Source organism: Pseudomonas paraglycinae (assembly GCF_021601625.1).
GTDB lineage: Bacteria > Pseudomonadota > Gammaproteobacteria > Pseudomonadales > Pseudomonadaceae > Aquipseudomonas > Aquipseudomonas paraglycinae.
Map to the genome: position 1 here is coordinate 173015 of NZ_BQHR01000012.1, position 56988 is coordinate 230002.

The window sequence follows — 56988 nt, forward strand, 5'->3', positions numbered from 1 at the left end:
TGTAACAGATCGGCGAAACGGCTGTTGGCGGTGACCACGCTGCGCAGGATCTGCGTATTGACGAAGAAGCCGATCAAGCCTTCGGTTTCGCTGCGGGTACGGTTGGCGATCAGGCCGCCGACGCGAATGTCGGTCTGGCCGCTGTAGCGATGCAGCAAGGTCTTGAACGCCGCCAGCAGAACCACGAACAGGGTCACGCCCTGACGTTGGGCGAGGTTTTTCAGATCCTGGCGCAGGCTGGCGTCGATGACCGTTTCCAGACGCGCGCCGCGGTGACTGGCCTGCGCCGGGTAAGCGCGGTCAGTCGGCAGTTCAAGCACCGGATGTTCATCGCCCAGCTGCGCGCGCCAGTAGTCGAGCTGCCTCTCGCGTTCGCCCGCCTCCAGCCAGCTGCGTTGCCACAGCGCATAGTCGCGGTAATGCACGGTGATCGCCGGCAATTGTGGCTCGCGCCCGGCCACCAGCGCATCGTAGGTGCGCATGAATTCATCGATGAGAATGTTCATCGACCAGCCGTCGGCAATGATGTGGTGCAGCGTCAGCAACAGCACGTGTTCCTGCGCGTCCAGCCGCAGCAGACGCAGGCTCAGCAACGGCCCGCTTTCCAGATCGAAGGCTTGCGTGGCCTCCGCCATCATGTGCTGACGGGCCAGCGGCCAGCGCTGATCCTCGGGCAACGCGCTCAGGTCAGTGAGGGTCAGCTTGACGGGCTGCGGTTCGGCGACTTTCTGGAAAGCTTGTTCGCCCTCCTGACCGAACGTGGTGCGCAGGCACTCATGCCGCGCCGCCAGCAGACTGAACGCCTGCTCCAGCGCCTCGGGCTGCAACTCACCGCTCAGGCGCACGGCCATTGGCAGGTTGTAGGCGGCGCTTTGCGGATCCATCTGCCAGAGAAACCACATCCGCTGCTGGGCATAGGACAAGCCGTCACGCTCGGCGGCCCCGATGCAGGCGGTCATGGGCAGCTGCGCAAAATTGATCCCTTCACGGGCCATGCCGGCGAGGAACAAACGACGTTTGTCCTGAGGCAATTCGATAAAGCGGCGGGCTAGTTTCTGTGCGTCTGCGGCATTCATGCATTGGGTCCTTGCTGATCGGCGGCGTGACCAGGAGGCCCGGTCGTATCAACAAGAACGAATGACAAACGCCATGATTTAGCGGGGCCGGGCAATCCCCGGCCGACGGTTGCCGGGACTGGCGCACAAACGCCGAAGCCGGCTCACGACCGGCTTCGACAACCACCCGCTCACCTGCTGCGACGGGTCAGAGGGCGTCCTGGGAGTGACCTTCGGCCATGGCCACGATTACCTTGCGCGGGCCTTCGAACGGCGAGCGGGCATGGGCCGACAACATGTTGTCGAGCATCAGCACATCGCCCTCCTGCCACGGGAAGCTGATGGCGCATTCGTCGAGCACCGCACGTATCTGGCTCAACACTTCATCCTCGATGGGCGAACCGTCACCGTAGTAGACGTTACGCGGCAGGTCTTCTTCATCGACGATGTCCAGCAGGCTCTCGCGCACCTCCGGTTGCAGGTTGGAGATGTGGAACAGGTGCGCCTGATTGAACCAGACCATGTCCCCGGTGACCGGATGCCGGGCCACTGCCTGACAGGTCTGGCGGGTACGCAGTTCGCCGTCGTCCTTCCATTCGCAGACAATGCCGTGGGCCTGGCAGTAGGCCTCGACCTCGGCCTGGTCTTCGGTGTTGAACACATCTTCCCAGGCCACATCCAGGCCGTTGCCGAAGTTGCGCACATACATCAGACCCTTGCTGACGAAGCGCTCGCGGATCGCCACCGGAATCCGGCGATACACTTCGCGACTGTCGGCAATCGGCGTTTCGCCACCGGACCTGGCCGCGATCATGCTGTAGAACCAGATCTTCATCGGCCAGTCCCGGGAGTAGGCCTGCTCGTTGTGCAGCGGAATACTCTGGTGCGCCGGGTATTCGGTGGAGGTGTACACCCCCTGGGTCACGTTGGTCCGTGGCGTGGAGCCGAACTCATAGTTCAGCAGCGGATGGCCGAAGCTCGCCGCAAACTCGCGAAAGCGCTCCGCGCCCTCCAGCCGGAATCCACGAAACAGCAAACCGCCGTCTTGCAGCAGATGCTTATCGACCAGCTCTTTCAATTCGTCGAACACCGCCAGCAAGTCGGTATCGGCGTCGCTCGCCTCCACCAGCAGCGGCAGGCGACCGCGATGCGGCAACAACGGACGGACGGAAAATCCCTCAGCAACAGCCATGACTGGCCTCCTCAAAACACTCGATTGGTGAACCGCGCTTTACAGCGCCGGTGCCGCCGACAGCGCATGGCGCCGGTGATGGGCTTCCAGGTGATTCTTGAGCGTGCGGATGACCCGGGCTTCATGCTCATGAATGAAGAAGTGCCCACCGGTCATCATGTCCACCGAGAAACTGCCCAGCGTCTCTTTGCTCCAGCCGATCAACTGTTCGGTGGTCGCCCGGTCTTCCTTGCCGCCCAGCACATGCACCGGGCAATTGAGCAGTGGCCGCTCGATCGGCGTGAAGCGTCCGCACATCATGAAATCGGCGCGCAGGACCGGCAGCGTCAGGCTCATCAACTCCTGATTGGCCAGTACTTCTTCGCTGGTGCCCTGAAAGGTGCGCAGCTGTTCGATCAGCTCTTCGTCGCTGCGCGGCTCGGAAAAACCACGATCGTAATCGCTGCGCATGCTCGGGGCGGCGGTGCCGGAGGCGAACAGCGCCACCGGCTCGGGGGCTCCAAGATCGCGAAAGGCGTGGGCCAGCTCGCACGCGAGCAGCGCGCCCAGGCTATGCCCGAACAGCGCATAGGGCGCTTGCAGCGAAGGTTTATGCTCGCGCGCCAGTTGCCGGGCCAGGGCCCGCATGTCGATTTGCAGGGGTTCGTCGTAGCGCGCGCCGCGTCCGGGCAACTCCACCGGTTGCAGTTGCATCCACGACGGCAGCTGGCGCCGCCAGCGGCTGTAGACCATGGCGCTGGCGCCCGAATAGGGCAGGCACAGCAGTGTCAGCTTTGTCACCGCGTTTACCTCAATGGGTTATCTGTAAAAGAGAACGGATGAGGCACGACGGGAATTAGTCCGGGTGACGATCACTTCAAATGACGGAAACTCTGCACCGCCGAGCCCAGCACCACCGCCCCGGCGGCAATCGCCAGCCAGAAGCCGCTGCGGGCACCGAATGCGTCCACCAGCGCGCCGGAACCGGCAGCGCCGATGGCCACGCCGATGCTCAGACCGGTCACCAGCCAGGTCAGGCCTTCGGTGAGTTTGGCCGGCGGCACGATGCGCTCGATCAACGCCATCGCCACGATCAGGGTCGGCGAGAAGAACAGCCCGGCGATGAACACCGCGACGGCCAACCCGAAGATGTTGGTCGCCAGCAGCAACGGCAGCGTGGTCACCGCTGTCGCCAGACCGCCGTAGAGAAACAGGCGCGGCAACGGCAGCTTCGAGCGCATCGCACCGAAGGCGATACCCGCCAGACAGGAACCGATGGCGTACACCGACAACACGATGCTCGCCGCCGCCGGCTGGCCCTGCTGCTGGGCGAACGCGACGCTGACCACATCCACCACGCCGACAATCACGCCCATGGCGAGCATCAACGCCAGCAGCCATTGCACGTCGGTCGAGCGAATGATCGAGCCTTTATGCTCTGATTCGTGCGGATGTACCGGCGGCTCGGTGCTGCGCTGGGCGACGAATGCCGTGACGCCGATGGCCAGCATCAACAGTGCCGCCAGCGGTCCGGCCTCGGGAAACACACCGACGCACAAGCCTACCGACAGCGGCGGGCCGACGATAAAGCAGACTTCGTCGAGCACCGACTCCAGCGCATAAGCGGTCTGTAACTGCGGCTGGCCGCGATAGATTTCGGTCCAGCGCGCCCGCGCCATCGCCGACATGCTCGGCATGCAACCGGCCAGTGCTGCGCAGACAAACAGCGTCCAGGTCGGCGCTTGCAAACGGGTGCACAACAGCAACATCAGCAACGCGCCCCCGCCGATCAGCGCCGCCACCGGCAGCACTCGCCCCTGGCCGAAACGGTCCACCAGCCGCGACACCTGCGGCGCGCAAAACGCCGTGGCCAGCGCAAACGTCGCCGCCACCCCACCCGCCAGCGCGTAGCCGCCGGTCAATTGCGAGAGCATGGTGATCACGCCGATGCCGGTCATGGAAATCGGCATGCGCGCGATCATCGCGGCAATCACAAAAGCCCGGGCGCCGGGGGCGTTGAACAGTTCGCGGTAAGGGTTTGCCATCGGATGCAGCCTCATCAGGGGCGGCCAAGTTGCCACAAAGCCTGACGGCCGGGGAAGCGCGCAATTGTTGGTGGAATGTGAAGTCCCCAACGCACGCAGGGCCAATCGCTGCCGCATAAACCTGTCGATGATTTCATTTACGCGGATGAACTCTCGCCGCCGCCCATCAGTCAGCTAAATAAGCTCTCAACCCAAGGCGCGACCCTGCATGCAGATTTCCCTCGCCCGCCAAGTGGCACTGGTCACCGGCGCCAGTTCCGGCATCGGCCACGGCGCCGCCAAAGCCCTGGCCGCAGCCGGTGCTGCCGTGGTCATTAACTACAACCGTCAGGCCGAACCCGCCGAAGCACTGGCCCGGCAGATCGTCGCCGACGGTGGACAGGCCATCGCCATCGGCGCCGATGTCTCGAAGGAAGAAGACGTTGAGCGACTGTTCCAGCAAACCCTCGACGCCTTCGGAACACTAGACATTCTGGTGGCCAATTCCGGCCTGCAAAAAGACGCGGCGGCTGTGGATATGTCGCTGGCCGACTGGAATGCGGTGATCGGCGTCAACCTCACCGGCCAGTTCCTTTGCGCCCGCGCCGCGCTGCGGATCTTCAATCGCCAGGGCGTGCGCGAAGGCGTGTCGCGGGCCGCCGGCAAGATCATCCATATGAGCTCGGTGCACCAGCGCATTCCCTGGGCCGGGCACGTCAATTACGCCGCATCCAAGGGTGGCGTCGATCAATTGATGCAGACCCTGGCCCAGGAAGTCAGCCACCAGCGCATCCGCATCAACGGCATCGCACCGGGGGCGATCCGCACGGCCATCAATAAAGACGCCACCGAAGGCGACGCCGCCCAGGCCCTGCTCAAACTCATCCCTTACGGGCGCATCGGCGATGTCGAGGACGTGGCCAACGCGGTGGTATTTCTCGCCTCCGATGCCTCCGACTACATCGTCGGCACCACCCTGTTCATCGACGGCGGCATGAGCCTCTATCCGGAGTTCCGTGGCAATGGCTGAGCATCAATCCGAACGACAAAGCCCCATCGACGCCCACGGCATCATTGGCGACATGCGCAGCGCCGCGCTGGTCAATGACAAGGGCAGCGTGGATTTTTTCTGCTGGCCGGAGTTCGACAGTCCGTCGATCTTCTGTTCGCTGCTCGATACCCCCGACGCGGGGATTTTCCAGTTGGCTCCGGATCTGCCCGATGCCCGACGCGAGCAGATTTACCTGCCGGACACCAACGTCCTGCAAACCCGCTGGCTCAGCGATCACGCCGTGGTGGAAATCACCGACCTGCTGCCGATTGGCGACAACGACGATGCCTTGCCGCTGTTGATGCGCCGAGTGCGGGTGGTCAGCGGGCAGGCGACGTTTCATCTGCGCTGCGCGGTGCGGCATGACTACGCCCGCGCTGAGACCCGCGCCGTCATCGATAAACAGGATGTGCTGTTCAGCGCCAGCGGGCAGCCGACGCTGCGCCTGGCCTCGGATCAAACCCTGAACGTCGATAACAATGCGGCGGCTGCGCAATTCACCCTCAAACAGGATCAAACGGCGGCGTTCATGCTCGGCGCCAGCGACGATCCGCGCTTTGCCGAAGGCGCCGCGCAGCTGTGCATCGAACGCACGCTGAAGTTCTGGCGCGACTGGATCGGCCAGTCCAACTATCGCGGTCGCTGGCGGGAAATGGTCAACCGCTCGGCCCTCGCTCTGAAGTTGCTGACCTCACGCCAGCACGGCGCAATTCTCGCTGCCGCCACCTTCGGCCTGCCGGAAACACCCGGCGGCGAACGCAACTGGGACTACCGCTACACCTGGATCCGCGACGCCTCGTTCACCGTTTACGCTTTCATGCGCCTGGGCTTTGTCGACGAAGCCAATGCCTACATGCGCTGGCTGCGCGGGCGGGTCAGCGATTGCAGCGGCCAGTCGTCGATGAAGCTGAACATCCTCTATGCGATCGACGGCCGCCAGGAACTGCCGGAAACCGAACTCACGCATTTGTCCGGCCATGGCGGCGCGAAACCGGTACGGATCGGCAATGGCGCCTACGACCAGATTCAACTGGATATCTTCGGCGAACTGATGGACGCCGTTTATCTGGTCAACAAATACGGCGACGCGATTTCCCACGAAGGCTGGAACCATGTGATGGAAGTGGTCGATCAGGTCTGTGAGACCTGGCAGACCAAGGACGTAGGCATCTGGGAAATGCGCGGTGAGCAACATCACTTTCTGCACTCACGGCTGATGTGCTGGGTGGCGCTGGACCGGGCCATCCGCCTGGCCTCGAAACGCTCGCTGCCGGCGCCCTTCGCCCGCTGGGACCAGACCCGTCAGGCGATTCATGCCGACATCTGGGACAACTTCTGGAACGAAGAGCGCGGGCATTTCGTGCAGTACCAGGGCGGCACGGCGCTGGACGGCTCGATGTTGCTGATGCCGTTGGTGAGGTTCGTCAGCGCCAAGGATCCGAAATGGCTGGCGACGCTGGAAGCCATCGAAAAACACTTGGTGCGTGACGGCATGGTTTATCGCTATCGCAATGACGATGCGGGTATCGACGGATTGTCCGGCACCGAAGGCGCCTTCGCCGCGTGTTCATTCTGGTACGTGGAATGTCTGGCCCGCGCCGGGCAAGTAGAAAAGGCCCACCTGGAATTCGAACAATTGCTGCGCTACGCCAATCCGCTGGGGTTGTACGCGGAAGAGTTCGACAACCGAGGCCGGCATCTGGGCAACACACCACAGGCATTGACGCATCTGGCGCTGATCAGCGCGGCGAGTTTTCTGGATCGCAAGTTGAGTGGGGAGAAGAATTACTGGCAGCCGTAGTCATCCTTCTTCGCCAGTGCCTGTAAGAAAGATCTCAACTCCGATCGCCGTTTGTAGGATGACTACCTACGAACGGCAAACACCCCCGAGCCTTGCGGTTGAAGGGCTGGCCCACACAATCGATTCCTTTCGATACAACTTGTTGATGGCACGGCCTACAGAAACCTGCCAACCCCGTTAACGCTTGGCCCACAACTCACACTTACACCCCGAAATACCTTGTTGCCAGCTGTTACATCGCCCCCTACCATCCACCGCAACGGGCACAGCGGAGCTGTCCAATAAAAACCCGATTCAAGGAACCAGAATGAGCCAACGCATCCACCGCCTGATCGACACCCCACTACGCACCGGCCTCAAGCGCGACGAACTGTGGGAAGCCGCCGACAAGGGCCTGATCAAATGCTGGGAAATCGGCCGCCAGCGCGCCGCCCGTTTCCCCGACCTCGCCCAACGCTGCAGTGCCGATGAACTGCCGGTACTGGGCTGGAAAGGCGGGGTCAGTCGCAGCCTGAAGAAGAATGAAAAATACGGATCGCTGAAATACCTGGCCCAGTGGCAAGGGTTGCGTGGGGAAGATCTGGATATTGATCTGGGCGCCGAGCGGGTCATGACCTGCTCGCGGACGAAAATGGTGGTGACGTTTACGCCGGATCGCAGCAAGTATTTCAATCAGGTGGCGGAAGCCGAGGTGTAAGGAGACTTTCCATGACCCGTGCCGAAATCCGATTCAGCCACACCCCAAGCCTGACCATCGGCTATGAGCATCACGGCCCGGAAAACGGCACGCCGGTCATCCTCCTCCACGGCTTCGCCTACTCCCCCCGCGCCTACGACGAAATCGCCCCGCCCCTCGCTGCCCTGGGCTACCGGGTGATCGTGCCGTACTTGCGCGGTTACGGCCCGACCCGTTTCAACAGCCCGGACACGCCGCGTTCCGGCCAGCAAGCGGCGCTGGCGCAGGATCTGCTGGATCTGATGGATGCACTGGGGATCGAACAAGCGACATTGTGCGGTTACGACTGGGGCGGTCGGGCGGCGTGCATTGTGGCGGCGCTGTTTCCCGAGCGCGTGCGCGGGTTGGTGACGGGCGATGGCTATAACCTGCAAGACATTCCGAATTCGATCCAGCCGCTGGATCCGCAGAGCGAGCATCGCTACTGGTATCAGTACTACTTCCATACGCCCCGTGGCGTTGAAGGGCTGACGCAAAACCGGCGGGCGCTGTGCGAGTTGCTCTGGCAGTTGTGGTCACCGACCTGGGCGCGGAACGCCGAGCGTTATCCGCTGAGCGCGCCGGCGTTCGATAACCCGGACTTCGTCGAGGTGGTGATTCACTCTTATCGCCATCGCTTCATGTATGCGCCGGGCGATCCGGCGCTGGAGTGGATGGAGCAGGCGCTGGAGAAACAACCGGCGATCGGCGTGCCGACGATTTCGCTGTGCGGTGCGGATGATGGCGTTGGCCCGGCGCCGGAAGACGATGAAGATGCCCACCACTTCACCGGGATTTACGAGCGGCGGGTGCTGGCGGGTGTCGGGCATAACATTCCCGAGGAAGCGCCGGGCGAAACACTCAAGGCATTACTGGATCTGCTCCAGCGCTGACCGAAAACCGCTCCCGATAAGCCTGCGGCGTCACACCCATGGCCCGCAGGAAACTGCGTCTTAACGTCTCTTCACTGCCAAATCCACAATTGGCCGCGACCCGTTTGATCGGCAGTCCGGTATCGCTCAACAACCGGCGGGCGGTTTCGACGCGGATCAGTTCGATGGCGCGGGCCGGGGTCTGGCCGGTTTCGGCGCGGTAGTGGCGCACGAAACTGCGCTCGCTCATGCCGGCCTGTTCGGCGAGGGTCGGGATGCCCAGGTCGCAGGTCAGGTGTTCAGCGATCCACGCGTGTAAATCATCGAAGCGGTTGCCCTGTTTTTGCAGCGACAGCGTCACGCTGAATTGCGACTGCCCGCCCGGTCGCTTGAGGAACACCACCAGTTGCCGGGCGACGTCCAGGGCCATGTCGCGACCGAGATCGTCTTCGACCATGGCCAGCGCCAGGTCGATGCCGGCGGTGACACCCGCCGAGGTCCAGACCGGGCCGTCGTTGATGAAGATCGGATTCGGTTCGACCTGCAAGCGCGGGTGCTGCTGCGCCAATTGTTCGCAACGGGTCCAGTGGGTGACGACCCGGCGACCGTCGAGCCAACCGCTGGCCGCCAACAGAAATGCACCGGTACAGACCGAAGCCACGCGTCGACAGCCATTTGCATGCTCACGTACCCAACTCACCAACTCGGCATCTTCGGCAGCGGCGTAAACGCCCCAGCCGCCGGCAATGATCAGCGTATCGCTGGGCTGTTTCGGCAGCGGTTCGGCCAACATCGCCAACCCGGCGGAAGAGCTCACCGCCCCGTCACCGCTGGCGATGACCTTTGGCGCATACGGCGCAGGCAAACCCTGCTGGCGGGCGATGTCGTTGGCCGAGGCGAAGACCTGCAACGGCCCGGTGACATCGAGCAATTGCACATTGGCGAACGCGAGGACATGGATGGTTTTCGACATTTGGCGTAATTCGTGGGCTGATTGGCGTATGCGCCAAAACCTACGCGCCTACAGTGAAGCCGTCTACCCCCCTTTTCACGGAGAAGAACCATGGCGTTGCAGATCGGTTTTCTGTTGTTTCCCCAGGTGCAGCAACTCGACCTGACCGGCCCTTATGACGTGCTGGCCTCGTTGCCGGACGTGCAGGTGCATCTGGTCTGGAAGGATCTGGTGCCGGTCACCGCCAGCACCGGGCTGGTGCTGAAACCGACCACCACGTTCGAGGACTGCCCGGATCTGGATGTGATCTGCGTACCCGGCGGCGCCGGGGTCGGGCCGTTGATGGAAGATGAACAGACGCTGGCGTTCATCAAGGCGCAAGCGGCGCAGGCGCGATACGTGACGTCGGTGTGCACCGGTTCGCTGGTGCTTGGGGCGGCGGGCCTGTTGCAGGGTAAACGGGCGACCACGCACTGGGCTTATCACGATTTGCTGCCGACATTGGGCGCGATTGCGGTGAAGGATCGGGTGGTGCGTGACGGCAATCTGTTTACTGGCGGCGGCATTACGGCGGGGATCGATTTTGCTCTGACCCTGGCGCAGGAACTGGTGGGAGTCGATACGGCACAACTGGTGCAGTTGCAGCTGGAATATGCGCCGGCGCCGCCGTTTGATTCGGGCAGCCCGGACACGGCGCCGAGTGCTGTTGTCGATGAGGCGCGCAAACGTGCGGCGCCTTCGCTGAAGTTGCGCACGGAAATCACCGAGCGTGCGGCGGCAAAGCTCAACCTGCGCTGACATTTCAGCCACACCCAAGAACTTGTGGGAGCTGGCTTGCCAGCGATAGCGGTGAGTCAGTCAATGAAGATGTCGACTGTGCACACGCCATCGCTGGCAAGCCAGCTCCCACAGGTCTCAGTGTCAGCCACAGGTTTGCGTGTTGTCCCGGTTTCTCGCCACACCTTCACTTGTCCCCTCGCCCCCACCCGTGTAGAAAGCCTGTCCACAAATCGTGCACAAGGACTTTCCATGACAGCTCTGCCATGGCTCTATCTCGGGCTTCTCAGCCTTGGTTACGGATTGGCGCTGAGTTTCGGCCAGCTCGGCTGGCTGGCGCTGATCTCCATTGCACTGCTGGTTTTCGCCGGTTACTCCGTGCGCCAGCAAACCGTGCCGGTCGGGCGTTATCTCGGCCATGGCCTGTTTATCGTGTTGGCCCTGGCGCTGGCCCTGCACTGGCTGCCGGGCTTCTACAACGGCCGGGCCATCGAGCCGCAGCGCTTCACCGACAACGCCGTGCCGTTCTCGATGTACCTGAATCTCGACAAACCGCTGATTGGGTTCTGGCTGCTGCTAGTCTGCCCGTGGATCGTCGCGCGTCGTTCGTTGCGCCTGACGGTTTACGCCACCGCGCTGGCACTGACGTTGAGTGTGATTCTGGCGCTGGGCGGTGCGGTGTTGCTGGGCATGATCACCTGGGCGCCGAAATGGCCGGATCAGGCGTGGCTGTGGGTGCTGAACAATCTGCTGCTGGTGACGCTGGTCGAAGAGGCGCTGTTTCGCGGCTATATCCAGGGCGGCCTCAGTCGGCGTTTCCAACATCTGCCCTACGGCGAAAACCTCGCGCTGCTGCTGGCGTCCCTGTTGTTCGGCCTGGTGCATGTGGGCGCCGGCTGGCAATGGGTATTGCTGGCGAGCCTGGCGGGTGTCAGCTATGGTCTGGCCTACCGTTTTGGCGGGCTCGGTGCGGCGATCGCCACGCATTTTGGCCTGAACCTGCTGCACTTCGGCCTGTTCACCTATCCGATGCTCGCGGGTTGAAGCAAGGGCCGTTTTGCGACGCCGTACTTATAAATGAAAAAAAATTTCAATAAATGGCCGACCCCGCCGACAACCTTTCAAAGCCTTGCGGATTGAAAAACCATGCGTAACAACCAGCCCATTACACAACGCGAACGGACTTTCCCGGCTCAGCAACGGTTGATTTCCACAACCGACGCCAAAGGCGTGATCACTTACTGCAACGACGCTTTCGTCGAAATCAGCGGGTTCTCGCGTGAGGAACTGATCCGTGCGCCGCACAACCTGGTTCGTCACCCTGACGTGCCGGCGGCGGTGTTTTCGCACATGTGGGGCACACTGAAACAAGGCTTGCCATGGATGGGCATTGTCAAGAATCGCTGCAAGACCGGTGATCATTACTGGGTGAATGCCTATGTAACGCCGGTGTTCGACGGCAATCAGGTGGTCGGTTACGAGTCGGTGCGGGTCAAACCCACCGCCGAACAGATCCGCCGTGCCGAAGCGCTCTACCAACGCATCAACCAGGGCAAGTCGGCGATTCCTTCGAGCGACAAGTGGCTGCCGATTGTGCAGGACTGGCTGCCGTTCATTCTGGTCAGCCAGTTGAGCTTCATGATCGGCGCCACCCTGAACTCGCAGTGGGGCTTCGCCCTCGCCGCCGGTCTGTCGGTGCCGCTGGGCCTGCTGGGCCTGCAATGGCAACAACGCGGGCTCAAGCGCCTGCTGCGTCTGGCCGAGCAGACCACCTCCGACCCGTTGATCGCGCAGATGTACACCGACAGCCGTGGCGCCCAGGCGCGTCTGGAAATGTCGATCCTCAGCCAGGAAGCGCGCCTGAAAACCTGCCTGACCCGTCTGCAGGACACCGCCGAGCACCTGACCGATCAGGCCAAACAGTCCGACGCCCTGGCGCACAACAGCTCCAGCGGTCTGGAACGTCAGCGCGTGGAAACCGAACAGGTCGCCACCGCCGTCAACCAGATGGCCGCCACCACGCAAGAAGTGGCGAGCCACGTCCAGCGCACCGCCGACGCCACTCAGGAAGCCAATCGTCTGACCGGCCGCGGCCGCGACATCGCCGGCGAAACCCGCGAAGCCATCCAGCGCCTGTCGGTCGTGGTCGGTGAAACCGGCCTGACCGTCACCCAACTGGCCAAGGACAGCGACGAAATCGGCGGCGTGGTCGACGTGATCAAAGGCATCGCCGATCAGACCAACCTGCTGGCCCTCAACGCTGCGATTGAAGCAGCCCGCGCCGGCGAGATGGGTCGTGGTTTTGCCGTGGTCGCCGACGAAGTCCGCCAACTGGCGCAACGCACCAGCGAATCCACCGGCCAGATCCACGCCCTGATCGCCAAGTTGCAGCAGACAGCGTCCAGCGCCGTACAAACCATGGAAGCCGGCCATCGCCAGGCGGAAGAAGGTGTGGCACGGGTACTGGAAGCAGACCAGGCACTGGTGGGCATCAGCGAAGCGGTGGCCAACATCACCGACATGACCACCCAGATCGCCGCCGCGACCGAAGAGCAAAGTGCCGTGGCTGAAGAAATCAGCCGCAACATCAGCAACATCTCGGAACTGGCGGACCAGACTTCGGAACAGGCGCATAACTCGGCGTTGCTGAGTGAAGAGCTGACCAAGACTGCCAACACGCAATACTCGTTGGTGGAGCGGTTTAACCGCTGATTGGAATGGCAATACAAAAAACCCGGATAGCGAGAGCTTCCGGGTTTTTTATTGTGGCTCAACGTGTGACTACACATAGGGGCGCTATGCCCTACAAGAACACCAGAATCCGCTGACTGGTGCACCTGGGGGGTCGGCTCTATCGTTTGCCGGTAGAAATCCAATCCCTTAAGCTGGTCAGTATGAATACATCTCCTTTGGAGGCTCCGATGGCCACCACCAGAAAGATCGACAAGCCAGTCAAAAAAGTCATTCGCGATGAACTGACTTTTCTTGATGTCCGGCAAGCCGCGCGTGATGGGCAGAAAGCGTTCGATAAATATGTGATCACTGGCAAGCTACCCATAACAAAGTAGCCATAGATGCCAGCAGTCAAAATCTCTGCGCTTTTCGAACAAATCAACAACTGGAAAAACTTCGCCGCTCATTTTTTTAACTACAAAGTGTGCGGTGAACTGCCCGCTATTTTCGGGCGAGACGAACGACTAGATCTCAGCGAAATGCATCACATCCACCTGGCCAGCACTCAAGCGACCCAGGCGCGGTGGGCAAAAATAGACCGCCAGTATTATCGAACCGCCTTGGTTGACGATCCTGACAACGACTTCTGGCTTATCTACGCCTACGACGCTTTCCGGGATGAATACCTTTTGCTGACAATCACTGGCCCCGATGCCCATGACCGGAGTGAGTGGGGGGCATTTCTGCGCACGGTGCATTGCGAGATTGTTGAGCCATGGGTTGTGGGAAAAGTCATCTATCCCGACCTTGAGGACTTTTGATCAACTTGCTGGCCAATTCTTGGAACACGCCTGTAGCAAGGCAAAAAAACCCGGATAGCGAGAGCTTCCGGGGTTTTTATTGCCTTGGTACTTACTCCTTCGGCACGAGGTTATCCAACGCCTGATTCACCGCCAACTCGCCCAACATCACCACTTGCGCAATGCCCAACAGGGTCTTGCGATTCGGCCCTTCCAGCAGGCCGGCAAAGTCACCGAGCATGACCGTGGCTGACGCGAGGGACTCGCAGGCATTGGCCAGCAAGGACTCGGTGTCGGTTTGCGGGTTGACCATGAACATGTCGTTTGGGGTGTAGGGCGTGGCCATGATTTGGGCTGCGGGGGTCAGGTAATAGTCGAGGGCGCGTTCGGCCGCGTCGTGGAGTTTTCTTGAATCGGGAAATTCGTACGGGGACACCGGATCTTCTAACGGTGGAATGACGGTCTTGGACATCGGCTGGAACTCCGGAAAAGAGTCGCTTGAGGATTTTTATAGACGGCTGCCTGGCAGTGAGGGGACAAGCCCCTCACCGAGGCCGCAACTACCGCGAGACGTGATGGTTATCCAGCACACGATTGACCAGCAGCTCACTCAGCATGATGACCTGCTGCAGAATCTGCATCGCCTTGCGCTGCGACGGATCGACGGTTTCGCCAATATCCCGGGCCATGTCACTGGCTGACGACAGCGTTTCGCACGCTTCGACCAGCAGCGTTTCGTCATCCATTGTGGGATTGACCAAATAGATCTTGCCGGGCTTGCGCGATGGCTTGGATGTCTTCTGCGCCCCAGGATCGAGGTAATGATTGATCGCCCGCTCGGTTGCCGATTTTATGTTTTCGGCTTCGAGTGCGGCGTCGTAGGGGATTGAATCGGTTTCTGGCGGGTTTGGCGTAATTTTGAACATACGGACTCTCTATCTTGAAAGAATTGAAGAGCCGTCACTTTCGCTACCAAACGAAGGGTGGCGGCCATACGTGGGTTGGTAGACCGGTCAAGACAGAGAAACCCCCGGCGCCCCCGAAGGAGCCCCACGCATGGCCACCATATAAAACTCAGCCCCAAAAATGAGACTGCATAAGGGACACCACACGGCTGTCAAGAAAACGGGCTACCAAACCCGATCACTGTTTTTCAGTGACAGGGAAACGATATAGCCCTCTCCAAGCCGCGTAAGCCGGCGGATTCTGGCGTACGCGTAGGCAACGACGCAAGGTGTTGTAGCCCTTATGGCGTAACGGTTCGTGTACTTTAAACGTCGGCACGCGATCGTGTTTATTCGCTGGAAATGCAGGGCTGTGGGAGCTTTGAGTTTTGGTGGCGTGCCAGTGAAACCTTCCCCTCACCCTAGCCCTCTCCCCGAGGGAGAGGGGACTGACCGAGGTGTTTGGACGAGGTACGCCGACGTGAAATACCGAGGTGAACTCTGGCCTTAAAAAGCAAACATCCCGCTTCTAACCACTCAACACGATGAGCGTTAGCTCGAGTAAAGCTTTTGATCTTCGGGCCCCTTCGGCAGGCTGAGTGGAGGGATTCGTCCGGGGGTGGGAGCGCAGCGACCGTTTGGCGAAGCCAAACACATCGAGAGGAGGTGCAGCGAAGCAAACCGTAGGCGATGCCCCCCGGACGAATCCCGGAACGAAGGAACCCCGAGCCTCAGCGAGGGGCCGAACGCCGGGGCCTAGACCTTTTGGTTACTTTTGGGGCGTTTGCCAAAAGTGACCCGCCGTAAGGGCGGAACCCTAAGCAGCCATAACCGCAGCAACGGATATACACCCCCAACCAAACCTCAACGAAGAAACCCGGCAACCTTCTCCGCAGCCGAAGCCAAATGCTGCTCATGCGTAAACCCGGACACCTTGAGCGGCTTCAAATCATGATCCCCCGCCGCCAGCCAAAACACTTCAATACTCGGCGATAAGGAATACCCTTCAACCGCCTCCCGATTGCCAAGCGCATCCCGCTCCCCCTGAACAATCAACGTCCGAGTCTTCAACCCAGCCAAATGCTCAACCCGAGGCTTCTCCGGTTTCCCAACCGCATAAAACGGATAACCCAAGCAAACCAACGCATCAGCCCCCAACTCATCAGCCAGGAGACTGGCCATCCGCCCCCCCATCGACTTCCCGCCAACCGCCAAAACCCCAGCGACATGACGTCGCACTTCAACAAAAACCTCACGCCAGCACTCCTGCAATTTCCCCGCAGGATTCGGCGGCCCCTTGACCCCATCAACCCGCCGCTGCGCCATATAAGGAAACTCAAACCGCAACACGTTGATACCAAGCCCAGCAAGGCGCCCAGCCATATTCGTCATCCACTCACTGTCCATCGGCGCCCCCGCCCCATGCGCGAGAATGAGCGTCGCCGAAGCCTCACCAACAGCCGCATCCCAAAGCCACCCGTGATCCCGCAGGCACTGCGCCCATTGATCCCCGTCAATACTGGCCTTGTGCTGTTTGTCCATGCTTGCCTCGCTTTTAGTCTGCCTATAACTCCAGGCGAAGGACGCGCTGTCGGCGCTCACTTCGGCTGAACCGTGGATGGGGAACCATGAACACTTCTATCAGTACCGCCTACAACTACAAGGTGGTCCGCCAATTCGCCATTATGACGGTGGTGTGGGGCATCGTCGGCATGGGGCTCGGGGTTTTTCTCGCGGCTCAATTGGTCTGGCCCGAACTCAACTTCAACCTGCCGTGGACCAGCTTCGGACGCCTGCGCCCGCTGCACACCAACGCGGTGATCTTCGCGTTCGGCGGCTGTGCCTTGTTCGCCAGTTCGTTCTACTCGGTGCAGCGCACCTGCCAGACCCAACTGTTTGCGCCGAAAGTCGCCGCGTTCTGCTTCTGGGGCTGGCAACTGGTGATCCTGCTGGCGGCCATCAGCCTGCCGCTGGGTTACACCAGTTCCAAGGAATATGCCGAGCTGGAATGGCCGATCGACATCCTGATCACCATCGTCTGGGTCGCCTACGCCATCGTGTTCTTCGGCACGATTATGCAGCGCAAGACCAAGCACATTTATGTGGGCAACTGGTTCTTCGGCGCGTTCATCATCACAGTGGCGATCCTGCACATCGTCAACAACCTTGAGTTGCCGGTGAGTTTCACCAAGTCCTACTCGGTGTACGCCGGTGCAACCGACGCGATGGTGCAATGGTGGTACGGCCACAACGCCGTAGGCTTTTTCCTCACCGCCGGTTTCCTCGGGATGATGTACTACTTCGTGCCGAAACAGGCCGAACGTCCGGTGTATTCGTATCGCCTGTCGATCGTGCACTTCTGGGCGCTGATCACCCTGTACATCTGGGCCGGTCCGCACCACTTGCACTACACCGCGCTGCCGGACTGGGCGCAGTCGCTGGGCATGGTGATGTCGCTCGTACTGCTGGCCCCGAGCTGGGGCGGCATGATCAATGGCATGATGACCCTCTCGGGCGCCTGGCATAAGTTGCGCAGCGACCCGATCCTGCGCTTCCTGGTGGTGTCGCTGGCGTTCTACGGCATGTCGACCTTCGAAGGTCCGATGATGGCGATCAAGACTGTCAACGCCCTCTCCCACTACACCGACTGGACCATCGGCCACGTACACGCCGGCGCGCTCGGCTGGGTGGCGATGATTTCCATCGGCGCGCTGTACCACATGATCCCGAAAATCTTCGGCAAAGAGCAGATGCACAGTATCGGCCTGATCAATGCGCACTTCTGGCTCGCGACCATCGGCACCGTGCTCTACATCGCCTCGATGTGGGTCAACGGCATCGCCCAGGGCCTGATGTGGCGTGCAGTGAACGAGGACGGCACGCTGACCTACTCCTTCGTCGAAACCCTGGTGGCCAGCCACCCAGGCTTCGTCGTGCGGCTGATTGGCGGGGCGATCTTCCTCAGCGGCATGTTCCTGATGGCTTACAACACCTGGCGCACCGTGCGGGCCTCGCAGCCTGCTGACGTCGTTGCTGCCGCGCAGATGGCCTGAGGAGTCCGCCATGAAACACGAAACGATTGAAAAGAACGTCGGCCTGCTGATGCTGCTGATGGTGTTCGCCGTGAGCATCGGCGGCCTGACCCAGATCGTCCCGCTGTTCTTCCAGGACGTGACCAACAAACCGGTGGAAGGCATGAAGCCCTACACCGCGCTGCAACTGGAAGGCCGCGACATCTACATCCGTGAAGGCTGCGTCGGTTGCCACTCGCAGATGATCCGTCCGTTCCGCGCCGAAACCGAACGCTACGGGCACTACTCGGTGGCCGGTGAAAGCGTGTGGGATCACCCGTTCCTTTGGGGCTCCAAGCGTACCGGTCCGGATCTGGCCCGGGTTGGCGCGCGTTACTCGGATGACTGGCACCGCGCGCACTTGTACAACCCGCGCAACGTTGTACCGGAATCGAAAATGCCGGCCTACCCATGGCTGGTCACCCAACCGGTCGACAGCAGCCACACCGAAACCAAGCTCAAGACCATGCGCACCCTCGGCGTGCCGTACACCGACGACGACATCAGCGGCGCGGTGGCCAGCCTCAAGGGCAAGACCGAAATGGACGCCCTCGTCTCCTACCTGCAAGTGCTCGGCACTGCGATCAAGAGCAAGAGGTGATCGAGATGGCCTTTGAAATGAGCGCGGGGCTGATTCGCGGCCTCGGCACGGTCGTGGTGTTCGTGGCCTTCGTCGGCCTGACCCTGTGGGTGTTCAACCGCAAGCGCACGCCGGAATTCGCCGAAGCACGCCTGCTGCCGTTTGCCGACGAGCCGCAACCCGACACTACCCAAGTTAATGAAACAAGGAGTACCCGGCCATGACCACCTTCTGGAGTACGTGGATCTGCGTACTGACCATCGGCAGCCTGATCGGCCTGACCTGGCTGCTGGTCGGCACCCGTCGGGGCGAAACCAAAGGCAGCGTCGACCAGACCATGGGCCACAGCTTCGACGGCATCGAGGAGTACGACAACCCGCTGCCGCAGTGGTGGTTCATGCTGTTCGCCGGCACGCTGGTGTTTTCCGTGGGCTATCTGATCCTTTATCCGGGCCTGGGCAACTGGAAAGGCATCCTGCCCGGCTACGAGGACGGCTGGACCGGCGTCCACGAGTGGGAAAAGGAAATGAGCAAGGCTGACGCCAAGTTCGGGCCGATCTTCGCCAAATTCGCCGCGATGCCGGTGGAAGAAGTGGCGAAGGATCCGCAGGCGCTGAAAATGGGTGGCCGTCTGTTCGCCTCCAACTGCTCGGTGTGCCACGGCTCGGACGCCAAAGGCGCGTTCGGTTTCCCTAACCTCGCCGACAAGGACTGGCGTTGGGGCGGCAGCGCCGAAACCATCAAGACCACCATCATGGGTGGCCGGATGGCAGCGATGCCGGCCTGGGGTGAAGCGCTGGGCGAGGCCGGGGTGAAAAACGTCGCGGCTTACGTGCGTCACGAACTGGCCGGCCTGCCACTGGCGGCGGACAACAAGGCCGACCTGCAAGCCGGGCAGCAAGCGTTCAGCACTATGTGCGTGGCTTGTCACGGGGCAAACGGCCAGGGCACCGAAGCCATGGGCGCGCCGAACCTGACGCACCCGGCCGGTTTCATCTACGGCACCAGCCTGACCCAACTCGAGCAGACCATTCGCCATGGCCGTCAAGGCCACATGCCAGCTCAGAACGAGCTGCTGGGCAACGATAAAGTGCAATTGCTTGCCGCTTATGTGTACAGCCTGAGCAATGGATTGAATACAGAAAAACTGATTACTGAGGACAATAAAAAGTAATCATTGCGTACAAGACTGCCGCACGTTTCCAGTGCGGCAGTTTCCAGCCCCTTTGCGACGCATTGTCGCACCCCTTCACCCCCTCTCCTTTCGGTTACCCGGATTCGGGTCTACGCTTGCTCGATGCGGACTGGCCCGTGCCGGTTCCAGGTCGACCCCGAGCGAGGCGTTGAACGAATCGGCTGACTGACATGGCCGCAAAGGCCGGTAGATACCGGCTGTCGTGCCGATTACCGTCCGTCACCCGAACCGAGCGTTCGAACACACCCCGTTACATCCGACCGGGACCCCTCGCTTTTTTCGTCCGCTGCGACATTTTGCCCGAGGGCAATTTTGTCCTTACGCGGCGCATGGAAAGGCCGCAGAATCAGCGTTGGAAAGCATTGACCCAGGTCATGGCGCGTTGCATTGACCCCCTGCTTTCTACATACTTGCGGCCGATTTTAATCCTAATAAAACACCCAAACCGTGGAACCTTAGAATGAGCACAGCAATCAGTCCGACTGCTTATAACTATAAGGTAGTCCGCCAGTTCGCCATCATGACGGTGGTCTGGGGGATCCTTGGCATGGGGCTCGGTGTCTTCATCGCCTCGCAACTGGTCTGGCCGGAGTTGAATTTCGGTCTGCCGTGGACGAGCTTTGGACGCCTGCGCCCGTTGCACACAAACCTGGTGATTTTCGCCTTCGGTGGTTGTGCACTGTTTGCCACTTCCTACTATGTCGTGCAGCGAACCTGCCAGACGCGACTGATTTCCGACAGCCTCGCGGCCTTCACCTTCTGGGGATGGCAAGCGGTCATTGTCGGCGCGATCATTACCTTGCCGCTGGGTTACACCACCACCAAGGAATACGCGGAACTGGAATGGCCCCTCGCCATTCTGCTGGCCATTGTCTGGGTCACCTACGGTCTGGTGTTCTTCGGCACCATCACCAAGCGCAAGACCAAGCACATCTATGTCGGTAACTGGTTCTACGGTGCGTTCATCGTGGTGACCGCGATGCTGCACATCGTCAACCACATGTCGCTGCCGGTCAGCCTGTTCAAGTCCTACTCGGCCTACTCGGGCGCCACCGACGCGATGATCCAGTGGTGGTACGGCCACAACGCCGTGGGCTTCTTCCTCACCACCGGCTTCCTGGGGATGATGTACTACTTCGTGCCGAAACAGGCCGAGCGTCCGATCTACTCGTATCGTCTGTCGATCGTGCACTTCTGGGCACTGATCACCCTGTACATCTGGGCCGGCCCGCACCACCTGCACTACACCGCACTGCCGGATTGGGCACAATCGCTGGGCATGGCAATGTCGATCATCCTGCTGGCGCCAAGCTGGGGCGGCATGATCAACGGCATGATGACCCTGTCGGGCGCCTGGCATAAGCTGCGCACCGACCCGATCCTTCGTTTCCTCGTGGTATCGCTGGCGTTCTACGGCATGTCGACCTTCGAAGGTCCGATGATGGCGATCAAGACCGTCAACTCGCTCTCGCACTACACCGACTGGACCATCGGCCACGTACACGCCGGCGCTCTCGGCTGGGTAGCGATGATCTCGATCGGCGCGATCTACCACATGATCCCGAAACTGTTCGGCCGCGCGCAGATGCACAGCACCGGCCTGATCAACGCGCACTTCTGGCTCGCGACCATCGGTACCGTGCTGTACATCGCTTCGATGTGGGTCAACGGCATCACTCAAGGTCTGATGTGGCGTGCAATCAACGATGACGGCACCCTCACCTACTCGTTCGTCGAAGCGCTGCAGGCCAGCCACCCTGGCTTCATCGTCCGAGCTCTGGGCGGTGCGTTCTTCGCCAGCGGCATGCTGCTGATGGCTTACAACGTATGGCGCACCGTTCGCGCCTCGAACCCGGCTGAAGCCGAAGCCGCCGCCAAGATCGCCGTAGTTGGAGCTCACTGATGAAGCATGAAGCTGTCGAGAAGAATATTGGCCTGCTGGCCTTCTTCATGGTCATCGCCGTCAGCGTCGGTGGCCTGACCCAAATCGTTCCGCTGTTCTTCCAGGATGTCACCAACAAGCCGGTCGAAGGCATGAAGCCGCGCACCGCCCTTGAACTGGAGGGCCGCGACGTTTACATCGCCAACGGCTGTGTCGGCTGCCACTCGCAGATGATCCGTCCGTTCCGTGCCGAAACCGAACGCTACGGCCACTACTCGGTCGCCGGTGAAAGCGTCTGGGATCACCCGTTCCTGTGGGGTTCCAAACGTACCGGCCCAGACCTGGCCCGTGTCGGCGGTCGTTACTCCGATGACTGGCAGCGTGCGCACTTGTACAACCCGCGCAACGTCGTGCCTGAGTCGAAAATGCCGGCTTACCCGTTCCTCGTGGAAAACAAGCTCGACGGCAAAGACACGGCCAAGAAAATGGAAGTGTTGCGCACGCTCGGCGTCCCTTACACCGACGAAGACATTGCCGGTGCAAAAGACGCTGTGAAGGGTAAAACCGAAATGGACGCGCTGGTGGCCTATCTGCAAGGCCTGGGCACCATCATCAAAAGCAAACGGTGATTCTGATGGATATCGGGATGATTCGAGGCCTGGGCACCGTTGTCGTGATGGTTGCCTTCATCGGCCTGGCGTTGTGGGTGTTCAGCCCCAAGCGCAAGTCGGAGTTTGAAGACGCGACCTTGCTGCCCTTCGCGGATGATCCCGAAGCCATCAAGCACGTCGAGCAAGCTTCTAGGAGTAACAAAGAATGACTACATTCTGGAGTCTGTACGTCACAGTCCTCAGTCTCGGTACGATCTTTTCCCTGACCTGGCTGTTGCTGTCGACCCGCAAGGGCCAGCGCAGCGAGCAGACCGACGAGACCGTGGGCCACTCCTTCGACGGGATCGAGGAGTACGACAACCCGCTGCCGAAATGGTGGTTCATGCTGTTCGTGGGCACCATCGTTTTCGCTCTGGGTTATCTGGTGCTGTACCCGGGCCTGGGTAACTGGAAAGGCCTGCTGCCGGGTTACAACTACCTCGATACCGAGAAGCAGACCGCGTTCGCCAACGGCCAGACCGGCTGGACCGGCGTTCACGAGTGGGAAAAGGAAATGGCTCGCTCGGACGCCAAGTTCGGCCCAATCTTCGCCAAGTTCGCCGCCATGCCGATCGAAGAAGTGGCGAAGGATCCGCAAGCCCTGAAGATGGGTGGCCGTCTGTTCGCCTCCAACTGCTCGGTCTGCCACGGTTCCGACGCCAAGGGCGCTTATGGTTTCCCTAACCTGACCGACGCCGACTGGCGCTGGGGCGGCGAGCCGGAAACCATCAAGACCACCATCATGGGCGGTCGTCACGCGGTGATGCCGGCCTGGGCAGAAGTGATCGGCGAGCAAGGCGTGGCCGACGTGGCCGCGTTCGTGCTGACCAATCTGGATGGCCGCAAGCTGCCGGAAGGCACCAAGGCAGATCCGGCCAACGGCCAGAAACTGTTCGCCGCCAACTGCGTGGCGTGCCACGGCCCGGCGGGTAAAGGTACGCCAGCGATGGGTGCACCTGACCTGACCCACCCGGCCGCGTTCATCTACGGTTCGAGCTTCGCGCAACTGCAGCAGACCATCCGTTACGGCCGTCAGGGCCAGATGCCTGCCCAGGAACAACTGCAAGGCAACGACAAGGTTCACCTGCTGGCGGCGTACGTTTACAGCCTGTCCCACGGTGAAAAACCAGCGGAAGCCGAGGCCCAGTAAGGCCAACGCTTGAAGCAAAAAACGGCCCCGCCCATGAGAGTTGGCGGGGCCGTTTTGTTTCACCTCAGTGCTGATTCAAAGAATGTTGCCTCCACCGAGACTGTCCAGGCCTGAGGGCTTGCGCTGCTTGCCAGCGTCATCAGGCCGGTTGCTGTTCGGGCCACCCGGCTGCTTCGTGCCCTCTCCATCTTCAGCCGACTCAATCGTTCCCAAAGCCGCTTGCAGGTACGCGACGGCCAGGGAAGCCCCCGGAATGGCGCTATTGAGAATGACGTCCAATGCATCGATTTCTTTCTGAGTAATGCCGAGTGCCTTGATCTTGCTTTTGTTCATACGTTTCATCCTTGAAAAGTGTCAGCTGTCCCGGGCAACGCCAATAAAAGCGATGCCCAGGCAATGATTTACGGGCGACTGGCCCAGATGGATTTCACCGGAACCGTGTGCACGAATCGCGGCTTTTGCCACTCATTGTTCTCGACCAGGTTGACGTGCATTTGCTTGCCATCCTCGGTGAAGCTCGCCGTCAGGTAGGTCTGTTGGGAAGTCCCGCCGCTGAGAAAAACCGGGACGTTACCCCACCATTTTCTGGAGCCTCCCCGCGTGTGGTAGTGGCCGGCAAAAATGGCCGTGACCTCATACTTTTCGATCATGTCCTGAAAACGCTGCCACTGCTGCGCATCGCCCTCCCAGTCATCGGGCTTGTGCATATTGATGATGATTGCGTAACCCTGAGCCCGCGCAACCCTCAAGTCTTTATCAAGCCAATCCAGGGACTGGCTGATTTTCATGTCGTGCAACGGATGTTTGAGTTGAACTTCGTAAGTAGGCTCATTGTTCAACTGAACAAGGTGCACCTGACCGATATTCTTCGAGTAGGCAAGACTGCCATCATACTGTTTGCCAAATCCGCCACCCGTCACACGCACATCAAAATCATCGACCTTGCCAGCATGATGTTCATGGTATTCGACGACGCTGTTTACGGCGCAGCGATTACCCAGACAATCATCGACGTTATTCTGATAGTCATGATTCCCCAATCCATATAAATAATCACTGCCAAAGTATTTTTTCAGCGCGGACTTCATGTATGAAATCTGATAAGGATGACCGAAAGCCGTGATATCGCCGTTGATCATCAATGGCACTTCAGCCTGACCACCCATTTTGCTGCGAAACTCCACAATGCTCGCAAACTGGCTATCCACGAGCCATTTGGCGCGCTTTTCAAAATCCTCATCCGACTCTGCCTGGCCACTATCCGTTCTGTCCGTCCATGGGTACTGAGGATCCGATGCGAAAACCATATGCCGCGGCATCATTTCACTGGACAGCGCGAACGGTGCAAACAATACACACAGACACGCCACCAGCCTTGTTACTTCCTTGATAAACATACAGCTCAATCCTTGCTCATATAAATAATAGTTAAACTCATCTGCGAACAGCCGCAGACGCAAACTATTCGAGAACGATGTTTATTTCAAATACCCGACAACCAGCAATTGATTTCATATATTTCAAGCCCGAGCAAAACACTTCATGCAACAACTAATACCCACAACACACAGCCCAACTTAACTATTCAATCGACTCTATAAAAAGTTAAACCTTCCAGCGCTTTTCAGCTTGAGACTTGCAATAACTCCGCCGGATGCCCCTGAAGCAAACGGCATCCTGAGCCAAGGCTGCCCCCCAGGCGTGTTGGACGATTCGACTCGCCACCCGGAAAAAACCGTCCATACTCAACAAGTCAATTGATCTGCATCACGCTTTGTTACATTCGCTACACCATCCATGATTTTTCCCCAACGCGACCAAAGGTCGCACCCGTTCGTCGGTATGACAGGCGTATCATTGGGCCACTGCAACACCCCTTTTTGACCCCGGCCGGCACGTATCGACCGAGGCATTTTTCCACTGCCGTGGGATGCAATGATGAGCAACCAGATTCCGGTACACGACGTCACGCCCCCCAACAAGAACGCGAACAACAGCGTCGACCTTTACGCCTCTCGAGAAAAAATCTACACCCGTGCTTTCACCGGCCTGTTCCGCAATCTGCGGATGATGGGCGGCGCGGCGCTGTTCCTGCTGTATTTCGGTACGGTGTGGTTGAACTGGGGCGGTCACCAGGCCGTGTGGTGGAACCTGCCGGAGCGCAAGTTCTTCATTTTCGGTGCCACCTTCTGGCCGCAGGATTTCATTCTGCTTTCCGGGCTGTTGATCATTGCCGCCTTCGGTCTGTTCTTCATCACCGTGTATGCCGGCCGGGTCTGGTGTGGTTACACCTGTCCGCAAAGCGTATGGACGTGGATTTTCATGTGGTGCGAAAAGGTCACCGAAGGCGACCGCAACCAGCGCATCAAGCTCGACAAGGCGCCGATGAGCGCCAACAAGTTCCTGCGCAAATTCGCCAAGCACGCGCTGTGGTTGCTGATCGGTTTCGTCACCGGCATGACCTTCGTCGGCTACTTCTCGCCGATCCGCGAACTGGTCTTCGAATTCTTCACCGGGCAAGCCGATGGCTGGTCGTATTTCTGGGTCGGTTTCTTCACCCTCGCCACCTACGGCAACGCCGGCTGGCTGCGTGAGCAGGTGTGCATCTACATGTGTCCGTATGCGCGCTTCCAGAGCGTGATGTTCGACAAGGACACCCTGATCGTTTCCTACGACCCGCGTCGCGGCGAAAGCCGTGGCCCGCGCAAGAAAGGCGTCGACTACAAGGCCCAAGGCCTGGGCGACTGCATCGACTGCACCATGTGCGTTCAGGTCTGCCCGACCGGCATCGACATCCGCGACGGCCTGCAGATCGAATGCATCGGCTGCGCCGCGTGCATCGACGCCTGCGACAGCATCATGGACAAGATGGATTACCCGCGCGGGCTGATCAGCTACACCACCGAACACAACTTGTCCGGACAGAAAACCCATAAACTGCGTCCACGCCTGATCGGTTATGCCGTGGTGCTGCTGGCGATGATCAGCCTGTTGGTGACGGCCTTCTTCATGCGTTCGCTGGTGGGTTTCGACGTCAGCAAGGACCGCGTGCTGTACCGTGAAAACGCTGAAGGCCGGATCGAAAACGTCTACAGCCTGAAAATCATGAACAAGGATCAGCGCGACCACACCTACGTGCTGGAAGCCGCCGGTTTGCCGGATCTGCGCCTGCAAGGCAAGCGCGAGATCAAGGTGCCGGCCGGGGAAATCTTCAGCATGCCAGTCGAGCTGTCGAGCGCGCCTGAACAATTGCCATCGAGCACCAACGAGGTGAAATTCATCCTCAAGGATGCCGATGACGACAGCGTCCACGTAGAAGCCAAGAGCCGGTTCATCGGCCCACAAAATCGTTGAGAGAACTGAACATGCCCGCAGCAAACGCCGCAAGTCCCTGGTACAAGCACCTTTGGCCATGGATCATCATCGGGATTCTGGCCTGTTCGGTGACCCTGACGCTGTCCATGGTGACCATCGCGGTGAACAACCCGGACAACCTGGTCAACGACAACTACTACGAGGCCGGCAAAGGCATCAACCGTTCGCTGGATCGTGAGCTGCTGGCCCAGACCCTGAAGATGCGCGCTGCCGTGCACCTGGATGACGTCACCGGCGAAGTCGACCTGCGCCTGAGCGGCGACAGCCAGCCGAAAACCCTGGAACTGAACCTGATCTCGCCGACCCAGCCGGAGAAGGATCGCAAGATCATCCTGGCGCGCAGCGAGACTGAAACAGGCCGCTACATCGGCCAGTTGAGCGACAAGATCGAAGGTCGGCGTTTTGTTGAATTGCTGGGCACTCAGGACGATCACGTTTGGCGGATGTTCGAAGAAGAGCTGGTCAGCCATGACAAGGATTTGTTGCTGGGGGATGAGCCGCTTCAAGGCGCTGAGGATTTGAAGAAGTAAGCAGCCTGCAAGTGCCCCCTCACCCTGGCCCTCTCCCCCTGGAGAGGGAACTGATCTCGGACGCTTGCACGCGCCATGTATGCCAGTGACGATGTCGCTGACTGAACCCATTAATCCGGCCACCACCGATCGGCCCCCTCTCCCTCCGGGAGAGGGCTGGGGTGAGGGCAAGCGGACCACTCGATTCCAAGGGTTTATTCCCTCGACAATGCCATGACCATTCCAATCCCCTGCTACCACTGCGCCCTGCCCGTCCCGGCCGGCAGCCGCTTCACCGCCGTCGTGCTCGGGGAGTCCCGCGAGTTCTGCTGCCCCGGCTGCCAGGCCGTGGCCGAAGCCATCGTCGCCGGCGGCCTGGAAAGTTATTACCAGCATCGCAGCGAAGCTTCGGCCAACCCCGAAGCGCTGCCGGTGCAACTGGTCGATGAACTTGAGCTGTACGACCGCGCCGACGTGCAGCAACCGTTCGTGCGCCACGAAGGTGAACTGGCCGAAACCACGTTGCTGATGGAAGGCATCAGTTGCGCCGCCTGCGGCTGGCTGATCGAGAAACACCTGCGCACCCTGCCCGCTGTGGCCGAGGCGCGGCTGAACCTGTCCAACCATCGCCTGCATGTGCGCTGGGCAGACACTCAGTTGCCGCTGAGCCAGATCCTCGGCGAACTGCGCCACATCGGCTACGCCGCACACCCGTATCAGGCCGACCGCGCCAGCGAACAACTGGCCAGCGAAAACCGCCTTGCCCTGCGCCAACTCGGGGTCGCCGGGCTGCTGTGGTTTCAGGCGATGATGGCGACCATGGCGACCTGGCCGGAATTCAACATCGACCTCAGCCCGGAACTACACACGATCCTGCGCTGGGTCGCGCTGTTCCTCACCACGCCGATCGTGTTCTACAGCTGCGCGCCGTTTTTCAAAGGGGCCATGCGCGACCTGCGCACCCGTCACCTGACCATGGACGTCTCGGTATCACTGGCGATCGGCGCGGCTTATGTCGCCGGGATCTGGACTTCGATCACCGGGGTCGGCGAGCTGTACTTCGACGCGGTAGGCATGTTCGCCCTGTTCCTGCTCGCCGGGCGCTACCTCGAACGTCGCGCCCGCGAGCGCACCGCCGCTGCCACCGCACAACTGGTCAATCTGTTGCCCGCCTCGTGCCTGCGCCTCGACGACGCCGGCCAGAGCGAACGCATCCTGCTCAGCGAACTGCGCCTCGGTGATCGCGTGCTGGTGCAACCGGGTTCGGTGCTGCCGGCGGACGGCAAGATCCTCGACGGTCAATCGAGCATCGACGAATCGGTGCTGACCGGCGAATACCTGCCGCAACCGCGCGCCAAGGGCGACGCCGTCACCGCCGGCACGCTGAACGTGGAAGGCGCGCTGACCGTCGAAGTGCAGGCGCTCGGCCAGGACACGCGACTGTCGGCCATTGTTCGCCTGCTGGATCGCGCCCAGGCGGAAAAACCACGGCTGGCGGAAATCGCCGACCGCGCAGCGCAATGGTTCCTGTTGTTGTCGTTGATCGCAGCCGCCGCCATCGGCCTGCTGTGGTGGGAGCTGGATTCGTCGCGAGCGTTCTGGATCGTCCTCGCGATGCTGGTTGCAACCTGCCCGTGCGCGCTGTCGCTGGCGACGCCGACCGCCCTCACCGCCGCCACCGGCACCCTGCATAAACTCGGCCTGCTGCTGACGCGCGGTCATGTGCTGGAAGGCCTGAACCAGATCGACACGGTGATTTTCGACAAGACCGGCACCCTCACCGAAGGCCGATTGGTGCTGCGTTCGATCCGCCCGCTTGGCGCCCTCGACAGCGATCAATGCCTGAGCCTCGCCGCCGCCCTGGAAAACCGTTCCGAACACCCGATCGCCCGCGCCTTCGGTCGCGCACCGCTGGCTGCCGAAGATGTCCACAGCACGCCGGGCCTGGGGCTTGAAGGATTGGTCGGCGAACAACGTTTGCGCATCGGTCAGGCGGATTTTGTCTGCGATCTCAGCGCCGCGCCTGTGCCGTCGATGCCGAAGGAGCCGGGGCAATGGCTGCTGCTCGGTGACCTCCAGGGACCGCTGGCCTGGTTCGCCCTCGACGACCGTCTGCGCGACGACGCTCCGGCCCTGCTCGCCGCCTGCAAGGCGCGCGGCTGGCGCACACTGCTGCTGTCGGGCGACAGTTCGCCGATGGTCGCCAGCGTCGCTGCCGAACTGGGTATCGACGAGGCCCGGGGCGGTCTGCGTCCGGACGACAAGCTGCAAGTGCTGCAACAACTGCACAGGGACGGCCGCAAGGTGTTGATGCTCGGCGACGGCGTCAATGACGTGCCGGTGCTGGCCGCTGCGGACATCAGCGTGGCCATGGGCTCGGCCACCGATCTGGCGAAAACCAGTGCCGATGCGGTGTTGCTGTCCAACCGCCTCGACGCCTTGGTACAAGCCTTCACGCTGGCCCGCCGCACCCGCCGGGTGATCATCGAGAACCTGTTGTGGGCCGCGCTGTACAATGGCCTCATGTTGCCGTTCGCCGCCCTCGGCTGGATCACTCCGGTGTGGGCCGCCGTCGGCATGTCGATCAGTTCGCTGACCGTGGTGCTCAACGCCCTGCGCCTGACTCGCCTGCCGAGTGCGCCGGCCGTCAGCGCCACGTCAGAAACCCGCCCGCTGCCGGCCTGAGCCGCGCGGGCATGGAGTACAGATGCCAGCTCTCTACGTGATGATTCCGGCCGCGCTGCTGATCGTGGCCATCGCCGTCTACATCTTCTTCTGGGCGGTGGACAGCGGCCAGTACGACGACCTCGACGGCCCGGCCCACAGCATCCTGTTCGACGACCAGGACCCGAACCACACCGCCGCCGTGGACGAAGCCAACCCGGCCAAACCGGACGACAAGGCGCCACCCCATGCTTGAACTGGCGCCACTGCTGGTGTCTGCGTTGATTCTCGGCCTGCTCGGCGGCGGGCATTGCCTGGGCATGTGCGGCGGCCTGATGGGCGCGCTGACCCTGGCGATTCCCAAGGAGCAACGCAGCCGACGCTTTCGATTGCTGCTGGCCTATAACCTCGGGCGGATTCTCAGTTATGCCACGGCGGGATTGCTGATCGGGCTGGCGGGATGGGCGGTGGCCAACAGTCCTGCTGCGCTGTTTATGCGGGTTCTGGCCGGGTTGCTGCTGATCGCCATGGGTTTGTACCTCGCGGGCTGGTGGAGCGGCCTGACCCGCATTGAGAGCCTCGGTCGCGGACTGTGGCGCTACATTCAACCGGTGGCCAACCGCTTGCTGCCGGTGTCGAGCCTGCCTCGCGCTTTGCTGCTCGGCGCGCTGTGGGGCTGGCTGCCGTGCGGGCTGGTTTACAGCACGTTGCTGTGGTCGGCCAGTCAGGGCAATGCACTCGACAGCGCGTTGCTGATGCTCGCCTTCGGGCTCGGCACCTGGCCGGTGTTGCTGGCGACCGGCCTCGCGGCGGAACGAGTGACTGCACTGCTGCGCAAACGCAGCGTGCGTATGGCCGGCGGTCTGCTGGTGATCCTGTTCGGCATCTGGACCGTGCCGGGGCCGCACCAGCACTGGCTGATGGGCCACTGATCCCGTTGATGCAAATCAAGACGCCTTTTTGTGCCCTCCCCTAGACTCGGCACACTGCCAGCCTATCCGGGGGAATGCCCGCATGCTCGACGCCATTCGTTGGGACACCGATTTGATCCGCCGCTACGACCTGGCGGGGCCGCGCTACACCTCGTACCCGACGGCCGTGCAATTTCACAGTCAGGTCGGCACCTTCGACCTGTTCCACGCCCTGCGCGACAGCCGCAAGGCCCTGCGCCCGCTGTCGCTGTACGTGCACGTGCCGTTCTGCGCGAACATTTGCTACTACTGCGCCTGCAACAAGGTCATCACCAAGGATCGCGGCCGTGCGCTGCCCTATCTGCAACGGCTCGAGCAGGAAATCCAGCTGATCGCCTGCCACCTCGACCCGGCGCAGAAAGTCGAACAACTGCATTTCGGCGGCGGCACGCCGACCTTTCTCAGCCACGATGAATTGCGCCAGTTGATGGCGCACCTGCGCAAGCATTTCAATCTGCTGGACGATGACTCCGGTGATTACGGCATCGAGATCGACCCGCGTGAAGCCGACTGGTCGACCATGGGCCTGCTGCGTGAATTGGGCTTCAACCGGGTCAGCATCGGCCTGCAGGATCTCGACCCGGCGGTACAACGGGCGGTCAATCGCCTGCAAAGCCTGGAAGAAACCCGTGCGGTGATCGACGCGGCGCGCACCCTGCAATTTCGCTCGATCAACATCGACCTGATCTACGGCCTGCCCAAGCAGACCCCGGACAACTTCGCCCGCACCGTCGAGGAAGTCATCAGCCTGCAACCGGACCGTCTGTCGGTGTTCAACTACGCGCACCTGCCGGAACGCTTCATGCCGCAGCGGCGGATCAACGGCAACGAACTGCCGAGCCCGGCGCAGAAACTGGAAATGCTGCAACGCACCATCGAACAACTGACCGCTGCTGGCTATCGCTACATCGGCATGGACCATTTCGCCCTGCCCGACGATGAACTGGCGATTGCTCAGGAAGAATCAACCCTGCAACGCAATTTCCAGGGCTACACCACCCACGGTCATTGCGACCTGATCGGGCTGGGCGTGTCGGCGATCAGCCAGATCGGTGATCTGTACTGCCAGAACAGCAGCGATCTCAATCACTACCAGAACACCCTAGCCGGCGCGCAACTGGCCACCAGCCGAGGCCTGGTGTGCAACGCCGACGACCGCTTGCGCCGCGCGGTGATCCAGCAACTGATCTGCAATTTCAGCCTGGATTTCGCCGAGATCGAGCGCAGCTTTAACATCGATTTTCAGGGCTACTTCGGCGCGCTCTGGCCGCAACTGCAAGGCATGGCGCAGGACGGGCTGATCGAACTGGATCGCGAGCGCATCACCGTGCTGCCGGCCGGGCGCCTGCTGGTGCGTTCGGTGTGCATGGTGTTCGACGCGTATCTGGAACAGCAGAACCGCCAGCGTTTTTCGCGGGTGATTTAGCTCTTCATCAGCAGCGAGTTGGTTTTCAGGTTCTGGTCAGCGGTCAGGCTTGATTGGTCGATGACCTTGGCCAGGGACAGATTGGCGGTGATCAGACCGTTGTTGAGGGCGGAGATGGCGCCTTTGAGGGCAGCGATCTTGGCGAACCGCTCTTCGTTGGAAAGGGTCTTGTTGGCCATCAGCGCGTTGATCTGGGCGTTCTTCTCGGCGATCTGCTGGCGAAACTTGCGGATCATCTTCAGCAATTGCTGGACGTTTTCAGGCAAACCGCTTTCTTCGATATCGCGGTTTTTCCCGCCGGCACCGGCGGATTTTGCAATGGCGGCACCGGACAGCGACACTTTGACGCCCTCGACCAAGGTCGGGCTTCCCAATGATGCCGCGTCTGTGCCGGACTCATCGTCAACGGAGGTTTCAGCACTTTCCAGCAACGACGCAACGCCACTGTTACCGGGGGTCAGCGTACCAATAACAGTCATCGAAGCGGTTCCTTGCATGCCGTCAGATACCTGTTTATCGGCTGTCATCCCTGCGGCTTTATGCCGTGGGGGCAATCTCGCCACAGGCTGGCCTGAATGTCCTCCGCTGGGTTACCCTTACGCCTTATGTGTGTTTTCCCACAAGGATTTAAGAAATGTCCGAGCCAGTTAAACTGCGCGCTCACAACCAGGCTAATTGCAAGGATTGCAGCCTGGCCCCTCTCTGCCTGCCACTTTCGCTGAATCTGGAAGACATGGATGCGCTGGACGAAATCGTTAAACGTGGCCGCCCGTTGAAAAAGGGTGAGTTCCTGTTCCGCCAGGGCGACACCTTCGATTCCGTTTATGCAGTACGCTCCGGCGCCCTCAAGACCTTCAGCCTGAGCGACACCGGCGAAGAGCAACTGACCGGCTTCCACCTGCCGAGCGAACTGGTCGGGCTGTCCGGCATGGACACCGAGAAACACCCGGTTTCCGCCCAGGCGCTGGAAACCACTTCGGTCTGCGAGATTCCGTTCGAACGCCTCGACGAGCTGGCCCTGCAATTGCCGCAGCTGCGCCGCCAGTTGATGCGCGTGATGAGCCGCGAAATCCGCGACGACCAGCAAATGATGTTGCTGCTGTCGAAGAAAACCGCCGACGAGCGCATCGCCACCTTCCTGGTCAACCTGTCGGCACGCTTCCGCGCTCGCGGCTTCTCCGCCAACCAGTTCCGCCTGAGCATGTCGCGCAATGAAATCGGCAACTACCTTGGGCTGGCGGTGGAAACCGTGTCCCGGGTCTTCACCCGCTTCCAGCAGAACGAACTGATCGCCGCCGAAGGCAAGGAAATCCATATCCTCGACCCGATCCAGCTCTGCGCCCTGGCCGGCGGCTCGCTCGAAGTCTGATCTCGACCCGCGGCCGAGCGAATCGTTTCAGCCGCGGGTATACTGCGCCGTTTGCAGCCCTGCCAGGACACCTCGACGATGGTCTTCGACTCCTTCGACATCAAATCCCTGATCCGCCCCGTGATCGACTTCCCGAAACCGGGCGTGATCTTTCGCGACATCACCCCGCTGTTCCAGTCGCCCAAGGCCCTGCGCCTGGTGATGGACAGCTTCGCCCACCGCTACGTCGAAGCCGACTTCACCCACATCGGCGCGATGGATGCGCGTGGTTTCCTGATCGGTTCGGTGCTGGCCTATCAACTGAACAAGCCGCTGGTGCTGTTCCGCAAGCAAGGCAAACTGCCGGCGGACGTGCTGGCTGAAGGGTACGCGACCGAGTACGGCGAAGCGTTTCTGGAAGTACACGCCGACAGCCTGTGCGAAGGCGATTCGGTGGTGATGTTCGATGACCTGATCGCCACCGGTGGCACGCTGATCGCAGCGGCCAACCTGATCCGCCGCATGGGCGCCCGCGTTCATGAAGCGGCGGCGATCATCGATCTGCCGGAACTGGGTGGTTCGCAGCGTCTTGAGGACATGGGGATTCCGACGTTCTGCCTGACGCAGTTTGCGTTGACTGATAAATAATCAGCCCCGCGCCTCGATCGTTCCCACGCTCCGCGTGGGAACGATCGAACACCGAAGATTACAGTCCCATCTGCTTGCTGATGATCTCGTTCATCACTTCCCGCGTCCCGCCGCCAATCGACAAGATGCGGTTATCCCGGTACAGCCGCTCCACCAGGCTTTCGCGCATATAACCCAACCCGCCAAGAATCTGCACCGCCTCGTTGGTGATGCGATCCGAAGTGTCCGTGGCAAAGTTCTTGGCCATGGAAATCTCCTTGATCACGCTCTGCCCCGCCGCCATCTTCGCCGCCTGCCGGTAGGTGAACTCCCGCGAGACTTCCAGCGCCGTGGCCATTTCCGCGAGGCGATGCTTGATCACCTGGAACTTGCCGATGGGTTTGCCGAACGCTTGTCGCTCCTTCGCCCACTTCAAGCTTTCTTCCAGCGCCAGTTGCGCGGTCATGTTGGCCATCAACGCAAGGGCCAGACGCTCGGATTGGAAGTTGCCCATGATGCAGGCAAAGCCCATGTTCTCCGCGCCGATCAGATTTCCCACAGGCACCCGGCAATCGTCGAAGAACAATTCAGCCGTGTCCGACGCCCACCAGCCCATTTTCTTCAGTTGCCGGCCGACGGTGAAACCCGGCGTACCCTTCTCGATCAACAGCAGGCTGATGCCACCAAAACCGGGCGCACCGGTACGCACTGCGACGGTGTAGTAGTCGGCGCGTACGCCACTGGTGATAAAGGTTTTGCTGCCGCTGACCCGGTAATGGTCGCCGTCGCGTACGGCGCGGGTCTGCAGGTTGGCGACGTCGGAACCGCCGCCCGGCTCGGTGACGGCCAAGGCGCTGATCTTCTCGCCGCGGAGCACTTGGGGGACGACGCAATCGCGGACTTCAGGCCGGGCCCATTTTACGATCGGCGGCAAACCGATATCGAGCGAACCAAGCCCGGCCACCAGCCCGCCGGAGCCGCAGCGCATCAGTTCTTCGCTGGCGGCGATCTTGGCGAACAGATCACCTTCATGACTGCCGCCGAGCGCTTCGGGGTAACCGATGCCGAGGATCCCGGCCGCACCGGCCTTGAGGTACAGATCACGGGGAAAGCTTTCGGCTTCTTCCCACGCATCAATGTCCGGCAGGATCTCACGCTCGACGAAACGTCTGACGCTGTCGCGGATCATTTGGTGGCTGGGGTCGAAGTATTCCTGGAAGGCGGGCATCGGCGAACTCCATGGAAGGGTTCGCCGAACTTAACCGAGCGCTTGCTTGGTTTTCAACAGGATTGTGTGGCTCAGAGGGAAATCGGCTTGCGCCCGGCAAACGAGTGCGCCAGCGTGCCGCCGTCCACCAGTTCCAGTTCGCCACCCAACGGTACGCCGTGGGCGATGCGCGAGGCGATCAGGCCTTTGTTCTGCAGCAACTGGGCGATGTAGTGGGCGGTTGCTTCGCCTTCCACGGTCGGGTTGGTGGCGAGGATGACTTCGGTGAAGGTGCCCGCCTCTTCGATCCGCGCCATCAATTGCGGAATGCCGATGGCCTCCGGGCCGAGCCCGTCCAACGGGGACAGGTGCCCCTTGAGCACGAAATAGCGACCGCGAAATCCGGTCTGCTCGACCGCGTAAACGTCCATCGGCCCTTCCACCACGCACAGCAGCGTGTCGTCGCGGCGGGTGTCGGCACATTGCGGGCACAGATCGTCTTCGGTCAGCGTGCGGCACTGGCGGCAGTGTCCGACCCCTTCCATGGCCTGGCTCAAGGCCTGGGCCAGACGCGTACCGCCGCTGCGGTCACGTTCGAGCAACTGCAACGCCATACGCTGAGCAGTTTTCTGACCCACGCCCGGCAAAGTTCGCAGGGCGTCGATCAGTTGGCGAATCAAAGGGCTGAAGCTCATGGGGAAAAAGTCCGACAAAACAACGAGACGCGGTTTATACCCGCGCCTCCGGCCAGCGTCAAATCCTCAGTCCTGGGCGACCTTCACCACCAGTTTGCCGAAGTTGCGCCCCTCCAGCAGCCCGATAAACGCCTCAGGCGCCTGCTCCAGGCCCTCGACCACGTCCTCGCGGAACTTCACCTTGCCATCGCGTACCCACGGCACCATGGCGCTGATGAATTCCGGCTGACGGTCACCGTAGTCGTCGAACACGATGAAACCCTGAATACGTGCGCGTTTGGTCAGCAAGGTGCGTTGCAAGGCGGGCAAACGATCCGGGCCTTTCGGCGCTTCCGAGGCGTTGTAGCCAGCAATCAGGCCGCACAGCGGGATCCGCGCCTTGGGATTGAGCAGCGGCACGACGGCATCAAAAACGTGGCCGCCGACGTTTTCATAATAGATGTCGATGCCATTGGGGCAGGCTTTGGCCAGTTGCTCGGCGAAGTCCGGTGCCTTGTGATCGATACAGGCGTCGAAGCCCAGTTCTTCGACCACGTATTTGCACTTCTCGGCACCACCGGCCACGCCGACGGCGCGCAGGCCTTTGATCTTGGCGACCTGACCGACCACCGAACCCACTGCGCCGGAAGCGGCGGCGACCACCAGAGTCTCCCCTTCTTTCGGCTGGCCAATGTCCATCAGTCCCATGTACGCGGTCATGCCAGGCATGCCCAGTACCCCGAGCGCCATCGACGGGCTCGGCAGCCCGGACGGGATCGGGATGATGTTGCGGCCATCGCTGATGCTGTGGCTTTGCCAGCCAGTGGCACCGACGACCAGATCGCCGGGATGGAATTTCGGATGACGCGACTGTTCGACCCGGCTGACAGCGCCGCCGGTCATCACCTCGCCGATTTGTACCGGCGCCGCGTAGGACGGTGCGTCACTCATGCGCCCGCGCATGTAGGGATCGAGCGACAGGTACAGGGTCTTGAGCAACACCTGGCCGTCTTCAAGATCCGGCAGCGCCTCGCGCTCCAGACGGAAGTTCTCGGGCGTTGGCGCGCCCACCGGCCGCGAGGCCAGCACGAAGCGTTGATTGAGGGTCAGAGGGTCGGACATGTCAGCGTCTCCTGTGAATGGTGAATTCGGCGGCATAGGGAGCAGACCTTGGTGGGCATGCTGCGTTCCGCTTGATAATCGTTGCCCGTTCGAGGTCTCGATCTGCCCACGCGGGAATAGCTTAACGGACGCTCCGTGTACGGCGTTGGATTTGGGACGCGGAGCGTCCCCGGCTGCATTCCCACGCAGACGGTTCGACGTGGGAACGATCGGGCGGAAACAAAAATGCCAGGCGCGATGCCTGGCATTTTTTGTAGCTCATCCAACCCGCAAAGGCGAATCAGAACGGCAGTTTCATACCGGCCGGCAGGTTCATGCCAGCGGTCATGCTGCCCATCTTGGCCTGGCTGTTGGCTTCGATCTGACGCACGGCGGCGTTGACGGCTGCAGCCACCAGATCCTCGACCACTTCGCGGTCGTCTTCGTCCAGGCCCGGCAGTACGCTCGGGTCGATGCTGACTTTTTTCACGTCATGACGACCGGTCATCACCACGGTGACCAGATCGCCACCGGCTTTGCCGGTGACTTCGGCGTTGGCCAGTTCTTCCTGCATCTTGGCCATTTTTTCCTGCATCTGCTGCGCCTGCTTCATCAGGCCGGCCATGCCACCTTTCATCATGGGAATCACCTCAAAAGTACTTGGATCAAAACAGCGCCCGGCCATACAGGCCGGACGCCCTCAGTTATTAGCCCTGACTGACCAGGGCGTCGACAGGTTCAATAGTATCGTGTCGCACGACCGCACCGAACTGCTGGACCATCTGCTGGATGAACGGATCGCCGTGGATCGATTCCTCCGCCTCGCGCTGACGGTTGGCACGACGCCGGGACGCGGCCTGGGCCGGGGTTTCCTGCTCGGGCTTGATCAGCTCTATGGTCAGGGTCAGCGTGCGCCCGTGGAACTGATTCAGCGCATCGTTGAGACGACGTTGCTGGGTGGCGTTGAACAAGGCGCTGTGGGCCGGGTCCAGGTGCATCAGCCAGTTGTCACCATCGACCGCGATCAGCGTGCAGTTGGCGGCGATGCTGCCGGTCATGCCGGAGATCGGCAGTTGCGGGAACAGCTCCAGCCATTGCAGGGCCAGACCGGTGGCCGGCGCGGCGGCAGGTTCCGGCTCGGGCTCCGGGGCCGGTTCTGCGGCGTGTTCGCTGGCCAGATCGTCGAGGTAACTGTAGGCCGAATCCATGTCCGGCTCGATGTAGTCCTCGTCGAGCGGCGGCTCGTCGTCCATGTCCATGCCCGGCGTGGCGGCATCGACCTCGGCTACTGACGGCTCGGGGATCGGCGCGGCGGCCCACTCCGGGGCGTCCGGCACGACGCTGTCCGGGGTCGGCAGCGGCATCGGCGGCAAATCCGGTTGTTCGGCGGTGGTTTCCAGCACCGGCTCGACCGCTGGCTGCTGCACAGGCGCCGGTTCTACCGGGTCGTTCCACGGCAGGTCGACGACTTCTTCAACGGCGACCGGCTCGGGCTCTGGCTCAGGAACGGTTTCAGGCGCAATCACCGGGGCAACCGGTGCAGGCTCGGGAGCCGGCGCAGGTGCAACCACCGGCGCTGGCGCGGGCGCAACAGCCGCAGCAACTACCGGCGCAGGTTTCGGCGCGGCAGCCACTGAGTTTGCGGAATCAACTGTGGCCTGGCTGATCCCCACTGGCTTTAGCGGTTGCCTCGGGGCGTCCGCCGTGTCTGCCGGCCGGAAGGCCAGCATCCGCAGCAGCACCATTTCGAAACCGCCTCGCGGGTCCGGCGCCAGCGGCAAGTCGCGGCGACCGATCAGGCCCATCTGGTAATAGAACTGCACGTCTTCGGCCGGCAAGGCCTGGGCCAGTGCCAGCACCCGGTCACGGTCGCCGTGACCGTTGTCGACACCTTCCGGCAAGGCCTGGGCGATGGCGATGCGGTGCAGCACGTTGAGAATTTCCGAGAGCACGCCGTTCCAGTCCGGCCCCTGTTCGGCCAGATGGCGCACGGCCTCTAGCAATGCCTTGGCGTCGCCTTCGATCAGCGCATGCAGCACGTCGTAGACCTGACCGTGATCCAGCGTACCGAGCATCGCCCGCACGTCGGCGGCCAATACCTTGCCTTCACCGAAGGCGATGGCCTGATCGGTCAGGCTCATGGCGTCACGCATCGAACCGTCGGCCGCGCGGCCGAGCAGCCACAAGGCGTCGTCTTCAAACGGGACGTTTTCGGCGCCCAGAACGTGGGTCAGATGCTCGACCACCCGCTCCGGGGTCATGTTCTTCAGGGAGAACTGCAGGCATCGCGACAAAATCGTTGCCGGAAGTTTCTGCGGGTCGGTAGTCGCCAGGATGAACTTGACGTAGGGCGGCGGCTCTTCGAGGGTTTTCAGCAGCGCATTGAAGGAATGGCTGGAGAGCATGTGCACTTCGTCGATCAGGTAGACCTTGAAGCGCCCGCGGCTTGGTGCGTACTGCACGTTGTCGAGCAGCTCGCGGGTGTCCTCGACCTTGGTCCGGCTCGCGGCGTCGATCTCGATCAGGTCAACAAAACGGCCTTCGTCGATCTCGCGGCACACCGAACACTCGCCACAAGGGCTTGAAGTGATACCTGTTTCACAGTTCAGGCATTTGGCGATGATCCGCGCAATCGTGGTCTTGCCGACGCCCCGCGTACCCGTGAAGAGGTAGGCGTGGTGCAGCCGCTGGCTGTCCAAGGCATTGATCAGAGCCTTGAGCACATGGGTCTGGCCGACCATTTCGCGGAACGAGCGCGGACGCCATTTACGTGCAAGAACCTGATAACTCATCGAAAACCGTCGCGGCAAAGGAAGCAGAAGCGGCTAATGCTAGCGGAGCAAGGCCAAAATTGCATCCGGTGTGCTCGTCTATTCTGGCTAAGCTGCATGAGCGAGGGCTTTTGTCGGCTCGGGATCGGGAATTACCGGAGCGTTTATGCGGTGGGCCGTGGGGGCATTACTGGGATTGAGCCTGAGCGCGATGGCGTCGCAACCGCCGCTGCGCTTCGTGGTTGCCGACAGCTGGGCGATGCCGATGGTGCAGATCGAACGCGGCCGCCCGACCCAGGGCATCCTCTACGACATGATGCTCAGCCTGGCGACCCAGATCGGCGTGCCAGCACAATTTCACGTCCTGCCCCGCGCCCGGGTGCAGAACGCCATGGAACACGGCGAAGTCGACGTGCGCTGCTATGCCGCACAATCCTGGCTGCCGAACCTGTCTGGCGATTACATCTGGAGCCTCCCGCTGTTCTTCCAGCGCGACCTGCTGATCAGCCGTCAGGACCAACCACCCAGCGCCGATCCGGCCCACCTGCCCCGCCAGTCGATCGGCACCGTGCTCGGCTACAGCTACCCCACGCTACAACCGATATTCGACGCCGATCGACTCTGGCGCGAAGACGCGCGCAATCAGGAGCAGGTGCTCGACAAACTGTTGGCCGGGCGCTACCGCTACGCCGTGAGCAATCAATGGACCCTGGACTGGTTCAACCAGCGCCTGCTGCCGGGGCAGCAACTGCAAGCGGTGGCGGTGTTGCAGGAGCAGAAGGTCGGCTGCTATGTGCGCAACGACCCGAATGTGCCGGTGCAGCGGATATTGAGGGCGTTGCTGCGGATGAAAATGTCGGGGGAGATTGATGACATTATCCGGTTGTATACCGGTGGTTCGGGCGGCGAGCCGTAAGCCAGACCCTCAATGCCCCGCCGTATCACGAAACCGCTGGTACTCGTGATACTCCACCCACTCGACCACATCGTACGGCACGTATAGCTTCAGCCTGGCCCGGGAGATGGCGATGTACACGGCGCAGATCCGTTGATCGAACGCGTAGGCATCCTTGAATTTCTCGTTGGTCAGCAGCCCCGGCGTCAGCAGCACCTTGTCGAACTCCATGCCTCCCGCCTCTTCCGCGAGCATCAGCAGGCAGCCGTTGCCGGCGTTATCGATCATTCGGTTCAGGCGCGTCAGGTCGGCAATCATGAAGCCGTTTTCCAGCTTGTCCTTGACCCGCAGAAACGACTCGTCGAACTGATTGGCGTCGCACACGGCCTGCCAGTCAGGCAGGTCGCTGAAGTACGGATGCACGCCGTTTTCGCTGAATTCGGAACGGTAGAAGTCAGGTTTGAACAGTTCGATGGCGGTGGCCATGAAATGCTTGAGTTCATCCTGGGTGCGCTTGTCCGGGAATCTGAACTTGCAGTTGGAGTCGTGCAGGTGGATAGCCCAGATCATGCTGTCCCACGGCGATGCCGTCAGCACTACGCAACCCTCGGACGGTACGAAACCTTCCGGGTACTCCTTGATAACAACATCGGCGTCACTGGCGCCTTCGAACGGAATCTTGCCCTTCTGCGAGTGCCGGGCGATCAGCGGATTGACCAGCCGTTCGACGTTGCGACCCGAGCGCACGGAATAGCTGATATCGCTTTGGCGAACCTCACGGTGCCGTTTGACCGGCACACCGCTGGCCTGCTGGTACTCGTCGCCGAGGGTGACCAGCACCTGACGACCGCGCTCGATGATCTGCAACAGCGATCCGGGAATGTCCTGGCTCTCATCAATCAACACGTGCGTGTAGCGCGCCGGCACCACGCAGCCGGCGATGCAGGCGCGCTTGATCATCAGCAGCGCTTCGAACCCGGTCTGGCTGCCCCACGCTGGATTGAGCTCGAGGTAGCCCCACACCCGGCTCGAATACTCCAGCAACACCTGAGCGTCGACGCTGGAGAGTGGCTGGTTGAAATGCGGCAGATGCTTCGCCGAAAACGTGTGATCGCGGAAGCGGCAGTAGCGCTCGATCACTTTGAGGCAGAGCTCAAGGGTCGCCGGCCCGTCGTGGTGGCGGAAACCGAAGATATTCAGTTCCTGCGCCAGCGCCTGACGGGTCGGGATTCGCCCTCCCTCCGCCTGAGGCCTGCGCCCGAGCATCAGCGACTGCGCAAACGCCAGGAAGGTCTTGCCGGCCTTCTTCTCGCTCGGCCCCAGCATGCGCTGACGAAGGACTTCGAGCTTGGCCGGGGTGCGCGCCAGCAACAGGGTCTTTTCCGGGCGCAGATGCTCCAGCAAAGCGACCAGCAGATGGCTTTTGCCGATACCCGCGTAACCTTGAACGTGCAGGTCTTCGTCCAGATTGGCGCGGAAGGTTCTGACCAGTTTGTCCTGCGCCGGGCTTAACCAGCGCTCGCGGTAACGGGGCGTCACTATCGGCTGGGTGAACGGGTCATGGCTGCGATGGCGCCGCACCTTGTATTCGAAGTCCCACTGGCCGTCGGGCAACAAGTAGTCGCGTGCGGATACTTCTTCGGCCAACAGAAAACGCAGGTTCAGAGGATTCAGGACCTTCAGGCCGAAATACAGTTTGCGCGGATCGAACAGTCGCTGCGCTTCCGACAGCAGGCCCGCGGTCGTTGCCTGACGAGTATCCACAGCCCACGCCAACAGCTTGGCCAGAATTTTCTCTGCCGCCACGGCGCCGAGATCCTGCTCTTTCGTCTGCACCAGATTCTGGATGACCAGCACCGCCGCCAACTCCGGATCGGTCAGGCTTTCGAGGGTTTTGGCCCCACCTGCCTGCAACAGGTTCGCGCAGGTTTCATCCGTGACGGGCAAGAACACAGGGCTGGATAGATCGGAATGTTCCGGGAGCATAAAACCTCGCGGCCAGGGCGCGGACCTTGCAAGGTCAATCCTGGCCAGACTCTTCATTTATTTCGGTGGCTGCGAGTATGCGCGATTGCAGGGGAAATGATTACCCCGTGTCGGCGCACTCGGGAGCAGGAGGTTTGGGTACGAGCCGCCAAATCGCAGGCATAAAAAAACCGCAGTGGGCGAAACCCATGCAGTTCAGTCGACGCGTTCGATGTTCGTTAAGGTGGTAACCCTACCAGCCACACCCCGGCACACAATGTTCCCGCTGTGGCTGCTGCCTTCCGGCTCTGACCAGGTTCACGGGTAATCGTTGCGGGGGGACCGATAGGGTCACCATAACGACGCTCGCCTGTCGGCGAGCCGCGCCATTGTACCTATCTGAGACGAAGTTACAACCGCTGGTTGAAGATTAAAAATATGAAGGGCTTCAAGCACTTGCTATTGCGCTTGCAGCACCTCGTCCGCGCGGCCGCCCTCTTGCTGGATCACCAGATGAATGAAGTGCAGCTTGGCGATCGCCGCCGGCGGCAGGACGAACGGATAGAAATCCGGCTGGCCCATGCTGCGCGACAGTTCGTTGAGCATCCCCGCCAGTTCGATCCACGCGTTGACGAACGACAGGAACGCCGCGCCGCCAGGATGCTCGGGGTCGTACAGCGTGCTCGACGGAAACGGCTGGTAGTCGAGGTCCATCTCCCGGGCACTCATGCCGAAGCCCAGCGCCGTATCCACCGCGTCCATCATGTGCAGGTAATGCGCCCAGGTTTCCGCCCAGTCTTCCCACGGGTGCATGGTGGCGTAGGCGCTGACGTAATGCTGCGGCCAGTCCGCCGGCGCGCCCTGTTGATAATGCCGCTCCAGCGCCTCGGCATAACTGGCGCGTTCATCGCCGAACAGGTTGCGGAATGAACCGAGCCACGGACCGTTGTCGATCAGGCGATCCCAGTAGTAGTGCCCGACCTCATGACGAAAGTGCCCAAGCAGCGTGCGATAGGGTTCGTGCATCTGCGCCCGAACCTGCTCGCGGTGGGCGTCGTCGGCTTCTGCGATATCGAGGGTGATCAGGCCGTTGGCGTGACCGGTCATCGGCGCGTTGCCTTGCAGATCAACGCCGATGAAATCGAAGGCCAGGCCGGTGGCTTCGTCGACGGTTTTCGGGACGACCGGCAGGCCAAGGCTGATCAGTTGCGCCACCAGTCGCCGCTTGGCGATTTCCACTTTGCGCCAGCGTTCGGGGTTTTCCGGGACGGACAGATCGGGGATGGTGCGGTTCAGAGCACAGGCCGCGCACAGGGTGTCGTGATCATTGGCGGGCAGCAGCCAGTTACAGGCTGCCGGTGTATCAAGGTTGGCGCAGCGCCGGAACAGCCCGGCCTCGGGATCGACGTCCAGCGTCCAAGTGCCCTCTTGCGGCCCCGGTTGCAGCGAGGTCAGGCGACTGTGTTCCGGTTGATAACCCAGCGCCGCGTTGCAGGCCAGGCACTGACTGTTGCGAAAGAACAGCGACTGGCCGCAGCGGCACGGCCAGATTTTGCTGTTGCGCGAGGATTCGCCCATGAACGGCGCGACGATGCGGGAACTGAGCTGCTCGAAAAAGCGGTACATGGCGATCTCTCCCTTGGGCTTGCCAAGACTAGATCATTCCCGCCCAAAGATCGTTCCCACGCTCTGCGTGGGAACGATCACCTGTCGATCAGTCAGGCGCTGATACCGTGCCCTTTCAGGAACGCGATAAACGCCTCCTCATCCATCACTTTCACGCCCAGTTCGTTGGCCTTGGTCAATTTCGACCCGGCGCCCGGCCCGGCGACCACGCAATGGGTCTTGGCCGACACGGAGCCGGCGACCTTGGCGCCGAGGCTTTCCAGGTGTTCCTTGGCGACGTCGCGGCTCATCAGCTCGACCTTGCCGGTCAGCACCCAGGTTTCCCTAGAAAGTGGCAGACCTTCGACGACTTTCTTTTCGCTCTGCCAGTGCATGCCGAAATCGCGCAGTTGCTTCTCGGCGTCTTCAGCCAGTTGACGATGCTCGGGCAAGGCAAAGAACTCGCGAACCGAGTTCGCCTGCTTCTCCGGCAATGCCTGGCGCATGTCCAGCCAGTCAGCGTTCATCACCCCTTCCAGCGTTTCGAACTTGTCCGCCAGCTTCTGCGCCCCGCCCGGCCCGACCGAAGGAATGTGCAGCTTGTCGAGGAAGCCGCCCAGCGTGGTGCTCGCGGCAAACTCGGCGCCCAGCTCGCCCTGATCCTGAATCTGCAAACCGTGGCCCAGCAGCTCGGTGATCACCTGCTGGTTGTGCGCATCTTCGAAGAAGCTGTGAATCTCGTGCGCCACTTCCAGGCCGATGTCCGGCAAGTACGTCAGCACCTGCGGCAAGGCTTGCTGAACACGCTCCAGCGACCCCAGCGAACGCGCCAGCACCTTGGCCGTCTCTTCGCCGACATCCGGAATGCCCAGCGCATAGATGAAGCGCGCCAGACCCGGCTTCTTGCTGTCTTCAATCGCAGCCAGCAACTTGTTGCTCGAAACCTCGGCAAAGCCCTCGAGGTCGACGATTTCTTCGAACTTCAGCGCGTAGAGATCGGCCGGCGAACTGACCAGACCTTCGTCCACCAGTTGCTCGACGCTCTTGTCGCCAAGGCCTTCGATGTCCATCGCGCGACGGGAGACGAAGTGAATGATCGCCTGCTTGAGCTGCGCACCACAGGCCAGTCGGCCGACGCAGCGATACACCGCACCTTCGCTGATGGTTTCCTTGCCCTTGCTGCGTTTGACCAGTTGCGTGCGTTCGACATGGGAGCCACAAACCGGGCAGCTCTCGGGAATCTGCACCGGCCGCGCATCTTCGGGACGACGCTCGGTCACCACCTGCACCACTTGCGGTATCACGTCACCGGCGCGGCGAATGATCACTGTGTCGCCGATCATCAGACCCAACCGGGCGACTTCATCCATGTTGTGCAGCGTGGCGTTGGCCACGGTGACGCCGGCGACCTTGACCGGTTTCAACCGCGCCACAGGGGTGACGGCGCCGGTGCGGCCGACCTGGAATTCCACGTCGAGCAGTTCGGTGAGTTCTTCCATCGCCGGGAATTTGTGGGCGATGGCCCAGCGCGGTTCCCGGGCGCGGAAGCCCAGTTCGCGCTGGTCGGCAATGCTGTTGACCTTAAACACCACGCCGTCGATTTCATAGGCCAGCGAATTACGGCGCTCACCGATATCGCGGTAATAATCCAGGCATTCGCCGATGCCCTTGGCCAGTTTCAATTCGTGGCTGATCGGCATGCCCCAGGCTTGCAGTTGCTTGAGGTTGCCGATGTGGGTGTCGGAAATATCGTGGGACACCTGACCGATACCGTAGCAGCAGAATTCCAGCGGCCGGTTGGCGGTGATCTTCGAATCCAGCTGGCGCAGGCTGCCGGCGGCGGCGTTGCGCGGGTTGGCGAAAGTCTTGCCGCCGACTTCCAGTTGCGAGGCGTTGAGGCGCTCGAAACCGGCCTTGGACATGAACACTTCGCCACGCACTTCCAGGGTCGCCGGCCAGCCCGTGCCGTGCAGCTTCAGCGGGATGTTGCGCACGGTGCGCACGTTGACGCTGATGTCTTCGCCAGTGGTGCCGTCGCCGCGCGTGGCGCCGCGTACCAGCACGCCATCCTGATACAGCAGGCTGACCGCCAGGCCATCGAGTTTCGGCTCGCAGCTGTATTCCACCGCCGCGCCACCGCCAAACAGGTCGCCGGCCGGGAGATCCAGACCTTCGGTCACCCGGCGATCGAACTCGCGCATGTCGGTTTCTTCGAAGGCGTTGCCGAGGCTGAGCATCGGCACTTCGTGACGCACCTGGGTGAACGCGGTCAGCGCCACGCTGCCGACACGCTGGGTCGGCGAGTCGCTGGTGATCAATTCCGGATTGGCCGCTTCCAGCGCCTTGAGCTCGTGGAACAACCGGTCGTACTCGGCATCCGGAATGCTCGGCTCATCGAGGACGTGGTAACGGTAGTTGTGCTGATCGAGTTCAGCGCGCAGCTCTAGAATGCGGTCTTTGGCGGCAGTCATGGGTGTTCTCTCATAAAGCAAAAGAGCAGCCGAGGCTGCTCAATCTATTTTGCCGATTGCCCCTTTATTGCGAGGCAACCTTTTCAATCAACGCTTCTGGGTCAGGGCGCGACGTTCGAATTCGACGATGCGCTGACGGTAGTGCTCGATGGTCTGCGCGGTCAGGACGCTGCGCTGGTCATCTTTCAACTCGCCGTTCAGTTCCTGGGACAGCTTGCGGGCTGCCGCGACCATCACATCGAAGGCCTGCTTCGGATGACGCGGGCCTGGCAGGCCGAGGAAGAAGCTCACCGCCGGGGTGCTGAAATGGTCGATGTCGTCCAGATCAAAGATGCCCGGCTTGACCGCGTTGGCCATGGAGAACAGCACTTCACCGTTGCCGGCCATGCTTTCGTGACGGTGGAAGATATCCATCTCGCCGAAACGCAGACCGCTTTCCAGAATGTTCTGCAGCAGTGCCGGGCCCTTGAAGCCGGCCGGGTCGCGGCAGATCACGCTGATCACCAGCACTTCTTCGGCTTGCGGCTGATCTTTATCAGCAACCGCCGGCGACGACTTGGCGGCAGGCTCGACGAAATCATCGTCGCGGCTGCTGAAGCTCGGGCCGCCGTCCAGATCCAGATCGAGGTTCAGGTCGCCCTGGGCCGGACCGTTGCTGCCGCGCTTGCCGCGCTTGGAACCGGATTCGCGAGGCTCGCGTGCTTCGCGGGCCGGCATGCTCACCGATGGCAGATCGTGTTCGTCCAGTTGCGGCTCTTTATGGGTATCCAGCACGCGGGCCGGGCCCAACAGCTCAGCGCTGGTGTCCTCGTCCGGCAGGTTGGACAGACTTCGGTCAAGACGGAATTTCAGTTTTCCCTTGCCGCCGCGCATACGGCGCCAGCCATCGAAAAGAATACCGGCTATCACAATGATGCCGATGACGATCAGCCACTCGCGCAGACCGATTTCCATGTAATCCCGTGCCTCTATAAAAAATGCTGAAAAATAAGGGGTTTACACTGTGCAAACCGCTTTAAAACGTGGCGCCAACTCTATGTTCTGACAGGCGTTTTGCCCACGTATACGAAAAATTGACATTAAACTAGCACGACCAAAGACAACTTTACACCGTCTGTCTCATTGGCTTGCGCGATTATATCGATTGGCCAGCAAGTCGAAGCCGGTAAATATGTCCTACAGACTACAAATACCTTTTCCGACAGCGCCGGCTCAGGCATCCACCATCGCCATCGCCTCCTCGACATCCACGGCTACCAGTCGCGAACAACCCGGCTCGTGCATCGTCACGCCCATCAACTGGTCAGCCATTTCCATGGCGATCTTGTTGTGGGTGATATAGATGAACTGCACGGTCTGCGACATCTCTTTGACCAATCGTGCGTAGCGTCCAACGTTAGCGTCATCCAGTGGTGCGTCAACTTCATCGAGCATGCAGAACGGCGCCGGATTCAACTTGAAGATCGCAAAAACCAGTGCCAGCGCGGTCAGGGCCTTCTCGCCACCGGAGAGCAAATGGATGGTGCTGTTCTTCTTCCCGGGCGGCTGCGCCATGATCGTCACCCCTGTATCGAGTAGATCTTCGCCCGTCAGTTCCAAATACGCCCGCCCGCCACCGAAAACTTTCGGGAAAAGCGCCTGTAAACCGCCATTGATCTGATCAAAGGTATCTTTGAAACGGTTACGGGTTTCCTTGTCGATCTTGCGGATGACGTTTTCCAGGGTCTCCAGGGCTTCGACCAGATCGGCGTCCTGGGCATCCAGATAACGTTTACGCTCGGATTGTTGCGTGTATTCGTCGATCGCCGCGAGGTTGATCGCGCCCAGGCGCTGAATGCGCGCGGCAATGCGTTCAAGTTCTTCTTCGGCAGCCTTCTCGCTGGCCTCGGCGGTCAGGGTGTTGAGCACGCCGTGCAGATCGTAGCCGTCTTCCAGCAATTGATCCTGCAGGGCCTTGCGGCGCACGGTCAGGGCTTGCCATTCCATGCGTTGCTGTTCGAGCTGGCCACGGATCAATTGCGATTGCTGCTCGGCCTGGGTCCGGCGTTTTTCCGCGTCGCGCAGTTCGCGATCGGCATCTTCCAGGGCGATCTGCGCGGTCTTGAGTTCGTCGTCGACGCTCATGCGCTTGTCGAGCAACTCTTCGAGTTTGAGGCGCAACTCTTCCAGCGGCGCCTCGCCCTCCTCCAGATTCAGGCTGAGCTGTTCACGTTTTTCGGTGAGGCGCTCGGCCTGCATTTCCAGACGTTCAAGGGCCTGGCGGGTCGAATCGTGTTGTGCGCGCAGCGAGCCGAGGCGCACGGCCAATTGATGGGCGTGATCCTTGTGCTGGCGCGCTTCCTGACGCACCCGATCCAGGCGTTCGCGCAGGCTGTCGCGCTGGGCCAGCAGCAATTCGCGCTGCTCGGTGTCGAGGGCCATCGCGTCGAGAGCGTCCTGCAACTGGATCCGCGCTTCGCCGATGTTTTCGTGTTCCAGCTCGCGCTGCTCGGCGAGCTCCACCAGTTCTTCGTCGAGACGGGTGCGACGCAGGTTCAACTGCTCGGCCTTGGCTTTACCGGCGGAAAGCTGAGCTTTCAGTTCGCCTTGCTGACGGGCTTCGTCCTGCAACAGTCGACGCAAATGTTCGCGACCGTTTTCCTGCTGACGCTGTTGCGCGCGCAGGGTTTGCAGACGGGTTTCCATGGCCTCGACCGTGGCTTCACGCTCTTCGCGTTCCGCATGCAGCGATTCGATTTCCTGGCCGCGCGCAAGCATGCCGCTTTCGGCTTCACTGGCGCGGCGCACCCGCAGGAAATGCCGGCCGACCCAGTAACCGTCGCGACTGATCAGGCTCTGGCCGGCAGCCAGTTGGCCACGCATAGCCAGCGCCTGTTCAAGGCTGTCGACCGGCTTGACCTGAGCGAGCCAGGGCGACAGATCGACCTGCGCCTCGACCTTGTCCAGCAGGCTGCCGGCCACGCGCACGCCGTCGTTGCCGGGGCTGAGCAAACGCAGATCGCCCTGGGCAAAACCAGACAGATCGAAGCCGTCGAAATCATCCACCAGCACCGCTTGCAGGTCGGCGCCGAGCACGGTTTCCACCGCCAGCTCCCAACCGGCCTCGACCTTCAGGCCTTCGGCGAGACGCGGGCGCTCGGCGAGGTTGTGTTCCTTCAGCCATTCGGCAGTGCCGGTGCCCGGATCGAGCGCGGCCTGCTGCAAGGCTTCCAGCGATGCAAGGCGACCATTGAGGCGCTGCAAATCGCCCTGCGCCTGTTGCTGCGCGGTCAGCGCTTGCTGCAATTCCTGACGCAGTTGCTCAAGTTTTTCGACCTGGGCTTCTTCGCTGGTCTGCAAATCTTCAAGGGTGGCTTCGGACTCGGCGAGCTGTTCGCTGAGTTCCATGATCGCCGCGTCTTCCGGATCGGCCGACAGCAGCGCGCGCTCTTCGCCCAGACGCTTTTGCCGATCGGCCAGGCGCTCCATGCTGGTTTCCAGCTGCTGGATGCGCGACTGCTGCACTTCGGCCTGACGACGGGGTTCGGCGGCGGTCAAATTGAAGGCGTCCCACTGCTCCTGCCAGCCGTGCATGACGGCTTCGGAATCTTCCAGCGCAGCGGCAGCTTCTTCGGCCGCGGCGTTGGTGATTTCCTGCTCGGGGGTCAGTTGATCGAGCTCTTCGCCGAGGGTCAGCAGCAAGGTGCGGTCGTGGCCCAGGTGCGATTCGGTTTCGAGGCGTGCGCGCTCGGCTTCTTTCAAATCGTCCTGCAATTGGCGCAAGCGCTGCTGGCCGTGCTGGATGCTCTGCTCGACCCGGGCGATGTCGCCGCCGACCGAATAGAAGCGCCCCTGCACCAGATTGAAGCGCTCGGACAGGTCATGGTGCCCGTCGCGCAGGCGTTCAATCGCCGCGTCGGCGTTGCGCTGTTCGGCGACCAGCGCTTCAAAGCTGATTTCCTGGTTGCCGATGATCGATTCGCGCTGACCGACCTGATCGTTCAGATCCTGCCAGCGCAGGGCCGACAATTGCGCCTTGAGCTGGCGTTCTTCGGCTTTGTATTCCTGATACTTCTTGGCGGCCTCGGCCTGACGGTGCAGGCGTTCGAGCTGGCGTTCAAGCTCTTCACGCAGGTCAGTCAGACGGGCAAGGTTTTCGTGGGTTCGACGGATGCGGTTTTCGGTCTCGCGCCGGCGCTCCTTGTACTTGGAGATGCCGGCGGCTTCTTCGATGAAGTTACGCAGGTCTTCCGGCTTGGACTCGATCAGCTTGGAGATCATCCCCTGCTCGATGATCGAGTAGCTGCGCGGGCCGAGACCGGTGCCGAGGAAGATGTCGGTGATGTCGCGACGACGGCATTTGGCGCCGTTGAGGTAATAAGTCGTCTGGCTGTCGCGGGTCACTTTGCGGCGAATCGAGATTTCCGCATACGCCGCCCACTCGCCCAGCAGCGTGCCGTCGGAGTTGTCGAACACCAGTTCGATGCTCGCCTGGCTCACCGGTTTGCGGCTGGTCGAGCCGTTGAAGATGACGTCGGTCATCGACTCGCCACGCAGGTTCTTGGCCGAGCTTTCGCCCATCACCCAGCGCACGGCGTCGATGATGTTCGACTTGCCGCAACCGTTCGGCCCGACGACTGCCGCCATGTTACTGGGGAAGTTCACCGTGGTCGGATCGACGAAGGATTTGAACCCCGCCAGCTTGATGCACTTGAGCCGCAAGGTCAGGCAACCGTCAGGGCGGACACCACCAGATCGCAGCTGCGCTGGGCGTAAGCCGTCAGCACGATGCGGATCTGCGGCAGGTCACGGGCGAGGACGGCGGCGAGCAGGCGTTCGAACAGTTCGAGGAACTCGCTCATCTCGGCCTTGCGCTGCTCCAGTGCGAGGAAGTACGCGCGGCTCATGGCCGGTTGCAGGTTCTCGACCGTTTCCTGCAGGTACGGGTTGTTGGCGAACGGATACGCGGCGCGCATCACGTTGAAGCTGTCGTCGACGAAGGTGCGGATGTCCTGACGCTCGTAGCTGGCGGTCAGGCGTTGCTGGATCTGCACGAACGGCGCCATGTCGGCCTGGGTCTGCCAGCCATTGGCCACGGCGTTGCCGAGCAGGATGTACAACTCGCTCATCAACGTGCACAGGCTCTGCACCTTGTGCGCCGTCAGCTCAGTGACATGGGCGCCGCGGCGCGGCAGGATCGCGATCAGGTGACGGCGCTCGAGGATCAGCAAGGCTTCGCGGACCGAGCCGCGGCTGACGTTCAGCGCCAGCGTGACCTTCTGTTCCTGGATACGCTCTCCCGGCTTCATTTCGCCGCGAATGATCCGTTCGGCGAGGTGGTGAGCGATTTGCTCGGCGAGGCTGTCCGGCGCCTTGAACGTCATGGTTGTCCTTCAAACTCTTCGATCTGCACAAGCGGCGCAGTGTAGCGCAATGCGCGGTCATGGCGGAGTGCTCGCACAGCGGTTTTTGGCACGAATCCCGCAAAAAAGCGCTTGATCCAATGAGGGTCAATACTGAAGAGACACGTGGTTGAGCGACAAAACGGTTTTTCCTGACCTTTAAGTCAGAAAACCATTGACCGAAAAGTCAGACCTGCTAAATTCGGCTCAAGTCGCTCAACAACAATAATGAGTCTGCGAGGCCTTCCGTGATCCAGTTTTTACTTAACCAGGAACTCCGTAGCGAGCACGCCCTGGACCCGAACCTGACTGTGCTCAACTACCTGCGCGAACACGTGGGTAAATCCGGCACCAAAGAAGGCTGCGCCAGCGGTGACTGCGGCGCCTGTACGGTGGTGGTCGGCGAGTTGCAGACGGATGACGATGGCCGCGAGCACATTCGCTATCGCAGCCTCAACTCGTGCCTGACGTTCGTTTCGTCGCTGCACGGCAAGCAATTGATCAGCGTCGAAGACCTCAAGCACAAGGGCGAACTGCACAGCGTGCAGAAAGCCATGGTCGAGTGCCACGGTTCGCAGTGCGGTTTCTGCACCCCCGGTTTCGTGATGTCGCTGTTCGCCCTGCAAAAGAACAGCGATGCACCGGATCAGGCCAAGGCCCACGAAGCGCTGGCGGGCAATCTCTGCCGCTGCACCGGCTACCGGCCGATCCTGGCCGCCGCCGAACAATCCTGCTGCGCCAAGCAACCGGACCAGTTCGACGCCCGTGAAGCCGAAACCATCTCCCGCCTCAAAGCCATTGCCCCGACGTCGATCGGCGAACTCAACAGCGGCGACAAACGCTGCCTGGTGCCGCTGACCGTCGCCGATCTGGCCGATCTCTACGACGCTTATCCACAGGCTCGCCTGCTGGCCGGCGGCACTGATCTGGCGCTGGAAGTCACTCAGTTCCACCGTACCTTGCCGGTGATGATCTACGTCGGCAACGTCGCCGAAATGAAGCGCATCGAGCACTTCGAGGATCGCATCGAAATCGGCGCCGCCACCGCCCTCTCCGACTGCTACGAAGCGCTGAACGCCGAGTACCCGGACTTCGGCGAACTGCTGCACCGCTTCGCCTCCCTGCAGATCCGCAACCAGGGCACCCTCGGCGGCAACATCGGCAACGCCTCGCCGATCGGTGACTCGCCACCGCTGCTGATTGCCCTCGGCGCGCAGATCGTGCTGTGCAAGGGCGAGACCCGCCGCACGCTGGCCCTCGAGGATTACTTCATCGATTACCGGGTTACCGCACGTCAGGAAAGCGAGTTCATCGAGAAAATCATCGTGCCGCGCGCCACGGCCGAGCAGCGCTTCCGCGCCTACAAAGTCTCCAAGCGTCTGGACGACGATATCTCTGCCGTCTGCGCCGCGATCAACCTGCGGGTCGAGAACGGCGTGATCACCGACGCCCGCGTCGCCTTCGGTGGCATGGCTGCGATCCCGAAGCGCGCCGCTCATTGCGAAGCCGTGCTGCTCGGCCAGCCGTTCAACAATGCGGTGATCGAACGCGCCTGCTCCGCGCTGGGCGAGGATTTCACCCCGCTCTCGGACTTCCGCGCCAGCAAGGAATACCGCCTGCTCAGCGCGCAGAACCTGCTGCGCAAATACTTCATCGAACTGCAAACACCGCACATCGAGACTCGGGTGACCGCTTATGTCTAACCATCACGGCGTAGAGAAAACTCAAGCTGAACTGGCTGAATTGTTCGCCAAGGACCTGACCACCGGCGTCGGCCGCAGCGTCAAGCACGACAGCGCCGCCAAGCATGTGTCCGGTGAAGCGCAGTACATCGACGACCGCCTGGAATTCCCCAACCAGTTGCACGTTTACGCACGGCTGTCGGATCGCGCCCACGCGAAAATCATCAGCATCGACACCCAGCCCTGCTACGCCTTCGAAGGCGTGCGCATCGCCATTACCCACGAAGACGTACCGGGCCTGAAAGACATCGGCCCGCTACTGCCGGGCGATCCGCTGCTGGCCATCGATGACGTGCAGTTCGTCGGTCAACCGGTGCTGGCCGTGGCCGCGAAAGACCTCGAAACCGCACGCAAGGCCGCCATGGCCGCGATCATCGAATACGAAGATCTGGAGCCGGTGCTGGACGTGGTCGAAGCCCTGCGCAAACGCCACTTCGTGCTCGACAGCCACACCCATCAGCGCGGCGATTCGGCCAACGCCCTGGCCACGGCTGAACATCGTATTCAGGGCACGCTGCACATCGGCGGTCAGGAACACTTCTATCTGGAAACCCAGATTTCCTCGGTGATGCCGACCGAAGACGGCGGCATGATCGTTTACTGCTCGACCCAAAACCCCACCGAAGTGCAGAAACTGGTGGCCGAAGTTCTCGATGTGTCGATGAACAAGATCGTGGTGGACATGCGCCGCATGGGCGGTGGTTTCGGCGGCAAGGAAACTCAGGCCGCGAGCCCGGCCTGCCTGTGCGCAGTGATCGCGCACCTCACCGGCCAGCCGACCAAGATGCGCCTGCCACGGGTCGAAGACATGCTGATGACCGGCAAGCGTCACCCGTTCTACGTCGAGTACGACGTCGGCTTCGACAGCACCGGGCGTCTGCACGGGATCGCGATGGATCTGGCCGGTAACTGCGGCTGCTCGCCTGACCTGTCGGCCTCGATCGTTGACCGGGCGATGTTCCACTCGGACAACTCGTACTACCTGGGCGATGCGACCATCAACGGTCACCGCTGCAAGACCAACACCGCGTCGAACACCGCGTATCGTGGTTTCGGCGGCCCGCAAGGAATGGTCGCGATCGAAGAAGTGATGGACGCCATCGCCCGTCACTTGAATCTCGATCCGCTGGCCGTGCGCAAGGCCAACTATTACGGCAAGACCGAGCGCAACGTCACCCATTACTACCAGACCGTCGAGCACAACATGCTCGAAGAGATGACCGCCGAACTGGAAGAAAGCAGCCAGTACGCCGAGCGCCGCGAAGCGATCCGTCGCTACAACGCCAACAGCCCGATCCTGAAAAAAGGCCTGGCGCTGACCCCGGTGAAATTCGGTATTTCCTTCACCGCCAGCTTCCTCAACCAGGCAGGTGCCTTGGTGCACGTCTACACCGACGGCAGCATCCACCTGAACCACGGCGGCACGGAAATGGGCCAGGGTCTGAACACCAAAGTCGCGCAAGTCGTGGCCGAAGTGTTCCAGGTGGAAATGGACCGTGTGCAGATCACCGCGACCAACACCGACAAGGTGCCGAACACCTCGCCGACCGCGGCCTCCAGCGGCGCCGACCTCAACGGCAAAGCGGCGCAGAACGCTGCCGAGACAATCAAGCAGCGGCTGGTCGAATTCGCCGCGCGGCACTACAAGGTCAGCGAAGAGGACGTGGAATTCCACAACGGCCACGTACGGGTGCGTGACCATATCCTGACCTTCGAAGCGCTGATCCAGCTGGCGTATTTCAACCAGGTTTCGCTGTCGAGCACCGGGTTCTACAAGACTCCGAAAATCTACTACGACCGCAGCCAGGCCCGTGGTCGGCCGTTCTACTACTTCGCCTTCGGCGCGGCGTGCTGCGAAGTGATCGTCGACACCCTGACCGGCGAGTACAAGATGCTCCGTACCGACATCCTGCACGACGTCGGCGCCTCGCTGAACCCGGCCATCGACATCGGCCAGGTCGAGGGCGGTTTCGTTCAGGGCATGGGCTGGCTGACCATGGAAGAGCTGGTGTGGAACAACAAAGGCAAGCTGATGACCAACGGCCCGGCCAGCTACAAGATCCCGGCCGTGGCGGACATGCCGCTGGACCTGCGGGTGAAGCTGGTGGAAAACCGCAAGAACCCGGAAGACACGGTGTTCCACTCCAAGGCTGTGGGTGAGCCGCCGTTCATGCTCGGCATCGCCGCGTGGTGTGCGATCAAGGATGCGGTGGCCAGCCTTGGCGACTACAAGCATCAGCCGAAGATCGACGCGCCGGCGACCCCGGAGCGGGTGTTGTGGGGTTGCGAGCAGATGCGCCAGCTCAAGGCGGTGAAAGCCGTCGAAGCTGAAACCGAGGTCGTTTGATGATCGTTCCCACGCTCTGCGTGGGAATGCAGCCGGCGACGCTCTGCGTCGCATCCTGAACAGCGGACGCGGAGCGTCCAGTGATGCATTCCCACGCGACGGTTCGACGTGGGAACGATCTGAGAGGTGAGATATGTACAACTGGATCGACGCCCTCGCCGACCTGCAGAACCAGGGCGAACCCTGTGTTCTGGTGACGATCATCGAAGAGCTCGGCTCGACGCCGCGCAATGCCGGCTCGAAAATGGTCGTCAGCGCCCGCCAGACCTTCGACACCATCGGTGGCGGGCACTTGGAATACAAAGCCATGCAGATCGCCCGCGAGATGCTCGCCAGCGGCAAGCAGGACACCCATCTGGAGCGCTTCAGCCTCGGCGCCAGCCTCGGCCAGTGCTGCGGCGGCGCCACGGTGCTGCTGTTCGAACCGATGGGCCAGGTGCAGGCGCAGATCGCCGTGTTCGGCGCCGGTCATGTCGGTCGCGCGCTGGTACCCTTGCTCGCCAGCCTGCCCTGCCGGGTGCGCTGGATCGATTCCCGGGAAGAGGA

General features: G+C 61.3%; 51 protein-coding genes and 1 other RNA gene (2 of these 52 only partly in view). 29 read left to right on the plus strand and 23 right to left on the minus strand.

Features of this window, described 5'->3' with window-relative positions; translation table 11 throughout:
- The 4 genes from L6D82_RS19150 to L6D82_RS19165 form a co-directional block, all read right to left on the minus strand.
- A protein-coding gene (locus L6D82_RS19150; protein ID WP_236191013.1) for an amino acid adenylation domain-containing protein crosses the window boundary here: on the minus strand, nt 1-1076 show its beginning. It extends 2326 nt beyond the left edge of the window; only the first 1076 of its 3402 coding nucleotides appear in the window; the start codon lies at nt 1074-1076; the stop codon falls past the left edge of the window.
- 187 nt (nt 1077-1263) lie between these two features.
- On the minus strand, nt 1264-2247 hold the full coding sequence (locus tag L6D82_RS19155; RefSeq protein ID WP_085747869.1) for a TauD/TfdA family dioxygenase: 984 nt from the start codon (nt 2245-2247) through the stop codon (nt 1264-1266).
- 39 nt (nt 2248-2286) lie between these two features.
- Nucleotides 2287-3027 (minus strand): thioesterase II family protein, encoded by a 741-nt coding sequence (locus tag L6D82_RS19160; RefSeq protein ID WP_039770083.1) that lies wholly within the window; start codon nt 3025-3027, stop codon nt 2287-2289.
- A 71-nt stretch (nt 3028-3098) separates the two neighbouring features.
- Nucleotides 3099-4271, minus strand: coding sequence for an MFS transporter (locus L6D82_RS19165; protein WP_085747871.1), 1173 nt, complete (start codon nt 4269-4271; stop codon nt 3099-3101).
- Nucleotides 4272-4479: 208 nt separating this feature from the next.
- Here L6D82_RS19165 and L6D82_RS19170 point away from each other — a divergent pair, with 208 nt between their 5' ends.
- The 4 genes from L6D82_RS19170 to L6D82_RS19185 all read left to right on the plus strand — a co-directional run bounded on the left by L6D82_RS19170 (nt 4480) and on the right by L6D82_RS19185 (nt 8710).
- Complete coding sequence (locus L6D82_RS19170) at nt 4480-5280, plus strand: glucose 1-dehydrogenase (RefSeq protein ID WP_074687654.1); 801 nt, start codon at nt 4480-4482, stop codon at nt 5278-5280.
- Complete coding sequence (locus L6D82_RS19175) at nt 5273-7102, plus strand: glycoside hydrolase family 15 protein (protein ID WP_129973109.1); 1830 nt, start codon at nt 5273-5275, stop codon at nt 7100-7102. The genes L6D82_RS19170 and L6D82_RS19175 overlap by 8 nt, the downstream gene beginning before the upstream one ends.
- Nucleotides 7103-7409: 307 nt before the next feature.
- Nucleotides 7410-7799, plus strand: coding sequence for a hypothetical protein (locus L6D82_RS19180; RefSeq protein ID WP_129973108.1), 390 nt, complete (start codon nt 7410-7412; stop codon nt 7797-7799).
- Between the two features lie 11 nt (nt 7800-7810).
- Complete coding sequence (locus L6D82_RS19185) at nt 7811-8710, plus strand: alpha/beta fold hydrolase (protein WP_236191015.1); 900 nt, start codon at nt 7811-7813, stop codon at nt 8708-8710.
- Here the strand turns inward: L6D82_RS19185 and L6D82_RS19190 are convergent.
- Complete coding sequence (locus tag L6D82_RS19190) at nt 8679-9662, minus strand: GlxA family transcriptional regulator (protein ID WP_236191017.1); 984 nt, start codon at nt 9660-9662, stop codon at nt 8679-8681. The genes L6D82_RS19185 and L6D82_RS19190 overlap by 32 nt on opposite strands.
- Before the next feature lie 90 nt (nt 9663-9752).
- On the opposite strand from L6D82_RS19190, the gene inhA reads away from it, so the two are divergent.
- The 5 genes from inhA to L6D82_RS19215 all read left to right on the plus strand — a co-directional run bounded on the left by inhA (nt 9753) and on the right by L6D82_RS19215 (nt 13912).
- Nucleotides 9753-10439: an isonitrile hydratase gene (gene inhA, locus L6D82_RS19195; RefSeq protein ID WP_236191020.1), complete on the plus strand. Its 687-nt coding sequence runs from the start codon at nt 9753-9755 to the stop codon at nt 10437-10439.
- A 231-nt stretch (nt 10440-10670) separates the two neighbouring features.
- Entirely contained in the window at nt 10671-11462 is a 792-nt protein-coding gene (locus L6D82_RS19200) for a CPBP family intramembrane glutamic endopeptidase (RefSeq protein ID WP_236191022.1), read from the plus strand.
- Between the two features lie 102 nt (nt 11463-11564).
- On the plus strand, nt 11565-13130 hold the full coding sequence (locus L6D82_RS19205) for a methyl-accepting chemotaxis protein (protein WP_064594745.1): 1566 nt from the start codon (nt 11565-11567) through the stop codon (nt 13128-13130).
- Between the two features lie 209 nt (nt 13131-13339).
- Nucleotides 13340-13486 carry a hypothetical protein gene (locus L6D82_RS19210; RefSeq protein ID WP_165369536.1) on the plus strand — a complete coding sequence of 49 codons (147 nt, stop codon included), beginning with the start codon at nt 13340-13342 and terminating at the stop codon, nt 13484-13486.
- Between the two features lie 6 nt (nt 13487-13492).
- The gene (locus tag L6D82_RS19215) at nt 13493-13912 is read left to right on the plus strand and encodes a type II toxin-antitoxin system YafO family toxin (RefSeq protein ID WP_236191024.1); all 420 of its coding nucleotides are present in this window, start codon (nt 13493-13495) and stop codon (nt 13910-13912) included.
- A 91-nt stretch (nt 13913-14003) separates the two neighbouring features.
- Here L6D82_RS19215 and L6D82_RS19220 read toward each other — a convergent pair whose 3' ends face one another.
- From L6D82_RS19220 to L6D82_RS19230, 3 genes are all read right to left on the minus strand, one after another.
- Nucleotides 14004-14363, minus strand: a complete 360-nt coding sequence (locus tag L6D82_RS19220; protein ID WP_011333296.1) for a DUF6124 family protein — start codon at nt 14361-14363, stop codon at nt 14004-14006.
- 88 nt (nt 14364-14451) lie between these two features.
- Nucleotides 14452-14817, minus strand: coding sequence for a DUF6124 family protein (locus tag L6D82_RS19225; RefSeq protein ID WP_236191026.1), 366 nt, complete (start codon nt 14815-14817; stop codon nt 14452-14454).
- Between the two features lie 882 nt (nt 14818-15699).
- Nucleotides 15700-16377, minus strand: a complete 678-nt coding sequence (locus tag L6D82_RS19230) for an alpha/beta family hydrolase (protein ID WP_236191028.1) — start codon at nt 16375-16377, stop codon at nt 15700-15702.
- 86 nt (nt 16378-16463) lie between these two features.
- Between L6D82_RS19230 and ccoN (L6D82_RS19235) the strand changes: the two genes are divergently transcribed.
- The 8 genes from ccoN (L6D82_RS19235) (at nt 16464) to ccoP (L6D82_RS19270) (ending at nt 23363) form a co-directional block, all read left to right on the plus strand.
- The gene (gene ccoN, locus L6D82_RS19235; protein ID WP_085747879.1) at nt 16464-17888 is read left to right on the plus strand and encodes a cytochrome-c oxidase, cbb3-type subunit I; all 1425 of its coding nucleotides are present in this window, start codon (nt 16464-16466) and stop codon (nt 17886-17888) included.
- A gap of 10 nt (nt 17889-17898) precedes the next feature.
- The gene (gene ccoO / locus L6D82_RS19240) at nt 17899-18507 is read left to right on the plus strand and encodes a cytochrome-c oxidase, cbb3-type subunit II (RefSeq protein ID WP_039770055.1); all 609 of its coding nucleotides are present in this window, start codon (nt 17899-17901) and stop codon (nt 18505-18507) included.
- A gap of 5 nt (nt 18508-18512) precedes the next feature.
- Complete coding sequence (locus tag L6D82_RS19245) at nt 18513-18710, plus strand: cbb3-type cytochrome oxidase subunit 3 (RefSeq protein ID WP_011333290.1); 198 nt, start codon at nt 18513-18515, stop codon at nt 18708-18710.
- Entirely contained in the window at nt 18707-19660 is a 954-nt protein-coding gene (ccoP, locus tag L6D82_RS19250; protein WP_007960353.1) for a cytochrome-c oxidase, cbb3-type subunit III, read from the plus strand. Before L6D82_RS19245 ends, ccoP (L6D82_RS19250) begins: the two co-directional genes overlap by 4 nt.
- Before the next feature lie 481 nt (nt 19661-20141).
- Complete coding sequence (gene ccoN, locus L6D82_RS19255) at nt 20142-21584, plus strand: cytochrome-c oxidase, cbb3-type subunit I (RefSeq protein WP_007960352.1); 1443 nt, start codon at nt 20142-20144, stop codon at nt 21582-21584.
- Nucleotides 21584-22192, plus strand: a complete 609-nt coding sequence (gene ccoO / locus L6D82_RS19260) for a cytochrome-c oxidase, cbb3-type subunit II (RefSeq protein ID WP_007905434.1) — start codon at nt 21584-21586, stop codon at nt 22190-22192. Before ccoN (L6D82_RS19255) ends, ccoO (L6D82_RS19260) begins: the two co-directional genes overlap by 1 nt.
- A 5-nt stretch (nt 22193-22197) precedes the next feature.
- Nucleotides 22198-22383 (plus strand): CcoQ/FixQ family Cbb3-type cytochrome c oxidase assembly chaperone, encoded by a 186-nt coding sequence (locus tag L6D82_RS19265; protein WP_003175465.1) that lies wholly within the window; start codon nt 22198-22200, stop codon nt 22381-22383.
- On the plus strand, nt 22380-23363 hold the full coding sequence (gene ccoP / locus L6D82_RS19270; protein WP_039770046.1) for a cytochrome-c oxidase, cbb3-type subunit III: 984 nt from the start codon (nt 22380-22382) through the stop codon (nt 23361-23363). Before L6D82_RS19265 ends, ccoP (L6D82_RS19270) begins: the two co-directional genes overlap by 4 nt.
- Before the next feature lie 75 nt (nt 23364-23438).
- Here ccoP (L6D82_RS19270) and L6D82_RS19275 read toward each other — a convergent pair whose 3' ends face one another.
- Both L6D82_RS19275 and L6D82_RS19280 read right to left on the minus strand, forming a co-directional pair.
- On the minus strand, nt 23439-23696 hold the full coding sequence (locus tag L6D82_RS19275) for a hypothetical protein (protein WP_085747881.1): 258 nt from the start codon (nt 23694-23696) through the stop codon (nt 23439-23441).
- Nucleotides 23697-23764: 68 nt separating this feature from the next.
- Nucleotides 23765-24760 carry a metallophosphoesterase family protein gene (locus L6D82_RS19280; RefSeq protein WP_236191029.1) on the minus strand — a complete coding sequence of 332 codons (996 nt, stop codon included), beginning with the start codon at nt 24758-24760 and terminating at the stop codon, nt 23765-23767.
- 541 nt (nt 24761-25301) lie between these two features.
- Here L6D82_RS19280 and ccoG point away from each other — a divergent pair.
- The 6 genes from ccoG to hemN all read left to right on the plus strand — a co-directional run bounded on the left by ccoG (nt 25302) and on the right by hemN (nt 32308).
- Entirely contained in the window at nt 25302-26717 is a 1416-nt protein-coding gene (ccoG, locus tag L6D82_RS19285; RefSeq protein WP_085747882.1) for a cytochrome c oxidase accessory protein CcoG, read from the plus strand.
- Nucleotides 26718-26728: 11 nt separating this feature from the next.
- Nucleotides 26729-27268 carry a FixH family protein gene (locus L6D82_RS19290; RefSeq protein WP_236191030.1) on the plus strand — a complete coding sequence of 180 codons (540 nt, stop codon included), beginning with the start codon at nt 26729-26731 and terminating at the stop codon, nt 27266-27268.
- Between the two features lie 213 nt (nt 27269-27481).
- Nucleotides 27482-29932: a heavy metal translocating P-type ATPase gene (locus L6D82_RS19295; RefSeq protein WP_236191032.1), complete on the plus strand. Its 2451-nt coding sequence runs from the start codon at nt 27482-27484 to the stop codon at nt 29930-29932.
- 22 nt (nt 29933-29954) lie between these two features.
- On the plus strand, nt 29955-30167 hold the full coding sequence (gene ccoS / locus L6D82_RS19300) for a cbb3-type cytochrome oxidase assembly protein CcoS (RefSeq protein ID WP_007951659.1): 213 nt from the start codon (nt 29955-29957) through the stop codon (nt 30165-30167).
- Nucleotides 30160-30843 (plus strand): sulfite exporter TauE/SafE family protein, encoded by a 684-nt coding sequence (locus tag L6D82_RS19305; protein ID WP_236191033.1) that lies wholly within the window; start codon nt 30160-30162, stop codon nt 30841-30843. The genes ccoS and L6D82_RS19305 overlap by 8 nt, the downstream gene beginning before the upstream one ends.
- Before the next feature lie 82 nt (nt 30844-30925).
- On the plus strand, nt 30926-32308 hold the full coding sequence (gene hemN, locus L6D82_RS19310; RefSeq protein WP_011333280.1) for an oxygen-independent coproporphyrinogen III oxidase: 1383 nt from the start codon (nt 30926-30928) through the stop codon (nt 32306-32308).
- Here the strand turns inward: hemN and L6D82_RS19315 are convergent.
- Complete coding sequence (locus tag L6D82_RS19315) at nt 32305-32787, minus strand: hypothetical protein (RefSeq protein WP_236191035.1); 483 nt, start codon at nt 32785-32787, stop codon at nt 32305-32307. The genes hemN and L6D82_RS19315 overlap by 4 nt on opposite strands.
- A 155-nt stretch (nt 32788-32942) precedes the next feature.
- On the opposite strand from L6D82_RS19315, the gene fnr reads away from it, so the two are divergent.
- On the plus strand, nt 32943-33677 hold the full coding sequence (fnr, locus tag L6D82_RS19320; RefSeq protein ID WP_007951654.1) for a fumarate/nitrate reduction transcriptional regulator Fnr: 735 nt from the start codon (nt 32943-32945) through the stop codon (nt 33675-33677).
- A gap of 78 nt (nt 33678-33755) precedes the next feature.
- Nucleotides 33756-34304: an adenine phosphoribosyltransferase gene (locus L6D82_RS19325; protein WP_003223345.1), complete on the plus strand. Its 549-nt coding sequence runs from the start codon at nt 33756-33758 to the stop codon at nt 34302-34304.
- A gap of 58 nt (nt 34305-34362) precedes the next feature.
- Here the strand turns inward: L6D82_RS19325 and L6D82_RS19330 are convergent, their stop codons facing one another.
- The 5 genes from L6D82_RS19330 to dnaX form a co-directional block, all read right to left on the minus strand.
- Entirely contained in the window at nt 34363-35511 is a 1149-nt protein-coding gene (locus tag L6D82_RS19330; protein ID WP_236191037.1) for an acyl-CoA dehydrogenase family protein, read from the minus strand.
- 71 nt (nt 35512-35582) lie between these two features.
- The gene (gene recR, locus L6D82_RS19335; RefSeq protein ID WP_007951652.1) at nt 35583-36185 is read right to left on the minus strand and encodes a recombination mediator RecR; all 603 of its coding nucleotides are present in this window, start codon (nt 36183-36185) and stop codon (nt 35583-35585) included.
- A gap of 66 nt (nt 36186-36251) precedes the next feature.
- Complete coding sequence (locus L6D82_RS19340) at nt 36252-37286, minus strand: NADP-dependent oxidoreductase (RefSeq protein ID WP_236191039.1); 1035 nt, start codon at nt 37284-37286, stop codon at nt 36252-36254.
- Nucleotides 37287-37566: 280 nt separating this feature from the next.
- Nucleotides 37567-37905: a YbaB/EbfC family nucleoid-associated protein gene (locus tag L6D82_RS19345; protein ID WP_007951650.1), complete on the minus strand. Its 339-nt coding sequence runs from the start codon at nt 37903-37905 to the stop codon at nt 37567-37569.
- 67 nt (nt 37906-37972) lie between these two features.
- Entirely contained in the window at nt 37973-40057 is a 2085-nt protein-coding gene (gene dnaX, locus L6D82_RS19350; protein WP_085747890.1) for a DNA polymerase III subunit gamma/tau, read from the minus strand.
- 145 nt (nt 40058-40202) lie between these two features.
- Between dnaX and L6D82_RS19355 the strand changes: the two genes are divergently transcribed.
- Nucleotides 40203-40952 carry a substrate-binding periplasmic protein gene (locus L6D82_RS19355; RefSeq protein ID WP_085747891.1) on the plus strand — a complete coding sequence of 250 codons (750 nt, stop codon included), beginning with the start codon at nt 40203-40205 and terminating at the stop codon, nt 40950-40952.
- A gap of 9 nt (nt 40953-40961) precedes the next feature.
- Here the strand turns inward: L6D82_RS19355 and L6D82_RS19360 are convergent, their stop codons facing one another.
- From L6D82_RS19360 to L6D82_RS19390, 7 genes are all read right to left on the minus strand, one after another.
- On the minus strand, nt 40962-42917 hold the full coding sequence (locus L6D82_RS19360; protein ID WP_085747892.1) for a hypothetical protein: 1956 nt from the start codon (nt 42915-42917) through the stop codon (nt 40962-40964).
- Between the two features lie 230 nt (nt 42918-43147).
- Nucleotides 43148-43244, minus strand: an RNA gene (gene ffs / locus L6D82_RS19365) — signal recognition particle sRNA small type.
- A 111-nt stretch (nt 43245-43355) separates the two neighbouring features.
- On the minus strand, nt 43356-44522 hold the full coding sequence (locus L6D82_RS19370) for a zinc-binding metallopeptidase family protein (protein WP_085747893.1): 1167 nt from the start codon (nt 44520-44522) through the stop codon (nt 43356-43358).
- A 92-nt stretch (nt 44523-44614) separates the two neighbouring features.
- On the minus strand, nt 44615-46972 hold the full coding sequence (gene ligA / locus L6D82_RS19375) for an NAD-dependent DNA ligase LigA (RefSeq protein ID WP_236191049.1): 2358 nt from the start codon (nt 46970-46972) through the stop codon (nt 44615-44617).
- Nucleotides 46973-47059: 87 nt separating this feature from the next.
- The gene (zipA, locus tag L6D82_RS19380; protein ID WP_064378762.1) at nt 47060-47926 is read right to left on the minus strand and encodes a cell division protein ZipA; all 867 of its coding nucleotides are present in this window, start codon (nt 47924-47926) and stop codon (nt 47060-47062) included.
- A gap of 258 nt (nt 47927-48184) precedes the next feature.
- Entirely contained in the window at nt 48185-51673 is a 3489-nt protein-coding gene (smc, locus tag L6D82_RS19385; RefSeq protein ID WP_085747895.1) for a chromosome segregation protein SMC, read from the minus strand.
- 2 nt (nt 51674-51675) lie between these two features.
- Complete coding sequence (locus tag L6D82_RS19390) at nt 51676-52335, minus strand: GntR family transcriptional regulator (RefSeq protein ID WP_011333269.1); 660 nt, start codon at nt 52333-52335, stop codon at nt 51676-51678.
- 266 nt (nt 52336-52601) lie between these two features.
- Here L6D82_RS19390 and xdhA point away from each other — a divergent pair, with 266 nt between their 5' ends.
- The 3 genes from xdhA to xdhC form a co-directional block, all read left to right on the plus strand.
- Nucleotides 52602-54056 (plus strand): xanthine dehydrogenase small subunit, encoded by a 1455-nt coding sequence (gene xdhA, locus L6D82_RS19395; RefSeq protein ID WP_236191050.1) that lies wholly within the window; start codon nt 52602-52604, stop codon nt 54054-54056.
- Nucleotides 54049-56442, plus strand: coding sequence for a xanthine dehydrogenase molybdopterin binding subunit (gene xdhB / locus L6D82_RS19400; RefSeq protein ID WP_011333267.1), 2394 nt, complete (start codon nt 54049-54051; stop codon nt 56440-56442). The genes xdhA and xdhB overlap by 8 nt, the downstream gene beginning before the upstream one ends.
- A gap of 133 nt (nt 56443-56575) precedes the next feature.
- On the plus strand, nt 56576-56988 hold the start of the coding sequence (xdhC, locus tag L6D82_RS19405; protein ID WP_007952025.1) for a xanthine dehydrogenase accessory protein XdhC. It continues 445 nt past the right edge of the window; only the first 413 of its 858 coding nucleotides appear in the window; it begins with the start codon at nt 56576-56578; its stop codon lies beyond the right edge, outside the window.

Excerpts from the sequence above, each read along its gene's own strand:
- hemN (WP_011333280.1), top strand. The coding sequence starts at position 30,926 with ATGCTCGACGCCATTCGTTGGGACACCGATTTGATCCGCCGCTACGAC.
- L6D82_RS19325 (WP_003223345.1), top strand. The coding sequence starts at position 33,756 with ATGGTCTTCGACTCCTTCGACATCAAATCCCTGATCCGCCCCGTGATC.
- dnaX (WP_085747890.1), bottom strand. The coding sequence starts at position 40,057 with ATGAGTTATCAGGTTCTTGCACGTAAATGGCGTCCGCGCTCGTTCCGC.
- ccoS (WP_007951659.1), top strand. The coding sequence starts at position 29,955 with ATGCCAGCTCTCTACGTGATGATTCCGGCCGCGCTGCTGATCGTGGCC.
- ccoN (WP_007960352.1), top strand. The coding sequence starts at position 20,142 with ATGAGCACAGCAATCAGTCCGACTGCTTATAACTATAAGGTAGTCCGC.
- L6D82_RS19205 (WP_064594745.1), top strand. The coding sequence starts at position 11,565 with ATGCGTAACAACCAGCCCATTACACAACGCGAACGGACTTTCCCGGCT.
- L6D82_RS19155 (WP_085747869.1), bottom strand. The coding sequence starts at position 2,247 with ATGGCTGTTGCTGAGGGATTTTCCGTCCGTCCGTTGTTGCCGCATCGC.
- L6D82_RS19315 (WP_236191035.1), bottom strand. The coding sequence starts at position 32,787 with ATGACTGTTATTGGTACGCTGACCCCCGGTAACAGTGGCGTTGCGTCG.
- L6D82_RS19280 (WP_236191029.1), bottom strand. The coding sequence starts at position 24,760 with ATGTTTATCAAGGAAGTAACAAGGCTGGTGGCGTGTCTGTGTGTATTG.
- L6D82_RS19180 (WP_129973108.1), top strand. The coding sequence starts at position 7,410 with ATGAGCCAACGCATCCACCGCCTGATCGACACCCCACTACGCACCGGC.
- L6D82_RS19220 (WP_011333296.1), bottom strand. The coding sequence starts at position 14,363 with ATGTCCAAGACCGTCATTCCACCGTTAGAAGATCCGGTGTCCCCGTAC.
- L6D82_RS19390 (WP_011333269.1), bottom strand. The coding sequence starts at position 52,335 with ATGACGTTCAAGGCGCCGGACAGCCTCGCCGAGCAAATCGCTCACCAC.
- L6D82_RS19305 (WP_236191033.1), top strand. The coding sequence starts at position 30,160 with ATGCTTGAACTGGCGCCACTGCTGGTGTCTGCGTTGATTCTCGGCCTG.
- xdhB (WP_011333267.1), top strand. The coding sequence starts at position 54,049 with ATGTCTAACCATCACGGCGTAGAGAAAACTCAAGCTGAACTGGCTGAA.
- L6D82_RS19175 (WP_129973109.1), top strand. The coding sequence starts at position 5,273 with ATGGCTGAGCATCAATCCGAACGACAAAGCCCCATCGACGCCCACGGC.
- ccoP (WP_007960353.1), top strand. The coding sequence starts at position 18,707 with ATGACCACCTTCTGGAGTACGTGGATCTGCGTACTGACCATCGGCAGC.
- ccoN (WP_085747879.1), top strand. The coding sequence starts at position 16,464 with ATGAACACTTCTATCAGTACCGCCTACAACTACAAGGTGGTCCGCCAA.
- ccoO (WP_039770055.1), top strand. The coding sequence starts at position 17,899 with ATGAAACACGAAACGATTGAAAAGAACGTCGGCCTGCTGATGCTGCTG.
- inhA (WP_236191020.1), top strand. The coding sequence starts at position 9,753 with ATGGCGTTGCAGATCGGTTTTCTGTTGTTTCCCCAGGTGCAGCAACTC.
- L6D82_RS19215 (WP_236191024.1), top strand. The coding sequence starts at position 13,493 with ATGCCAGCAGTCAAAATCTCTGCGCTTTTCGAACAAATCAACAACTGG.
- L6D82_RS19265 (WP_003175465.1), top strand. The coding sequence starts at position 22,198 with ATGGATATCGGGATGATTCGAGGCCTGGGCACCGTTGTCGTGATGGTT.
- recR (WP_007951652.1), bottom strand. The coding sequence starts at position 36,185 with ATGAGCTTCAGCCCTTTGATTCGCCAACTGATCGACGCCCTGCGAACT.
- L6D82_RS19245 (WP_011333290.1), top strand. The coding sequence starts at position 18,513 with ATGGCCTTTGAAATGAGCGCGGGGCTGATTCGCGGCCTCGGCACGGTC.
- L6D82_RS19360 (WP_085747892.1), bottom strand. The coding sequence starts at position 42,917 with ATGCTCCCGGAACATTCCGATCTATCCAGCCCTGTGTTCTTGCCCGTC.
- L6D82_RS19170 (WP_074687654.1), top strand. The coding sequence starts at position 4,480 with ATGCAGATTTCCCTCGCCCGCCAAGTGGCACTGGTCACCGGCGCCAGT.
- L6D82_RS19290 (WP_236191030.1), top strand. The coding sequence starts at position 26,729 with ATGCCCGCAGCAAACGCCGCAAGTCCCTGGTACAAGCACCTTTGGCCA.
- L6D82_RS19340 (WP_236191039.1), bottom strand. The coding sequence starts at position 37,286 with ATGTCCGACCCTCTGACCCTCAATCAACGCTTCGTGCTGGCCTCGCGG.
- L6D82_RS19190 (WP_236191017.1), bottom strand. The coding sequence starts at position 9,662 with ATGTCGAAAACCATCCATGTCCTCGCGTTCGCCAATGTGCAATTGCTC.
- L6D82_RS19230 (WP_236191028.1), bottom strand. The coding sequence starts at position 16,377 with ATGGACAAACAGCACAAGGCCAGTATTGACGGGGATCAATGGGCGCAG.
- L6D82_RS19185 (WP_236191015.1), top strand. The coding sequence starts at position 7,811 with ATGACCCGTGCCGAAATCCGATTCAGCCACACCCCAAGCCTGACCATC.
- L6D82_RS19275 (WP_085747881.1), bottom strand. The coding sequence starts at position 23,696 with ATGAACAAAAGCAAGATCAAGGCACTCGGCATTACTCAGAAAGAAATC.
- ligA (WP_236191049.1), bottom strand. The coding sequence starts at position 46,972 with ATGACTGCCGCCAAAGACCGCATTCTAGAGCTGCGCGCTGAACTCGAT.
- L6D82_RS19225 (WP_236191026.1), bottom strand. The coding sequence starts at position 14,817 with ATGTTCAAAATTACGCCAAACCCGCCAGAAACCGATTCAATCCCCTAC.
- L6D82_RS19370 (WP_085747893.1), bottom strand. The coding sequence starts at position 44,522 with ATGTACCGCTTTTTCGAGCAGCTCAGTTCCCGCATCGTCGCGCCGTTC.
- ccoO (WP_007905434.1), top strand. The coding sequence starts at position 21,584 with ATGAAGCATGAAGCTGTCGAGAAGAATATTGGCCTGCTGGCCTTCTTC.
- L6D82_RS19355 (WP_085747891.1), top strand. The coding sequence starts at position 40,203 with ATGCGGTGGGCCGTGGGGGCATTACTGGGATTGAGCCTGAGCGCGATG.
- L6D82_RS19345 (WP_007951650.1), bottom strand. The coding sequence starts at position 37,905 with ATGATGAAAGGTGGCATGGCCGGCCTGATGAAGCAGGCGCAGCAGATG.
- L6D82_RS19165 (WP_085747871.1), bottom strand. The coding sequence starts at position 4,271 with ATGGCAAACCCTTACCGCGAACTGTTCAACGCCCCCGGCGCCCGGGCT.
- L6D82_RS19330 (WP_236191037.1), bottom strand. The coding sequence starts at position 35,511 with ATGCCCGCCTTCCAGGAATACTTCGACCCCAGCCACCAAATGATCCGC.
- zipA (WP_064378762.1), bottom strand. The coding sequence starts at position 47,926 with ATGGAAATCGGTCTGCGCGAGTGGCTGATCGTCATCGGCATCATTGTG.
- L6D82_RS19210 (WP_165369536.1), top strand. The coding sequence starts at position 13,340 with ATGGCCACCACCAGAAAGATCGACAAGCCAGTCAAAAAAGTCATTCGC.
- ccoP (WP_039770046.1), top strand. The coding sequence starts at position 22,380 with ATGACTACATTCTGGAGTCTGTACGTCACAGTCCTCAGTCTCGGTACG.
- L6D82_RS19200 (WP_236191022.1), top strand. The coding sequence starts at position 10,671 with ATGACAGCTCTGCCATGGCTCTATCTCGGGCTTCTCAGCCTTGGTTAC.
- ccoG (WP_085747882.1), top strand. The coding sequence starts at position 25,302 with ATGAGCAACCAGATTCCGGTACACGACGTCACGCCCCCCAACAAGAAC.
- L6D82_RS19295 (WP_236191032.1), top strand. The coding sequence starts at position 27,482 with ATGACCATTCCAATCCCCTGCTACCACTGCGCCCTGCCCGTCCCGGCC.
- fnr (WP_007951654.1), top strand. The coding sequence starts at position 32,943 with ATGTCCGAGCCAGTTAAACTGCGCGCTCACAACCAGGCTAATTGCAAG.